At 40.1% G+C, this 51880-nt stretch carries 40 protein-coding genes; 10 read left to right on the top strand and 30 right to left on the bottom strand.

Annotated features, from left to right (window positions below; all coding sequences use genetic code 11):
• Nucleotides 1-350 precede the first annotated feature (350 nt).
• Nucleotides 351-1418: a PLP-dependent cysteine synthase family protein gene (locus Q4591_RS16865; RefSeq protein ID WP_102435558.1), complete on the top strand. Its 1068-nt coding sequence runs from the start codon at nucleotides 351-353 to the stop codon at nucleotides 1416-1418.
• Nucleotides 1419-1496: 78 nt separating this feature from the next.
• Here the strand turns inward: Q4591_RS16865 and queE are convergent, their stop codons facing one another.
• The gene (gene queE, locus Q4591_RS16860; RefSeq protein WP_303414444.1) at nucleotides 1497-2165 is read right to left on the bottom strand and encodes a 7-carboxy-7-deazaguanine synthase QueE; all 669 of its coding nucleotides are present in this window, start codon (nucleotides 2163-2165) and stop codon (nucleotides 1497-1499) included.
• Nucleotides 2166-2509: 344 nt separating this feature from the next.
• Here queE and queC point away from each other — a divergent pair, with 344 nt between their 5' ends.
• Both queC and rrtA read left to right on the top strand, forming a co-directional pair.
• Nucleotides 2510-3202, top strand: coding sequence for a 7-cyano-7-deazaguanine synthase QueC (gene queC / locus Q4591_RS16855; protein WP_198589275.1), 693 nt, complete (start codon nucleotides 2510-2512; stop codon nucleotides 3200-3202).
• A gap of 15 nt (nucleotides 3203-3217) precedes the next feature.
• Nucleotides 3218-3859 (top strand): rhombosortase, encoded by a 642-nt coding sequence (gene rrtA / locus Q4591_RS16850; protein ID WP_102435564.1) that lies wholly within the window; start codon nucleotides 3218-3220, stop codon nucleotides 3857-3859.
• On the opposite strand, the gene Q4591_RS16845 is transcribed toward rrtA, so the two are convergent.
• The 18 genes from Q4591_RS16845 to Q4591_RS16760 form a co-directional block, all read right to left on the bottom strand.
• Entirely contained in the window at nucleotides 3856-4311 is a 456-nt protein-coding gene (locus tag Q4591_RS16845) for a GNAT family N-acetyltransferase (RefSeq protein WP_303462024.1), read from the bottom strand. The genes rrtA and Q4591_RS16845 overlap by 4 nt on opposite strands.
• Nucleotides 4312-4367: 56 nt before the next feature.
• The gene (locus Q4591_RS16840) at nucleotides 4368-4973 is read right to left on the bottom strand and encodes an FMN-binding negative transcriptional regulator (protein WP_102519511.1); all 606 of its coding nucleotides are present in this window, start codon (nucleotides 4971-4973) and stop codon (nucleotides 4368-4370) included.
• Nucleotides 4974-5040: 67 nt separating this feature from the next.
• The gene (locus Q4591_RS16835; protein WP_102519510.1) at nucleotides 5041-5493 is read right to left on the bottom strand and encodes an NUDIX hydrolase; all 453 of its coding nucleotides are present in this window, start codon (nucleotides 5491-5493) and stop codon (nucleotides 5041-5043) included.
• A gap of 126 nt (nucleotides 5494-5619) precedes the next feature.
• Entirely contained in the window at nucleotides 5620-6999 is a 1380-nt protein-coding gene (locus Q4591_RS16830) for a Na+/H+ antiporter NhaC family protein (RefSeq protein WP_303462020.1), read from the bottom strand.
• A gap of 225 nt (nucleotides 7000-7224) precedes the next feature.
• Nucleotides 7225-8013, bottom strand: coding sequence for a 2-keto-4-pentenoate hydratase (locus Q4591_RS16825; RefSeq protein WP_303462018.1), 789 nt, complete (start codon nucleotides 8011-8013; stop codon nucleotides 7225-7227).
• Nucleotides 8014-8231: 218 nt separating this feature from the next.
• A complete protein-coding gene (locus Q4591_RS16820; protein ID WP_102435574.1) occupies nucleotides 8232-8960 on the bottom strand; it encodes a FadR/GntR family transcriptional regulator in 729 nt (242 codons plus the stop codon).
• Between the two features lie 74 nt (nucleotides 8961-9034).
• On the bottom strand, nucleotides 9035-9775 hold the full coding sequence (locus Q4591_RS16815; protein ID WP_102435576.1) for a FadR/GntR family transcriptional regulator: 741 nt from the start codon (nucleotides 9773-9775) through the stop codon (nucleotides 9035-9037).
• A 314-nt stretch (nucleotides 9776-10089) separates the two neighbouring features.
• Nucleotides 10090-10725 carry a 2-dehydro-3-deoxy-6-phosphogalactonate aldolase gene (locus Q4591_RS16810; protein WP_102476723.1) on the bottom strand — a complete coding sequence of 212 codons (636 nt, stop codon included), beginning with the start codon at nucleotides 10723-10725 and terminating at the stop codon, nucleotides 10090-10092.
• Nucleotides 10726-11718 carry a 2-dehydro-3-deoxygalactonokinase gene (locus Q4591_RS16805; RefSeq protein WP_102532098.1) on the bottom strand — a complete coding sequence of 331 codons (993 nt, stop codon included), beginning with the start codon at nucleotides 11716-11718 and terminating at the stop codon, nucleotides 10726-10728.
• Nucleotides 11719-11745: 27 nt separating this feature from the next.
• Nucleotides 11746-12903: a mandelate racemase/muconate lactonizing enzyme family protein gene (locus Q4591_RS16800; protein ID WP_303462016.1), complete on the bottom strand. Its 1158-nt coding sequence runs from the start codon at nucleotides 12901-12903 to the stop codon at nucleotides 11746-11748.
• 26 nt (nucleotides 12904-12929) lie between these two features.
• The gene (locus tag Q4591_RS16795; protein WP_303462014.1) at nucleotides 12930-14354 is read right to left on the bottom strand and encodes an aldehyde dehydrogenase family protein; all 1425 of its coding nucleotides are present in this window, start codon (nucleotides 14352-14354) and stop codon (nucleotides 12930-12932) included.
• A 258-nt stretch (nucleotides 14355-14612) separates the two neighbouring features.
• On the bottom strand, nucleotides 14613-15632 hold the full coding sequence (locus tag Q4591_RS16790) for a hypothetical protein (protein ID WP_303462012.1): 1020 nt from the start codon (nucleotides 15630-15632) through the stop codon (nucleotides 14613-14615).
• A gap of 33 nt (nucleotides 15633-15665) precedes the next feature.
• The gene (locus tag Q4591_RS16785; protein WP_303462010.1) at nucleotides 15666-16445 is read right to left on the bottom strand and encodes a glucose 1-dehydrogenase; all 780 of its coding nucleotides are present in this window, start codon (nucleotides 16443-16445) and stop codon (nucleotides 15666-15668) included.
• A 90-nt stretch (nucleotides 16446-16535) separates the two neighbouring features.
• On the bottom strand, nucleotides 16536-18152 hold the full coding sequence (locus tag Q4591_RS16780; protein WP_241904116.1) for a sugar porter family MFS transporter: 1617 nt from the start codon (nucleotides 18150-18152) through the stop codon (nucleotides 16536-16538).
• 758 nt (nucleotides 18153-18910) lie between these two features.
• Nucleotides 18911-19954, bottom strand: a complete 1044-nt coding sequence (locus tag Q4591_RS16775; protein WP_241904115.1) for a family 16 glycosylhydrolase — start codon at nucleotides 19952-19954, stop codon at nucleotides 18911-18913.
• Between the two features lie 620 nt (nucleotides 19955-20574).
• Nucleotides 20575-21459, bottom strand: coding sequence for an SMP-30/gluconolactonase/LRE family protein (locus Q4591_RS16770; RefSeq protein ID WP_303462006.1), 885 nt, complete (start codon nucleotides 21457-21459; stop codon nucleotides 20575-20577).
• 43 nt (nucleotides 21460-21502) lie between these two features.
• Nucleotides 21503-22666 (bottom strand): mandelate racemase/muconate lactonizing enzyme family protein, encoded by a 1164-nt coding sequence (locus Q4591_RS16765; RefSeq protein ID WP_303462004.1) that lies wholly within the window; start codon nucleotides 22664-22666, stop codon nucleotides 21503-21505.
• Nucleotides 22667-22692: 26 nt separating this feature from the next.
• Nucleotides 22693-24150: a sulfatase gene (locus Q4591_RS16760; RefSeq protein WP_102476715.1), complete on the bottom strand. Its 1458-nt coding sequence runs from the start codon at nucleotides 24148-24150 to the stop codon at nucleotides 22693-22695.
• A gap of 749 nt (nucleotides 24151-24899) precedes the next feature.
• Here Q4591_RS16760 and Q4591_RS16755 point away from each other — a divergent pair.
• The 5 genes from Q4591_RS16755 to Q4591_RS16735 all read left to right on the top strand — a co-directional run bounded on the left by Q4591_RS16755 (nucleotide 24900) and on the right by Q4591_RS16735 (nucleotide 32858).
• Nucleotides 24900-27449, top strand: coding sequence for a TonB-dependent receptor (locus tag Q4591_RS16755; protein ID WP_303462002.1), 2550 nt, complete (start codon nucleotides 24900-24902; stop codon nucleotides 27447-27449).
• Between the two features lie 483 nt (nucleotides 27450-27932).
• The gene (locus tag Q4591_RS16750; protein WP_102532090.1) at nucleotides 27933-29615 is read left to right on the top strand and encodes a hypothetical protein; all 1683 of its coding nucleotides are present in this window, start codon (nucleotides 27933-27935) and stop codon (nucleotides 29613-29615) included.
• A gap of 206 nt (nucleotides 29616-29821) precedes the next feature.
• Nucleotides 29822-30313 carry an Lrp/AsnC family transcriptional regulator gene (locus tag Q4591_RS16745; RefSeq protein WP_303461999.1) on the top strand — a complete coding sequence of 164 codons (492 nt, stop codon included), beginning with the start codon at nucleotides 29822-29824 and terminating at the stop codon, nucleotides 30311-30313.
• A gap of 311 nt (nucleotides 30314-30624) precedes the next feature.
• The gene (locus Q4591_RS16740; protein ID WP_102476711.1) at nucleotides 30625-31983 is read left to right on the top strand and encodes a sodium-dependent transporter; all 1359 of its coding nucleotides are present in this window, start codon (nucleotides 30625-30627) and stop codon (nucleotides 31981-31983) included.
• Between the two features lie 455 nt (nucleotides 31984-32438).
• Nucleotides 32439-32858: a DUF3010 family protein gene (locus Q4591_RS16735; RefSeq protein WP_303461997.1), complete on the top strand. Its 420-nt coding sequence runs from the start codon at nucleotides 32439-32441 to the stop codon at nucleotides 32856-32858.
• On the opposite strand, the gene lepB is transcribed toward Q4591_RS16735, so the two are convergent.
• The 10 genes from lepB to Q4591_RS16685 all read right to left on the bottom strand — a co-directional run bounded on the left by lepB (nucleotide 32844) and on the right by Q4591_RS16685 (nucleotide 47155).
• Nucleotides 32844-33515 carry a signal peptidase I gene (gene lepB / locus Q4591_RS16730; RefSeq protein ID WP_102519507.1) on the bottom strand — a complete coding sequence of 224 codons (672 nt, stop codon included), beginning with the start codon at nucleotides 33513-33515 and terminating at the stop codon, nucleotides 32844-32846. The two genes, Q4591_RS16735 and lepB, sit on opposite strands and share 15 nt — an antisense overlap.
• A 232-nt stretch (nucleotides 33516-33747) precedes the next feature.
• Nucleotides 33748-34941, bottom strand: a complete 1194-nt coding sequence (locus tag Q4591_RS16725) for a sodium:proton antiporter (RefSeq protein ID WP_303461995.1) — start codon at nucleotides 34939-34941, stop codon at nucleotides 33748-33750.
• Between the two features lie 256 nt (nucleotides 34942-35197).
• Nucleotides 35198-35686 (bottom strand): hypothetical protein, encoded by a 489-nt coding sequence (locus tag Q4591_RS16720; protein ID WP_303461993.1) that lies wholly within the window; start codon nucleotides 35684-35686, stop codon nucleotides 35198-35200.
• Nucleotides 35687-35791: 105 nt separating this feature from the next.
• The gene (locus Q4591_RS16715) at nucleotides 35792-36391 is read right to left on the bottom strand and encodes a trans-aconitate 2-methyltransferase (protein WP_102532083.1); all 600 of its coding nucleotides are present in this window, start codon (nucleotides 36389-36391) and stop codon (nucleotides 35792-35794) included.
• A 577-nt stretch (nucleotides 36392-36968) separates the two neighbouring features.
• On the bottom strand, nucleotides 36969-38885 hold the full coding sequence (locus Q4591_RS16710; protein ID WP_303461991.1) for a CRTAC1 family protein: 1917 nt from the start codon (nucleotides 38883-38885) through the stop codon (nucleotides 36969-36971).
• Nucleotides 38886-39010: 125 nt separating this feature from the next.
• The gene (locus tag Q4591_RS16705) at nucleotides 39011-40462 is read right to left on the bottom strand and encodes a sulfatase (RefSeq protein WP_303461988.1); all 1452 of its coding nucleotides are present in this window, start codon (nucleotides 40460-40462) and stop codon (nucleotides 39011-39013) included.
• A gap of 537 nt (nucleotides 40463-40999) precedes the next feature.
• Nucleotides 41000-42010 carry a HEAT repeat domain-containing protein gene (locus Q4591_RS16700; RefSeq protein WP_102476704.1) on the bottom strand — a complete coding sequence of 337 codons (1011 nt, stop codon included), beginning with the start codon at nucleotides 42008-42010 and terminating at the stop codon, nucleotides 41000-41002.
• Between the two features lie 126 nt (nucleotides 42011-42136).
• On the bottom strand, nucleotides 42137-43504 hold the full coding sequence (locus Q4591_RS16695) for a hypothetical protein (protein WP_102476703.1): 1368 nt from the start codon (nucleotides 43502-43504) through the stop codon (nucleotides 42137-42139).
• 324 nt (nucleotides 43505-43828) lie between these two features.
• Entirely contained in the window at nucleotides 43829-45370 is a 1542-nt protein-coding gene (locus Q4591_RS16690) for a sulfatase-like hydrolase/transferase (protein ID WP_303461985.1), read from the bottom strand.
• Between the two features lie 282 nt (nucleotides 45371-45652).
• Nucleotides 45653-47155 carry a family 16 glycosylhydrolase gene (locus Q4591_RS16685; protein WP_198590499.1) on the bottom strand — a complete coding sequence of 501 codons (1503 nt, stop codon included), beginning with the start codon at nucleotides 47153-47155 and terminating at the stop codon, nucleotides 45653-45655.
• Between the two features lie 994 nt (nucleotides 47156-48149).
• Between Q4591_RS16685 and rsgA the strand changes: the two genes are divergently transcribed.
• On the top strand, nucleotides 48150-48713 hold the full coding sequence (gene rsgA, locus Q4591_RS16680) for a GTPase RsgA (protein ID WP_368501229.1): 564 nt from the start codon (nucleotides 48150-48152) through the stop codon (nucleotides 48711-48713).
• Between the two features lie 4 nt (nucleotides 48714-48717).
• On the opposite strand, the gene Q4591_RS16675 is transcribed toward rsgA, so the two are convergent.
• Nucleotides 48718-49440, bottom strand: coding sequence for a hypothetical protein (locus Q4591_RS16675; RefSeq protein WP_303461984.1), 723 nt, complete (start codon nucleotides 49438-49440; stop codon nucleotides 48718-48720).
• Nucleotides 49441-49753: 313 nt separating this feature from the next.
• Here Q4591_RS16675 and Q4591_RS16670 point away from each other — a divergent pair, with 313 nt between their 5' ends.
• Nucleotides 49754-51778: a S9 family peptidase gene (locus Q4591_RS16670; RefSeq protein WP_303462025.1), complete on the top strand. Its 2025-nt coding sequence runs from the start codon at nucleotides 49754-49756 to the stop codon at nucleotides 51776-51778.
• Nucleotides 51779-51880 lie beyond the last annotated feature (102 nt).

Genomic DNA, 51880 nt, shown 5'->3' with positions numbered 1-51880 from the left:
CGAGTGGCCAAAGGGATCAGACTGTAAATCTGACGGCTCAGCCTTCGAAGGTTCGAATCCTTCTCCCTCCACCATTTCTTTTAGTCACTTCAGTTCATCAAGTTAGCTCATTCAAATTAGCTCATTCAAATTAGCTCAATTTCAATTCTCAGTAGTTTCACTTCAGTTTTATCATCAAGATTTGCTTAGTTTCAACTTCACAGCCTTATCCTAGTCATTTATTGATATCGATTATTAATTTGCTGTCTAGCGTCAAAATGTAACCTTGTTCATAAAACATTAGAATTTAACTTCCTGATCTTGTTATTTATCTTTAAGATAATCCGATTACAGCAAACTTAGGATGTCAGATGTCTAAACAATGGGTTAATCAAGCCATAGCTAAAATAGAAGCTGATTTTCAACGCAGCGCCGATACACATTTAATTAAGTTAGAACTTCCACAATTAACTGGCATCGACATTTATCTTAAAGATGAAAGCACCCATCCAACTGGCAGTTTAAAACACCGTTTAGCCCGCTCTTTGTTTCTGTATGCGATTTCAAATGGATGGGTTAATGAAAATACCACCATCATAGAATCATCATCTGGCAGTACTGCAGTATCTGAAGCATACTTTTCTCGGTTACTTGGCCTACCGTTCATTGCGGTAATGCCAGCCACAACCGCGAAAAAGAAAATCCAACAAATTGAGTTTTATGGTGGTAGTTGTCATTTCGTCGACAAAACTGACCAAATATATGCAGAATCTCAGCGCCTAGCAGCGCAACTCAATGGCCATTATATGGATCAATTTACCTATGCTGAGCGCGCCACCGATTGGCGCGGCAATAACAATATTGCTGACTCTATCTTTAATCAGATGCAAAAAGAGCCACATCCAATTCCAGCATGGATTGTTATGAGCCCAGGCACTGGCGGTACCTCAGCAACCATTGGCCGCTACCTTAATTACCAACAACTTGATACTAAGCTGTGCGTGGTAGACCCTGAAAATTCGGTATTCTATGACTACTATATAAATGGTGATGCAAGTATTACCAGCGATAAAGGCAGTAATATTGAAGGCATCGGTCGCCCAAGGGTTGAACCGTCTTTTATCGCAGGTGTAGTGGATGAAATGAAAAAAATCCCTGATGCAGCATCCATTGCGACCATGAACTGGTTAGCACAGCATATTGGCCGTAAGGTAGGGCCATCAACGGGGACTAATTTATATGGCGTGTTGCAGTTAGCCTGTCAGATGAAACAAAAAGGCGAAACAGGCTCGTTAGTGACCTTGCTGTGTGATTCTGGTGAGCGCTATTTAGATACCTATTATAATAATGAATGGATTAATAACAATATCGGTTGTACTGAAGAATTTGACCTAGAGTTGCAACATTTTAACAGCAGTGGTTGTTTGGGGAAGTTATAAAAATTTAGCCATAAAATCAGTTATAAAAAATAACCCCGCCCAATTGACATTAGGCGGGATTATTTTTCAATATGTTAGTTAATCGATATCTAAATATTTATGGGTCTGAATTGATAAGCGCCAATTACGGCTTATACAGGTTTTCATGGCAAGTTCAGTTGCCCGAGGTTTTTGACTAATAGGCTGTAAACAAATGGTTTTATTAGATACATCAATATCCGCTAATAACTCATCAAGTTCATCAATATGGTTTTGGGTGGCGATGGGGTGCTTAATTTCATTAGCGCGCTCTAGCGCCGCCTTTAAGACTTTATAGCCGCCTTTCATATTTACTTTTGGTGACACGGTAACCCAGACTTGCTCATGACAATGAACCTCGAAAGTACCACTGGTTTCAATCTGCACGCTGTTGCCAGCTTCAATCAAATGACTGGTTAACTTACTTAAGTCATATAAACATGGCTCGCCACCAGTAATAACAATATGTTTTGCAGTAAAACCTTTTTCAGTAAATGCAGTTAATAATGAATGCGCATCATGATTTGCCCAGCGACCAATGGTGCCATCCACTGCAATAACTTGTTGTTGAGAAACCTTGTTTGCTTCTAATACATCCCAGGTCTGTTTGGTATCACACCAAGCACAACCAACAGGACAACCTTGCAAACGAACAAAAATTGCTGGAACACCGGTAAAGGTGCCCTCACCTTGGATGGTTTCAAAAACTTCATTAACTGGATATTTCATTTAGCTGCCTTATTCTCAGTAAGGGCGCATTTATAGTGTATTTTCACTGTAGCTGCAACCATTAACGGCCATGATAATGACTGCTTAATTAGATTACCTGCCAACTAATTACATATGTCTGATGAAAGCTGATTATTAATCAGCCTATTAATAGCTGCTTTTACAAAAAGGTCACTGCTATAAAAATCTCACTAAAATTCTACTAATCAAAAGTTAAATAACCATGAAAGTTATCCTTAATGTCGTTATAATTTAGACCGTAATCAACGGCTTCAATTAACTAACTGTTTCAATGAGTCTGCTCTGGGAACATGTAGATATCTAAATTTTATATGGTGAAAAAAATGTCTAAAGCAATTGTCGTATTTAGCGGAGGTCAGGACTCTACAACCTGCCTCATTCAAGCAATGTCTCAATATGACGAAGTGCATGCCATCACCTTTGATTATGGCCAGCGTCACCGTGAAGAAATTGAAATTGCTCAATCACTTGCTAAAGAATTAAACATTGCCAGCCATAAAGTCATGGATGTGGGTTTACTCAATGAGCTTGCGGTGTCTGCGCTTACTCGAGATTCAATTCCGGTATCCCATGAGATCATGAATAATGGACTGCCTAATACCTTCGTCCCTGGGCGCAATATTCTCTTTTTAACCTTAGCGGGCATTTATGCTTATCAGTTAGGGTGCGATGCCATTATCACTGGCGTGTGTGAAACAGACTTTTCTGGCTATCCTGATTGTCGTGATGAATTTATCAAGTCTATGCAGCAATCATTGGCGTTAGGTATGGATAAACCATTACAAATTGTCACCCCGTTAATGTGGCTAAACAAAGCTGAAACATGGGCACTAGCAGATAAATACCAAGCATTAACCTTAGTCAGAAATGAAACCCTTACCTGTTACAACGGCATAAAGGGCTGTGGTTGTGGCGATTGCCCAGCCTGCACCCTTCGCCAACGTGGTTTAGATGATTATTTAGCTAACGCTGACACTGTAATGGCTGAGCTTAATCAAAAAATGGCTAAAGCTTAAAATAGGGTTACTGACATGGCAAATAAGCAAACTCAAATTGGCGTATATGTTTTTGCAACTATAGTGAGCGTCATTTGCGCAGCATTATTTGCCTTAAATTTACTGCCTCTTGCACAAATAGATATCGACAGTTTACTGGCTTATCGCTATGACTCAATTACCCAAGGTGAATGGTGGCGACTGCTTAGTGGTAATATTCTGCATACTAACTTGTGGCATTTACTAATGAACCTAGCCGGTTTTTGGGTGATTTTGTTTTTGCATGAGACCCACTACAAACAGCATAGCGTTAAACTCGCAGGCTTATTTTTGAGTTTGGCAATGCTTGAAGGGCTCGGCTTATATTGGTTTTACCCAGAACTAAAGGGTTATGTGGGGCTAAGCGGGCTATTACACGGACTTTTCACTTTTGGCGCGCTACTTGATATCCGAAAAGGCTTTAAATCAGGCTATTTGTTATTGTTAGGGGTCATCATCAAAGCTGGTTATGAAACCTATTTTGGCGCCAGTGACAGCGTCAGTGAGCTGATCAATGCCAGAGTCGCCACAGAGTCTCACTTAATTGGCGTCGTAAGTGGGTTATTGTGCGGGTTAATTTGGTTGCCATTAAGTGGTTATTTAAAGCGCGCTCAAACACTGTCAACAAGCCACAATTAAGTATCATTTTGTGCTTGCTGATAAATGTTTGGCCGCCAAATTTGCATTAATATTTCGGGATTATCTATCGGCAGAAAACCATACTGAGCGTAAAGGCCATGAGCATCCCTTGTGGCCAGCATCATTCTCCTTAATCCCTGTATATCGGGGTGACTTATCACCGTTTCGATGAGTAACTTACTTAAACCAATTCCTCTATGTAGATCAGTAATAAACACATCAGCTAGATAGGCGAATGTGGCTCTATCTGTGATAAGGCGGGCAAAACCAACTTGCTGGTCTTCGTCAGTAAATACCCCAAAGCACAAAGAATGCTCAATGGCCTTGGCTAATACTGTTATCGGCATCCCTTTGGCCCAATAGCTTTGTGAGATAAAACCGTGAATAACACTGATATCTAATTTATTTTGATCCGTTGAAATAACATAACCCTTGTTGCCTAACTGCTGCATTAACGCCCCTTAACTAAGATTTATTCAGTTTAAGTAACACACATCGCTGCCCATGCTTATGTTTGACTCAACATTTGCTTAGTATATTGATATAACTGCTGAGCATCTAAGTTTGTCGATTTGGCCAAACCCGCTAATACCCCTAGTTGATCAGCCTCTGAGCGATGCTGGCCTAACTTGAGTTTTCCTTCAACGCCAGTAATTGAAATTTTAAAACCAACAATGGCTTTTGCCAATTTATCGCGGTAATCATGGGGAATAAAGCCACCGTGCTGCAGTAACTCAGGCTCATATTTAGCAATGGTGTCAGTTAAATGCAAAATGGTTTCATTGTTATCAGTTAGCTCAAAAGTGCCTGTGACATGTACCGCGGCATAATTCCAAGTTGGCACCGCAGGAAAACCGTCATACCAAGTAGGTGAAATATACCCATGAGGACCGGAAAATACCGCCAGCACAGATTGTAAATCCAATGTTTTCCAATGATTATTGGCTTTTGCCATATGGCCATATAACGTGTGATTACCGTCAGCATCAGTTTTAAGGATTAATGGCAGATGAGAGGCTTGTAAATCGCTCGAGCTAAGCAGAGCAAAGCCATACTGCTGGATAAAGTCTAAAGCCTCGTTAGACTGCATTTGTAATTTTTTAGGTAGGTACATGATCATCCTTAATATGTAGGTTTAACTTTTTGGGTGCTCAGTATTAATGAGTGACTCAATAAACGCGTTAATTCGTTGCTAAAAACTGCTGTAACCTTTGTTTTAATGGCGCTATTGCAGCTGGATGAGCCAAATAATCGGTAATCGTCATCAATTGCCAATATTGGCCTTCTGAGCCAAAATTAATCGCATCTAGTTCAGTTTGAGTAATATAAGCGACAAAAAAGTAGGAGTGGCCATTTGCAGTTTGATTAATCCCCCGCTGTTGATATATCAAACGCTCTATTGGCAGCCTAATGTCAAATTCTTCATGTAACTCTCTAAGCACACACTCTTGGGCCGACTCCTTGCCTTCGCGGCCACCACCGGGAAAGTCCCACTGATTCGGGAACGGAATATTGGTTTTATCATCCCTTAAGTACACCACCAATTTATGTTCAAAAATCAGAGCTAATTTACAACCAGTGAATGATTCAGAATCCACATTTTTGGTTATCGCTTGTTGATTTGATAGCCCCATTTGTCAGCGACTCCACGGTTGATTTATTTATAATCACTATCCCATAAAAAAACCCGTGTTGATACTGACAATCATTCAGTATCAACACGGGTTTAATGCGATAACCTCGACTTATGAACTTATATTCTAAGCAATAAAAATAAACCCAATAAAGGTAATGCCAGCGGCAATAAGCGTATAAGGTAATTGCGTTACCGCATGGCTAACTAAATTACAGCCTGCACCTTGGGCAGCGAGTACGGTGGAGTCACTATAAAAACACGCCTGACTGCCAAAAGATGACGCAGAAAGCAGCGCGCCTATTACGAGTGGCATATCCGCGCCAACAGCTTGGGCTAACGGCATCACAATGGGGATGGAGACAGCAAAGATGCCCCAGCTTGAACCCGTAGCAAACGCTAAAACCGCCATTGCGACAAATACCACTGCTGGTAACATTTGCGCAGTCATATAGGGGCTTAAGCTTTCAATTACAAATTGTGGCAGCAATAATTTATCGCAAACATCTTTAAAAATAAACGCAGCGATCACAGTACCGATTGCAGGCAACATACTTTTAAAACCATCAATCATTTGCTCCATCATATCGGATAACGGCATTAATTTTTGCACGGTATAATAAGGAATGGTGATAGCCATCGTCGCCAATAATCCAAGCCAAACATCAATATCAAAGTACACGGTAAAACCGACTAATAAGATGATGGGTACTAAAAAATTATGTAACTTGCCTTGTTCGTCGGCGGCACTGAAATTGTCTTCAATCGCCTTTACCCCATAGTCATCGCTGGTGTGGGTTTCTGCAGACTCATCAACAGGAATACCAATACCTTGTTTAGCTTTAAGTTCTGCTTTTTTCATCGGTCCAATTAGCGGTATTACCCCTAAAATAACCAATGGCACCATGATCACCGCCACCCAGGCATAGAGCATATAAGGAATCGCCTGCATATATACCGCAATGCCCTGCCCCGATTCGGCAATGCCGTTGTCCACTAATAAACCAGAGAAGAACACTGCCCAAGTGGATAAAGGCACCAACACACAAATAGGTGCTGCGGTAGAATCAACCACATATGCGAGCATCTCACGGGAGATTTTATATTTATCGGTGACGCGCTTCATGGTCTCACCCACAGTGAGCGCGTTAAGGTAATCATCAATAAAAATGGCCACACCTAATACAAACGTCATCATTAATGATGACTTTGGCCCTGTTGCAACCAACAAGGCTTTTTTGCCAAAAGCAAACGCGCCGCCAGTTCTGACGAGTAACGCGATCAAAGCGCCAAAGGTGCCACACACTAAGATCAGCCAGCCAATGGTTTCATCGGCCATCACGCTGAGCGAAATTTCCGAAAAATTATTCAACACGTCACTGGGCTCGACCAAGATTAAGCCGACAATTGCCCCTACCACTAAGGCTAAAATCGGTCTGCGTAAAAATATGGCTAACATTATTACAACCAAAGGCGGGATCAAACTGATCGCAGATGGCTCTGTCATTAGGTTTTACCTTGTTAAAAGAAGATTAATATTGGAAAAAGAAAGTAATGTCGAATTGCATTTTAGTCAACAAGAACTAAACACAATATTGAAAAAAATACGGGTTTATTTCAAAATAATTATAAGAAAACAAATTCACTGTGACTGAATAAACAACCACAGTGACATTATTATTCATAGTTTAGGCTATTGACTACTTTAACGTCAACACGATTAATCGCAACACTAGTTATGTGAAAAACTCACTTCAAACTCTCCTAAGTTGTCATAAACAACGGATAAAGGCGTATCCATATCGACCTTTATTACGCCGTGGTATGACCCCGTTATAATGTACTCTCCCGCATTTAACTCGATTCCTAATGCAGATAAATAGTTAACCAGCCAATACATAGGATTTTGAGGTAATTCACATGGGTGAACACCGATATAATCATGTTTAATCCCTGCCTGAGTCATTGTAATGTTTATGCCAGCCGCTTTATAAGCCGCCGCTTTCTCAATTTCAGGGCCAATAAATAAACCTTGATTACTTAAACCGTCAGCTAAACGCTCATAATGATTAGCTTTATAACCTTGACTAAACCTCGGCTGAATAAGCTCTAATGCCATATGAGTTGAACCTATGGCAGCATCTATTTCTGCTTCGCTGTAATGTTTGCCACTGGGTAAGTTACTTCTGAGTAAGAATGCGATTTCAGGTTCTATCAATGCTTGGCCATTAACCGCTTTCATTTGACATACCACCTGAGTTTCAACAACTTGCCCCAACAATGGTGCTGCGATAATACTGCCATCTTCTCTTGGGGTAAGGCATTTCCAACCTAAGGGAGCATGATCATGTAGGGCTATCATCAATTGCTGTACAGCATGAGCATCAGCCAAAGTTTTAGGCGACTGTAATAAATTAAATTCAGACTTAGGCTGTGTAGCATTACGCTGTGCTACTAAATGCTCTGCTATCGATTTAAAACGTAATGCTTGTTGATCAACTGTTTTTGATATATTGGACACACTAAATCCTTATGTGGCTTAATTTAAGCAATGAGAGAAAGAGACGGTAAAACAGTAAAAATTAATTTGATTCAATCCCATACAGTTAAACATGTGATGTTTAGAGGATCAATATGGATTACTTCTAAGCCATAAATAAAAACGTGCTTAAACCTCAAGGTTTAAGCACATTAATTTTATCTATCAGATAATGCTGCTAGCCATGACACATGCAGAAATTACATAAGTTCTACAAGCCTTGCCTTAGCATCGCTCAACAAGGTTTCTGTTAACGACTGGGCTAACGTACTGTCTTTTGCTTTAATCGCATCAAACACTTCTTTGTGAAAGGGTATTGAGCTTTTGTTTTCAGCATCATTTTGGTTAGTCACACGAATACTGACTAGCAATGCCGAAAAGATGACACATTCCATCGAAATGAATAACTCATTATGAGACGCTTTTAAAATAGCACTGTGAAAGTGTGCATCTGCAATCACAAAACGATCCACATCGCTTGTAGACGCTTCCATTTCAGCCAGCGCTTGAGTAATTGCTTGAATATCTTCTTCCGTGGCATTTAATGCTGCGAGACTGGCAGCTTTAGGCTCAAATGCGAGTCTAAACTCCATCAATTGAGTTAAAAAGTCAGGATTAAGTGGTGCAGAAAGGTGCCAAGCTAAAACATCATCGTCAAGTAAAGCCCAGTTATTTCTAGGTTTAACACGAGTACCAATTCCTCGGCGTACATCTAATAAGCCTTTACCAACAAGAATTTTTACCGCATCACGAACGACAACTCGACTGACTTGATAGCGTTCAGCCAGTTTATTTTCATCATCAATAAGCGTACCAGGCACAAACGTTCCAGCAACAATCCTACGACCTAACTCTTTTGCTACTTGAACCGGCAAACTCGGCGACATCGAGTTTGTTCTTCTTAAATCGTAGTATGTTAGTTCACTCATGTAATTATTCTATCCCAAGAAATATAACTACATACTATGTATATGATTTTGTGATGATACACAACCATCTGATGTTAATTATTGTCACTTTGGCTAAGAGAAAGGCGAATACTGGCATCATTGAGCAGTTTTTCGGTTAATTTCTCAGCTTTGTCACCATCACGATTAAAAATGGCTTCATACACATCTCGATGAAAAGGAACCGACGCTCCATTGTCTCGAGGGTCTTTATTGGTCATTTTAATACTTACCAATAACGCAGAATATATAACGCCTTCCATCGATGCCAGAAAACCATTGTTTGCCGCTTTCATCACCGCTTTATGAAACAAAGAGTCGGCAATAATAAAGTCTTCTGCAGTACCAGAAGCCTGCGCCATTCCTTCAACTGCTTTGGCAATTTCAGCAATGTCTGCATCCGTCGCACGCTCAGCAGCCCATCGCGCGGCTTTAGGCTCAAATGCTAATCGTACATCCATTAACTGCTTCAAAAAATTAAGATTGGGTGGCGCTGATAAATGCCAAGCAAGAATGTCATCATCCAGCATATTCCACTTATCTCGTGATTGAACACGAGTACCAATGCCCCGCCGCACTTCTAATAAACCTTTGCTTACTAGAATCTTTACAGCGTCACGAACTACCACTCGACTAACATGATACCGAGACGCCAAGGCATTTTCATCGTCAATAAGACTGTGGGCTTCGAAAGCACCAGAAACAATGCGGCGACCGAGTTCTTTAGCAACTTGTACAGAAAGACTAGGCGACATTCCTTGGGTGCATTTTAAATCGTAATATATTAATTCACTCATAGGTTAAATATAAACATAGTATGTTTAAGGTGTCAATTGAAACAATCTACGATTGAGACTTAATGATAATATATTGACTTCATATTAGATAAATTGATGCTTTAGATCAAAAGCAGAAGTAACTAAAAAAATAGCAGCCTTTCGGCTGCTAAAGCTACAACAGATACTTACTAGGAATAAGTATACAGGAAAGTAAAACAACACTATTTGTATAATAGCAACAACAGACAAGTTCAAAATCATCTCTGAAATGACTGAACTAAAACAACACACTGAACTCAGTTTACGGCATTATTGAACTCTAAAGTTCTGGCCTAGTGGGCTGTTAAGGTACTTTTATAACCTTGGACATATGCCAAAGCGTTATGCTTAACTTGCTCAACACTCATCCCAGCCTTATATAAGCCGCTTCCTAAACCAAACCCACTGGCACCAGCATCAATAAATGCTTGCATAGTGTCTGGTGAAACTCCCCCTACAGGTAAAATATCAATATCAGGAAGAACAACTGACATTGCTTTTAACCCCATAGGGCCAAATGCATCAGCTGGGAATAATTTAAGCGAATCTGCACCCGCATTAATAGCCGCATAAGCATCAGATGGTGTGAAAAAACCGGGGACACAATAAAGGTCTTTCGCTTTACTGTACCGAATCAATTTTGCATCAGCATGGGGAGAAATAATAATACGCCCGCCCGCAGCTTCGACTAAATCAACTTGTTCCTGGCTAACAACAGTGCCAGCACCAATGATGACATCGTTACCATATCTATCACTAAGTAACTTAATACTTTCGTAAGGCGACGGTGAGTTTAAAGGAACTTCTATAACGCGATATCCAGCGGTCACTAAAATATCTGCAACATCTAATACTTCAGCAGGTGTCACGCCACGTAAAATTGCAACCAATGGCATTTTGCTCATGGCTTCTTTAAGAGTAATCGGCATTTAATGCACTTCCTTTGATTTAATTAAATTCGCTTGCTCAGCTACCATCACCATGCCTAAAGCAGAGGCTTTCTCGCTGCTCACTGGGGTTGAAAGTAAACCAAGTTCTTTTAGCGCTTGAGCATAAAGTGTGTTTAAAGTCGAACTGCCAATGAGATAAATATGTTCAAGGGATGATGCCGCCAACACTGAACACAATTCAGCGCCAATCAGTAATCCTGAAATATAACTACAAACATGCTTGTCATCTAATCGCTGTTCTAGTCGTAAAGTTCTCGCGCTAAATAAATGGTGCAGCAAACCCCCTTCCCTTTGACTGGTATGTACGCCTTGTAAAAAGCTATCCATATCAACATCAGTCGCTTGTTTATCTACGCCTTTTCCAAGAATGCTGTTTTCAACTACGATGTTATACATCTCGCCCGTCATTTGAGTCGACAAGCTTTCTACGATTGGTTGACCTTGATCATTCTTAGCCATTTTTATCCACTTAGAATGGGTTCCAGGTAAGCAAAAAACTAACTTATCTAATTGAGCATTGTTTAATAAACCCAACTCGTGCTCAATCAATGATACGGCGCCGAATACCTGCACTTCTTCACCGCGCATAACATCAGGTTGTAAATTAGCAGTCTGACACTTAACGCCCGGTACAATGCGAATAGACAATTTCGATTCGTTATCCACATGACATAATTTCATCGCGGCTTGTTTAGCATCTGCTGGGCAATCTATATAGCCTGCATCGACCCAACCTTGTGCGCTACCCACCATGCCGGCCATTAACACTGGCACTGAAAAGTCTGTAACCCATGGCTGTATATGGGCTAAAAGCGCAGCTTCAAATTCATCTTTTTTAAGGCATAACATACCTTGAGGCGCCGATACTTCAGACAAGATTTTGCCGCGTTTATCCAATAAAAAGGCGCGAAAATTACTACTCCCCCAATCGACTGCAATAAGTACAGGCGTGGGTGACGATTGCTCTGTCATTTAAAAATTCTCTACAATGATGTGGGCTTAGAAAACTTCATAATGTTTTATGAAGTCTGGATCTGGCTCTACGCCAATACCAGTCCCTTGTGGAAGTGCAACCGTGCCATCGTTTTCTTTAACTTGCTTAAGAATGTTTAATGGCTCTTTAAGTAAGTCTTCACGGAATAAATTCGGAGTAGTATCGTATTCGAGCATCGGCTGAATTGGATGAGCTGCGCCTGGTAAATCAGGTAATGCTGCCAATAAATGCAAATTGGTACCCACAGCAATAGCAGAGCCCCAAACATGATTTATTACCGGAATAAAATGTGCGTGTGCCATCGCTAATACTTTTTGGTATTCAGTAATGCCACCTAATGCACAAACTTCAGGTTGCAATAAATCCACACAGCGATTTTCAATTAAGTCTCTAAAACCCCAGCGGGTGAATTCTGCTTCACCACCTGCAATGGTCATATCTAAGGCTTCACACAGTTCTCGATAACCTTGTTTATCTTCAGGTGCTACGGGTTCTTCAAACCAATTTACGCCAAGGTTTTGCAGCTCACGTCCCAGAGGGATCGCCTCTCTGGTGGTATAGGCATGGTTTGCATCGACCATTAATTGCATATCACCAATGCCGCGGCGTACAGCTTCAACTAATTTAATATCTCTATCAGGACTTAAACCGATTTTCATTTTCATCGCTTTAAAGCCCATCTCTTTAATGCGGGCACTTTCATCGGTAAAGCGTGCTTCAAGGTCGTCATGACGCTGTAGCATCATGCCGTAACCGTAAGCTGGGATACGGTCTCTAAAGGCACCGCCCAGTAACTTATAGACGGGCTGATCAAGAAATTTACCGGCAATATCCCATAAAGCGATATCCACACCCGACAAAGACTGAATAGGCATGCCTTTTTGACCATGGTCGCGCATTAAGTTGTACACCTTATGCCAGATCACTTCGCGATCTAGCGGATCCATACCAAGGATCATAGGTTGAATCACTTTTTCAACGATTGTTTTGTTGGCAAAAGCGATTCCGCCGCCACCAAAACACTCACCCCAACCTGTTATGCCAACATCCGTTTTAATTTCGACTAGGTGAGTAGTACGTTTGGCATAATACTGCTGCGAGTAACCTAACTCTTCTTCAAGATCGTACTGCAGAACGTGGCTTATAATTTCAGTAATTTTCATTCAATAATAGTCCCAAATTAATCTGATTAAAGCGCACGTGAGATGCGTTTAAAAGCCAAGTAATCGTCGAGCGCTAGCAACGAACAATCAACTCCAACTCCTGACTGCTTAATCCCAAAATGCGGTAAATTAATGGCATATTTAATCCCATTAATTTGTACTTCGCCAAAACGAAGTTCGTCCGCAAAATGGTCCGCTGTCGTTTGATTTTGAGTAAACACATAAGCGGTTAAGCCCGCATCAGTATCATTAGCAAGGTTCAGTACATCTTGATGATTTTTGAAGGTAGCAATGCTAATAACTGGTCCAAAAACTTCTTCTTTCGATATCGCCATTTCAGGTGTCACACCCAGTAACACGGTAGGACTGTAAAAATATCCGGTGTCTAATCCTGGTGGTTTACCGCCACCTGATAACAACTTGGCGCCTTGAGCAATCGCTTCTTTTACTAAGCCATCGATACGCTGCCAAGAAGCACCGTCCATCAGTGGTCCCATTCCAATATCAGCCTCTTTATCAAAACCAACGTTGACGGAATGAGTGCGGGTTAACACCATTTCAATAAATTCGTCAGCCACAGACTCTTCAATAAAGACTCGGTTAGGAGCAACACAAATTTGGCCAGCATTACTGTATTTCACGCCGCAAATAACATCGGCAGCCGTGATTAAATCTGCATCAGCAAATACGATGGCAGGTGCATTGCCACCAAGCTCCATCGAGTAGCGTTTGATTGACGTAGCCCCTGTACCAATAACGTGCTTACCGACATTGGTTGAACCGATTAATGTTAATAAAGATGGGATAGTGGATGCAGAAATGGCATCGCCCACTTTGTGATCAGGGCCAGAAATAATATTAACCACGCCATCAGGTAAGCCAATTTGAGCGCAAAGTTCACCGACGGCATAAGCAGATAATGGGGTTTTAACAGAAGGCTTAATCACAATAGGACAACCTGCAGCCATTGCTGGGCCTAACTTATAAGCAAGATTAAGCAGCGGAAAATTCCATGCAAGAAATGCAGCAGCAACCCCTACTGGCTCGCGGCGAAGTTCATGGACGTGGGTGCCCTCTTTATCTTCTAATGTCTCTTGCGCTAAATTGAGCATGGCATCAGCATAAAAATTTAAACTGTCGACCAACATTTGGTAGTCTTCCTTGGTTGATGCCCAAGGCTTAGCCATTTCAAGATGCACACACTCACGTAAATGCTGTTCATTTTCTATCACTGCATCACGTAATTTATACATCCATTCAGTACGTTGTTGAATAGATGTTTTAGACCAAATTGGAAACGCCTTTTGTGCAGCTTCAAGCGCTAATTCAGCTTGAGGAATATCTGCCGCAGCAATGCTGCCTACCGATAAAAGAGTTGCAGGATTAATAACATCAGTGGTTGATCCGCTCGATATGAGTTTACCGCCGATATAAAGTTGTTTAGACAGCATTAGCAACGCTCCATGTGAAAAATTCAAAACAAACTAGGTAATAAGCTTTTAACTGAACCCGTTAATCAGTAGTCAAATAAGCATATTGATAACGCGATACATGATAAGTATTTAAACATATGATGTTTGATAAAACAATATAGAAATGTAATTAGTTTGTGAACATGTAAACAATCAAAATAACTTTTTACGATAAGGATTAAGACTAAGTCATTTTATAACAGCTACTTAGTAATTAAACACACTCATTAATAGCAATTACACAATAAAGCATTGTACCGACCAGTTACGTTTACTATTGGGGTTGATGAAGTAATAATCATCGCGCTTAATCGCTTCATTGAGTGAATCAGCCCCCCCTAAGCAAGGCTCTAAACCCACGACATAGGCAGGCGGTTGATCACTGCCAGACCAGCCTCGATAATTAAGCCATAAGCCAAAATGTGAAATATCATGACTATCATATCTAAAACCACAACGTTGTTGATAAGCGCCACTGGCTGAAGGCGGCTCAACTAAAGCAACCTCAATAGACTGATTTTTAATAGCATCCGTTGATAAATCATCACTATAAAGCTTGCAGGAAAAGTGACTGTCTGGTGCTAACACCTTATCCAAATCAATCCATTTACCTTGCTGCTGTTTTTTATAAGGCCATTGCGCTGTAATAGCATCTGTATTAAAAAACGCTTTAAAACCACTGTCGGTTTTAAAGCGGTTAATCACTGTTGAAAGCGCTATGGTCATGCCTTTTTCAGCAGCAAAAATCGGATGCATTGACCACACAAAGGGTAATTGATAGTCGCTGTTATTCGTAAGCTGGTATTGAATATCGATATGGTTAGCATCAGCGGCAAGAGTTAAGGTACGCGTAAACACATAAGGTAACTGTTTACCCACACAGCGAAGCGTCAACGAGATGAAATTCGAAGACTCAACAATTTCAGTGACTTGCCACGGTAAACACCATAGCTCACCGTGATCAGGAATTAATACATGCCTAAGCGCAGGCAAAGCGTATTGCTCGCCATTGATGCTGGGGAAGCATTCATCCCAACCACCACAATCAAAGCCATTGACGAATGACTCACCATAATTTGGCTGTTTCAAAAAAGCATGAGCGCCTTGAGGTTGTTCAAGCCACTCTCTGCCAGTAAGCATCGATTTTAATGAAATTATTTTCGCACCAATGGCAGGCACCACGGTAAAAGACAGGGTATTGTTGGCAATGGTAATAAGCTCAAAACCGTCTTTAATCGACTTTTGTAAAGACACCATAGTGGCCACTTTTATGTTCCAACAATTGAGGTGTTAATCGTGATAAATAACCGAACGACCACCATCAACCACTAGGCTTTGTCCTGTCATAAAGCTTGAATCTTGGCTGGCTAAAAACAATGCCGGTTTCGCGACCTCTTCAGTGGTGCCATTACGTTTTAACGGATGCACTTCACCCATAGCTTGTCTTGACGCTTGTGGATCGTCTGTCGCTTCCCACGACTTAAATGCCATCGGCGTTTCAATCATTCCAGGACATAACGCATTAACACGAATATTATACTGAGCGAATTCAACCGCCAGGTTTCGAGTGAGCCCTATAACCGCATGTTTTGTCACTGCGTAAGGAAAATACCCAGGTACTATTTTAAATGAATGCACTGACCCGACATTAACAATACTGCCGCGGCCATTGGCTTTCATATGGGGTAAAACGGCTTTGCTGCAATACCACATACCATCAACGTTAACTGAAAAGCTCTTTTTCCACGCATCAACGCCAACAGACTCAATCTTATTACCCGGACTAATCAACGCTGCATTGTTAATTAATATTGTTGGCGCGCCAAGTTCTGCCGCCGTTATAGCGACCATGGCATCGACCATGGCTTCATCTGAAATATCGGTTTTCACAAATATAGCTTGGTAACCTTTTGTCACTAACGCTTCAACAGCATCAAGCCCTAGTTCACTGTTCATATCAGCAACACACACTTTCGCGCCTTGCTGACAAAACTCTAAAGCGATAGTGCGACCTATTCCATCAGCACCACCCGTAACGATAGCAACTTCACCTTTCAACCGATCTGACATATGACTTCTCTACTTATTATTTTGTTCTGAAACAACTCTTGATTACAGCGATTAGCGCTAACGTGTTAACAACCGCGTTAAGCGAGTAATTTATCCCTGTTTCACTAATTGTCTTTCAATGGCTTCGATGGATTTACCTTTGGTCTCAGGCAAAATTAGCATCATCACAAAACAACCCACAAAGGCTACCCCGCCGTAATACAAGAAGGTATTCGCAGCGCCCATGTTTTCAAGCTGCCAAGGGAAAAACTGTTGGATACTCCAACTCGATATACTTTGTACTAATGCCGCAAACGGCAGTGCAACACTGCGAACCCGGCTTGAAAAAATCTCTGAAAATATGACCCACATAATAGGGCCTATGGACATGTTAAACGCCGCTAAAAAAGCAAATAAACCAAACAAAACAAATGCTGGGTTAATATTAATCGAGGCATTAATAACTGTGCCACTGACTAACGGTAACTCTTTTTTAGAATACACGCTGGCTAGATCAGCCTTTAACGCTACATCACTGTGGTAATCTTTGCCAATAAATGGAATGAGTTTATTTGCATCAACACCTTGCTCAGCAATTATTTCAATCGCAGGTTGGTTAATAACGTAAGTTGCATTGTCAAAACCATACCAAATTGAACAGTGTGCGACGGTAATTAATAATAAGCCGCCAACGGTTAATACTTTACGACCCCATTTCTCAACCGTGAATATTGCAACAAGGGTAAATAAAACCGACATTGCGCCGAGCACTATGGTTTGTAAAAAGGTATCTTCAACACTCATACCGATTTGTTCAAACACGGTAGGTGCGTAAAATAACACCGCATTCATCCCTGTCGCACCCTGAACAACGGCATAACACACAGCAAGAATGACTAAAAAACGCATGGGTTTACTAAACAGTAACTTAAGCTGCTGAATCACTGAGGTGTTACTATCTTGTGCAATAGTTTGTTTAATATCGTCCATCATTGCAGGCACTTCAGATGGATCTGAAATGTCACTGAATACTTGTTCAGCTTCTTTATGTCGTTGCTTACTCATCAACCAGCGTGGAGACTCAGGGATGGTTAGTAATAAACCGAACCAAATAATATTAGGTACTAGCTCAAACCCTAACATCACTCGCCAAATATTCTCATCCGTTAATACTTCAATATTGCCCATTGATTTGATTAGAAAATAGTTAACAACAAAGGCAACTAAGCTTCCTAACGTAATCAATAACTGATTGACCGATACAAATTGCCCTCGCTGTTTGGCTGGTGCGATTTCACCAATATACATGGCAGATACGGTGATTGAGGCAAAGGCGACTCCGCCAATAAAACGCCCTACAACCAGCATTTCGTAACTATTAGCAAATGCTGAGATCACGGTAGACAATGAATAGGTCAAGGCAATAGCCAGTAACACTTTCTTACGGCCAAAGTGCTGACATAAACTCCCCGTAAAAAATAGCGCTAAAATCACCCCTACAATAGCGCAACCGACCACGTTGCCGGTTTGCATACTAGTTAATTCAAATTGGGAGCTAACAAAGCGCAGCGCACCAGAAATGTTGGCGGCATCTAAGCCAAATACAAAGCCACCAAAAGCGGCAATTAATGAAAACTTTATCGCTTGAATGTTTTTGCTTTTCGAAGCTTGGCTCGAAACAAGTTTAGACTCTTTCGAAGTGCTCTCTGACAATGTGTTCTCTAACAAAATAGTTTCCCCAAACCTCGAAAGTCGAGTTTTAAAATTAACATTGGCTGACACCATGTTTTGTTTACATTCCATGGTTTAACCAACCGATGTTACTTACTGCGGCAGTAATTCACGCAACTCATTCGCAAACTAAGCAAAACTCCAGCACTGCAAAGATATCGACTACCACTGATTTTTTTATGTTAATAAATTTGATTTACGACGAAGCTACAGATGGTCGAAGCATTTCGCTACAGGTGCAAATCATTTTATTAACATGATTTAAACATATGATGTTTAAGTAAGCAATATGTTTATATGGAATTTAAACAGATTTATGATCGGCGAATAAATTGGAGGGATTTAATGAGAGAGGACCTAACTTCATTTCAAAAAACGTGACAAGAAATTAGATAAACAACTGATTAAATTATTATTTATCTTTGAGGGATTTAGTATAGGCTTTAAAGTGGATAAGTTTAAGGTATAGATAATTCAGAACGAATCTGTCGTAGATAATACAATTTGATCTGAGCCTACTTTTTTGAGTATCAAATCAGAGTATCAAATCAGAGTATCAAAGTAGACATATTGTATTACAGTGCATGCCTGATATCTGAAAAATAGCAGCTATGTTCCTATGCCAGAGTTAGGCAATATTACGATTAAAAAAGCTTCATCTCTCATCAGAGTTGCCCCATGACGAAAGAAAGTGGCTCCTACAAAGGTAAGGGGCCACCTAAGTCTAACGAGCACAACTACGACTCGTCGTTGAATTATTTTTGCCATACTCTGACGTATTCAATTTCAAAATCGACAATTCCGTCATCTTTTTTATCTTCAGGACTATTAAGCTCTAAATCGGCTTTACTATCAGGGACACCGTGCCAAGGAAAGGTTTCTTGGTCTAACCAAATACTGATGGGTTTAGTCGCTACGTATCCGTCGTAATCTTCGCTCACCTCACGGTTTTCATAGGCCCATTTTCGAACGTCATCGGCGCTTACATCTGAAAATAATACCCCATCGACATAGTATTTAAAGCCATTTTCATTCCATTCAATACCGTAGATGTGGAAATCATCAGCGACTCTAAATCCTAGGTCTTTATGCTCTGTGTAAGTTGGCTTACCCGGTTTACTGGTATTTTTACTCCAGTCTCGAATTGACCACCAAAGCTCTTTATCCAGTTCTAATTTTTCTGGATCGCGATGATCGCCAAACTGTTCAAAGAAATCGATTTCTAGTTGATGTCCCATCGCCCAAAAAGCACTGGTAATTTCAGCATCTGCTGCCTTACTCTTAATCTCAATGTAGCCATATTTGAACTCTTTGCGGGAAATGATACAGGCTGTAGTGAGATTTTCATGGGGCAGCGCATCCCCGAAAACAGGAACTCTAATCTCATCGGTGAACGGGAAATCTGGCTCCCAACGGGTTTCTAGTATTAGCTTTCCATTTTCTAAACGATAGTTTTTACCAGAGAACTGCGACGGTGCTCGGCCTTTCCAGACTTTTTTATTGGGCTTGTCTGGATGCTTATAAACGGGCTTGCCGTTTTCAAATTTACCAACGATATACCATCTGTCTTCATCTAATGTATCGGTCTCAAATTCATCACTGACCTCGGGATTAAGTATCCAGTCACCATGATTTTTTGGATCTGAATAAGGCAATACAGCCATTGTGTTATATGCTGCTGATTCATTAGCCTCTATCGCTTGAACCTGGTCTTTTTCGACCTCAACACTACAACTCATAGTGGCGACAGTGAGTAAAATGAGCAATGAAGAGTTTGTATACCTAATGTTAAAGAGCATGTGAGTTTAGCCTTGTGTTGTGCGTTATATACAGTGCCTTGTTTGTGGATAATAAAATGAATAGTATGACAAAAGCAATTCACCTTATATGTTTATAAACATACTATGTTTAAGGGTGGGTTGATACCGTTAAATTTTGGAATCTAGTAAAAGAATTGCTCTCGTTAAAGAGCGCTTCTAGTTAAAAATTGGGATCATGGGCTTTTCTTCTATTCTCGATATTTTTTAACAAACAAATTGATGACCACAGAAATTAACTGTGCTCCATAATTAGTTTTTCGAAAAACAACGTAAACAATACCAATCAGGTTCAAATCTGAATGGTCCCTCATTGGAAATATTTTCGTTTTTCGAAGATCTGGCTGGGCCTGCTGGAACTATGGTTTATAAATAAACCAAGAGGGCTGAACCGCTACCCTTGTAGTCTGTTCTTTACAATTAAAAGCCGAAGCACCACGGCTTTGATTTGATTAAAGTGGCAAATCACTTGGTGACGAAAATGAGCCTGTATCTATCTAACAACTCACTTTAGACCGATAAAAACGACAACACGAAGAACTGACCACTAGAACTAGCAGCCAGCGTTGTTCGATATTTATGTTAAATAGCACTATTGTAAATTACACTTTCACTGCAGGTTCAAAAACGCCATTCACTTTTTCCATCACTAATAGCGTTGCACCATGAATGACTTGGGATATGGCTTCATCTTCAAGGCCACAGGCAGCGGTTGTGGTAAACAATAGCTGTGCTTCATCACCACCAAATGCTGGGCATGTTGCTCTGGGGGTACCAACCAATATACGCTTAAGCTCAACCCCATCAGGCGAAATACACATGACTGCCCCGCCATCCCAAAGTGATACCCAAAGATTTCCGTCAGCATCGACAATGCCGCCATCAGGTGACACCGCCGTATTTGAAAAGTCGTAAAACAGTGTGGCGTTAACGGCATCTTGTATAGGCCAGCCAGTGTTTGCATCAAGCGCTATCACATAGATTTGCTGTTTCGCTGAGTCAGTGAAATAACAACGCTGGCGAGAAAGATCAAAACACACTCCGTTGGGAATGGACAAATCAGGGATAACCTTTCGTAACTCGCCGTGGTAATAACGATAAAACGCACCCTCATCGGCTTTGGCATCAGTATTCATGGTGCCTATCCAAAAACCGCCCCATGGATCAGCGCGGCCATCATTACTGCGATTGCTTTGTAATTCATGCTCAACATGAACCATTAAAGATTTTTGCTTTGACTCGAGATTAAATTGATACAAGCCTGTTGCTGTGGCTATTAATAAATGAAGCTCGTCAATCCATCCAATTGCGGTGACCATTTCATCAAAAGTATATTCAATTGATTCATTGTCATTTTTACCCATTAATAGATTATTAGGGAAATCGACCCAATATAAGGTACTGCGCAGCGGATGCCATAATGGGCTTTCACCCACAAAATTCACTCTGTTATCGTATTGCTGCACGGCTAATGTTTCTTTAGTCATAGTGTTTCTTCAGTCATAGTCATAGTCGTAGTCATAGGATTAATTACCAGTTAGTGTGTGAACCGTCACGCTTACTTAAATGCGGCGCTTCAACCTCTATTGGGGTCGACTTTCTAAATTCAGCTTCATTCACTTCAACACCTAAACCCGGTACATCAGGCACGATAAATTTATTGCCTTCTAACTTATGCTGTTGCGGAAACAGTTTGTCATCATGGGCGCCAAACGGACTAAACGGCCCTTGATGTGTTTCCATTAAGCTAAAGTTTGGTAACGCTACGGCAAAATGGTTTGTAGCGGCGGTGCATACTGGCCCCAATGGGTTGTGGGGCATGACATCGATATAATGCGCTTCTGCCCAACCTGATACTTTCATCGCTTCAGTTAAGCCGCCAATATTGCACACATCGATACGTAAATATTGTGTCAGCCCCTGTTCAATATAAGGTTTAGCTGCCCACTTTGAGCTGAACTCTTCTCCAATAGCGAACGGGATATTTGTCATCGTTCTTAAGGTTTTATAAGCCTCTGGCGACTCATTACGAATAGGCTCTTCGATAAAGTCCAACGTATCAGGTGCTAGGCGCTGACAAAATGATGCGGTTTCAGCGACACTTAATCTATGGTGATAATCGATACCTAAGATAATATCAGGCCCTAAAATTTTACGTAATTCATTTAAACAGCGCGCGGTGCGGGTAATCGATTCTTGTGGCTCAAAAGTGGTTAAGTCATCAAATCGGCTTGGAATAACCCGAATGGTTGTCCAACCTAAAGCAATTAAGGCTTTTGACTCTTTAACTAAATCATCTAACTTGTCAGGATCAGCCTCTGTATAGCAACAAGCAAAACAAGGAATATTGTCACGTTGTCGACCGCCAAGCAGTTGATAAACAGGGACGTTTAATTTTTTTCCGAGAATATCGTATAAAGCGATATCGATGGCTGAAATAGCCGCGGTAATCACGCGGCCACCTTCAAAGTAATGGCTACGGTATAATTCTTGCCAAATACGGCCAATTTGTTTGGCGTCTTTACCTTTTAAAAATTGACTAAAATGTTTAATCGCCCCCATAACGGCATATTCACGATTTGAAAGGCCTGATTCACCCCAACCGATAATGCCACATTCAGTGACTACTTTAACGAGTAACTGATTGCGCGAGCCAACTCTACCTAGTATTGCTTCAACAGATTCTATCTTCATGATGTTGTTCTCTTATTATTGTTATTTTATTGACTCGCGGGTAGACGATATTTATCCATTCTATCCATATCATACTTTTCAAATTTACGTTTCAGCAACCATCTTGGACGTTCTAATGTCAGTTCCCAAGCAAACAAATCTTTATACATGGATATAACCCGCTGTGGCTGGTCGTTTGCAAGGTTTGTTTGCTCACCAATATCATTGGCTAAATTATAAAGTTCAGTGGGTCTATCTGGGTAACGGATCATTTTCCAATCGCCCTCACGGATAACCGCTCTGGTTTCTTTTTTCCAAAACATCTGCTTATGAGGACGCGCTTTATTGTTACCCATAATATAAGGCAGTAAATCAACTCCATCAGTGTCAGTCACGGTTTCAATGCCACCAGCTGCACTGACAAAAGTAGGCAGTAAATCTAAGGTCGATACAGGAAAATCAAATTGTTGATTGGGTTTTATTTTTGCAGGCCAACTCATGATGAACGGAACACGGATACCGCCTTCTAAAAAGTTAGATTTTGTGCCGGCTAATGGCGCATTACTCGATGCATTTTTATCTGTTGGGCCGCCATTATCATTAGTAAATACAATAATAGTATTGTCTGCTAACCCCAATGATTTGAGTTTGTCGGTCACATACCCTGTCGCTCTATCCATGGCTAACGTCATTGCAGCCAGTTCTTGTTGCTTGCCTTTAAGTTCAGGAAACTGTTTAAGATCGTCTGGTTCAGATTCTAATGGTGTATGCACAGCGTTAAAGGCTAGGTAGATAAAGAAAGGGTCTTGCTGGTTTCTATCAATGAAGTCTGCGGCCGCCTTACCTAATACGTCAGTTAGGTATTCTTCGCGCTCTTCAAAATGCCCTAAGCCTCGCTCAAGTTGTTTGTCATACATAATGTCATCAGGATTGTTAATGTTCGTAATATTTTCAGGGTACTTAAAGTAACTGCGATCACCACCTCTAAAGCCTAAAAACTCGTCAAAACCGCGGTTTAATGGATGAAAACGCTCTGCACTGCCTAAATGCCACTTACCAAAAATAGCAGTTTTATACCCTTGGTCTTTTAAATAATCAGCCATGGTTGTTTGATCAACTGGTAGACCCATTTCTGCGCCATCTAATGCTGAGTTGTCACTCATATAACCAGGTACATTAATTTCTTCATAACCAAAACGTTGTTGATACTTCCCTGTCATTAACCCCGCTCTCGAAGGGCCACAGGTTGAATCACTGACATAGCCTTGACTAAAAACAATGCCTTGCGCTGCAATACTGTCTAAATGTGGGGTCTTCATTATTTTGCTGCCTTGAAAACCAAAGTCTGCAAAACCTGCATCATCTGCAAATATTAATATGATATTTGGCTGTTGTTTTTTATCTTCAGCGCTAACTGTTTCGGCTAACGCATTGGATGGTGCAAATGCTGTTAACGACAATACGCTAGTAAGGGTAACTAGCCCTGCTAACAATTTAGTTTTCATGATTCATGCTCCTAGATTAAACCTTGCTAACCAATGTTGAGTGATCTGATTAAAATATCAGCGGCTCATTTCATTGAATTCACAATCCTCTATCACTCAGTTTATGGGTATAGAAAGAACAAGCTTGTTGTACCGATTGCCTTAACTCGTTAAATGAACGAGCAATTAACGAAGGTAATAGTGGTCAAATAACGCGTTCATTTATACAAGATAATTGAAATCATAACCAAAACATGATAACTATTCAAACATATGATGTTTATTTGTCTTATTTTACATAAATTAACATTACAGATTAATAAACAAAACGATTACAGCACCTGACTATATTATCTAAAGCGCCTAAAACTGCAACAAAAGTAGTATCTTACAATCTTAAGCGCACTCATATGGTGCTTATAACAGTCAAAATTCGTCATTATTGGGTCACAAGTAATGCCATTGATTTGACTTTTGAATAGATATTTTTATTTACAATTCCGCTACAAAACATGACAATTCGCGTAATAAATAAATAAAAATCAAGATGATAGCACCGTTATTACAACAAATATTTAACATGTTGCACATTTAAACATCATATGTTTAAATACTTCATATGAACTGTATTGGGTGTTTAATATACAAATACTAACAAATACCTTTAATACATAGTGAACATTAAGTCGTGGTTTACCAAGTTCTGGTTTGTATGGGGGGGGAGAAATTCCCGCAATGAGACATAAATAATAAATACACGGAGTAATAAAATGCCTAAATATAGTAAATTGCACAAAGCAATATTGCTGGCTGGTTGTTCTTTTGCAGCCTTCTCAAGCAACCTATATGCTGCGGAAGTTGTAGATGCGCCTAATGAAGAAGCGGTTTCAACTAAAGACATTGAAGTCATCATGGTAAGCGCGCAAAAACGTGAGCAGGCACTAAAAGATGTTCCCGTCTCTATTGAAGTTTTGGATGGTGATTTAGTCGAAAAAATGGGTGTCCAAGACGGTTTCGACCTCGTTAAATACCTACCGGGCTTTGGTATCGATGACAGTACTGAAATTAGAACAACAACATTAAAAACCCGTGGTATTGGTACTTTTACTAACTCTATCGGTTTGCAATCTTCAAACCTTGTGGTTATTGATGGTGAAGTATTACCCCGTCAATCTATGCTAAACCTTGCGGTTGCCGATGTTGAACGTGTTGAAGCGTTACGTGGTCCTCAAGGCACCTTATTTGGTCAAAACACCTCAACCGGCATGCTGCATTATGTGACCAAAAAGCCTAATTTAAATGGTGTTAGCGGTAAAGTTAGAACCGAACTCACCCAAGATAATGGTATAAATGTTAGTGGCGTAGTGAATGTGCCCTTCTCTGACAATTGGGCGTTTCGAATGAACGCACAGTGGAGCGAAGTTGACGGTTGGATTGACAATACTATGCCAGGTCATGAAGATTATAAAATTGGTGAAAAAGATCAATCAGGTTTACGTGGTCAACTTCTCTATGATGATGGCGAGCAATTTAATATCTTGTTCCGTGCTGAATATGCTGAAACAGACAGTAACTGTTGTTCAATGACACAGATTGGTCCAGTTAATCCAGATTACGGCCCTAAACCTATCATCAACATTAAAGATGATGGCATCATTGAAGGCACAACTTATAACCGTATCAATTCTTCAAAATCATTTGATGATACAGGTAAACCTGTTACTGCTCGTAACCCCGAAGCAAACTATGGTTCAACTGAAAACCTCGGCTTTTCTATTGCTGCTGATTATTACCTTAATGATGACTTAACCCTTTCATATAATGGTAGCTACCGAGACTTCGACTTATATAACAGTTCAGGTTTTTTCACTTTAAACTTCCCACTAGAGCGCTCAGCATTTGGCGGTAATGAATCTGTTATCGTGAACCAACAAGAAATTCGTTTAAGCTCGTTCGATAATGAAAAGTTTGATTGGATTGTAGGTTTGTTTTATCACAACACTGAAGGTCAACGTTCAGAAAACCGAGATGGTTGTATCGCCGGTAACTTCGGCTTTATCAATGGCGGCGAGTTATCTGGTTGTTACGATCGCCAGTCTACAAGAAATTTCTTAAGCATGTACGAAGGGCAACAGTTTGACGAAAGCATGATGGCCGACCTAAATCCAGGCCGTTTGCTCTCTGGTGGTAACTTCACCACTAACTTCGAAAACTTTGCCATCTTCGGTCAATTTGAATACCAAATAACAGATCAACTAGATGCCACTTTCGGATTCCGTGCTCTGCATGAAGAAGGTGAAGCAACGTTCGAGCGTACTGATTTGTTTGCACCATCAGATGGGATCGGTATGGATACATACGATGATGTGTTAGCAATGTCTCAGACAGATCCTTCATTGATTAAACGTCAAACTGAAAAAACCAAGTTCTCAGATTCTGATGATGCATTTATTTACAAGGCTGTTGTGGGTTACGACTTTACCAATTCAATTCGTGCTTATGTCAATTACTCAACGGGTTATAAAGGTTCTTCGTATTTTGTTACAACAAATACTAACCCATTAGATGCTGATCAATTCCCAACAAAACCTGAGCAATCAAGTAACTTTGAAATTGGTTTACGTACTGGCTTTTTTGATAATGACGTACTATTCAACATCACCTACTTTGATATGACAGTTGAAGATTATCAAGTACGCGCAACACGCGTGATTGATGAAGAAGAGAATATCGTTTTCGCAGGTTACGTGAATGCAAAAGAAGCACGCTCAACGGGTTTCGAAGCTGATGCGATAGTTGATATCACAGAAGATTTACGTTGGACCGCGAGTTACGCCATTTTTGATGCGCGTTACGAAGATTTCTCAGATACACCGATTAACTGCCCTGCAGGTGACGGTGGCGAATTAGCAGATCGTTGTAACACTGATCCTGTAACAGGTCGTCAAACATTTGATCAAACAGGTCTTTCTTTCCCGAATAATGCTGAGCAGCAAGTATTTAGTACATTGAAATACTCAACTGAATTCGGTAACACGGGCTGGAATGGTAACGTACAAGCAGCTTGGCGTTATAACGGTGCGCATACACAAACCATTAATGAGCTAGCACTTGATCAAAATGCTAATCCTTCTTCAAGTATTTGGGATTTATACTTTAACTTTGGCCAAGACAATTTACGTTTCAGCCTATATGTGAAGAACTTATTTGACAAGCCATATACCACACGTCAAAACACCAACCAAGAAGGTTATGGACAAGCGTTCTACCCTCGTGATTGGAACCGTTTCTACGGCGGCAGTGTTCAATACTCATTTTAATTTATGACAATGTTAATCGTCAGCTGTTGTAGCCGATTAACATTGAATACTGGGTTTATTCTGCCCCAACAGCATTAAACTCGGTTTCACTAATTAAAAAACTCCATTTCATTGACGAAATCTACAACTTGTCAATTCACTTTAGCGTCAGAGACGACTTGCTCATTACATCTCCCCTTTATGTGTAATGAGTAAGTTTCTATGAGACTCCCCTTTGAATAAGTTTCTATGAATGAGTCTCTGGCATTTTTTTTGCTTTTAGCTACTGAGTTTAGCGACAGATTTAACTACTGAATTTAAGCCATGTCGTTTCAGAGTAATCTTCACCTTTGTAACGTCTGCGGTTCCTTGAATTTTTTATAACATAATGAAGAAAACGTTCAATTTTAATCAATGCCCATTTTGAACATGGCTAAGCCTATCTAATGGATTAGATCACGGTAAACCATCTATAAATTATCATTAATTACACAAGGAAAACCTATGAAAGCTACCAGTATATTCACGATACTTGTGTCTCTAGCGATGTTGGCTTACTCCAATATCGCTTCAGCACAGTGGCACAATATCAACAGCGATGTTTTTATCCAAAAATACTCACGCCCTATTATCAACCAAGAAAACCAAACCTATTCTTTTGACGTAACGATTAGAAACCGTACCCGTGATGCCATTAATGGCAATTTCCGCCTATTGATTGATAACGCCACTGTGCCAGTGATTAATTTTGATGGCGAAACTGATAATAACGTCCCTTACTACGAAGTGACTGAACAAACGTTAGCCCCAAAGTCAAAAGTTAAGCTACGTATTAGCTTTCCATTTCAGCGCGGTTTTCCACGTTACACGCCTACACTTGAGTATGCACCAATGGGCTCGATTGCTGGAGGCTTAGGTGAAAGTGTTATCGTTGATGAGGTTAATTACTTCACTAACGAAGTCATCGACGATGAACCTGAAATGGTATACCCAGGTGGTACCACGGCTGAAATGGTTGCTCGTCTTCAACAAGCGATTAATCGCGCAACTGAAGAAGAAATGGGGGGGGTTGTGCGTATGGCGCCAGGTGAATATGTGTTAACTCAAATCAATCTTAAATCAAATGTACGCCTTGAGATTGACCCTGAGGTCACCATTAAAATGGTTGATAGAGCCTTGTTTTCTGCTGGACGTGATGCCAATAACCTGCCGCCGAAGTTATATAATATTGAAATTACTTCTACTCACCCGACTAAGAAATTTACCATCGATGTTAATAACCCAGTTATTTTCAGAAACTCGATTCCTTTTCGCGTAGGATTTGTCGAAAACTTTGCTATTTCTAACTTCCATGTTGAAGACTACTATTCAATATTCCCATCGGTGTTTATCGTTGCAGACAGCGACACGCGTAAAGTTGAGAATAATGAAACTTATAATCGTATTGCGGTTAAAGGCGTGGTTCAAAATGCCACTAATACCAAGGTCGCTACGGGTTATGCGCTGGTGCAACTGTTTAGTGGCCGCCAAGTATTACTACGAGATTTAACCGCACAAGGCGGACTGACTATTCGTTTAGAGCCAGGTAGTGGCAAGCCAAATGATTACTTAAACCGTGCGGGTCAAAATGTCGGTTCAATTACCGATATTCGTATGATCAACATTCATAACTATGAAGGCATGGCGGCTGTTTTCTTAAAGCCACATGAAAAAATCATCGACAATATCTGGGGCACTAATATCACAGCAACAGATAGCGCCTTCGCAGTAATGGCCAATGCCAGTGATTCAGACACTTTTACTCGTGGCCACTTTAGTAACACTCGCTTTGATGGTGTCATCCGTTTAGATAGAACAAACGATGAAGCAATGGCTGATATTGGCCCGTCATCAATGTACTTTGTCACTGATTCTGAACGCGTCGGTAAAAGAAATTACGGCAGTTTTCCAGATGATCCTTCAGGGCGTCGCAAGCATACTAAACCTATGGTACCAGTATTAATCGCTTCAGCAATGAACAGCGAAGAAGTGGGTCCTTTTGAAAAAGGTCGCTACAGCTATGATGTTTCAGCAGCTGATATTCAGCCTTCTGCTGAGTTACCGTTAGAACGTCCAGAGCTAGTACTTTACCGTGAAGATGCGGTACTCGTTAACGGCCGATCAGCGCATAAATGGATTAACGAATAAACCATGATTAGCTTTATGCGGCATTAGCCTTAATATCAATGCCGTTCAGCCACGCTGAACGGCATTTTTATGAGATAATACTAACTTATAGATGAACATGATCATTATTTTATACGCTATTTTTTATGTCGCTTTGTATTATCGACTCAGGTATTTATAATCAAAGAAAATGTCGCTTTCCTATTGAATTCCCTAAAGGCACAAACATGGCTGAACTAACCCTTGATAAAACGGATATGCAAATATTGCAACGACTGCAATCAACAGGGAAATTATCAAATCAAGATTTAGCCGCACAAGTCGGTTTATCTCCATCACCTTGTTCAAGACGTGTAAAAGCGTTAGAAGATGCAGGCTTTATTAATGGTTACGCTACAGTACTTAATGCAGAAAAATTCAACTTAAACTTAACGGTTTACATTCAAGTGCGCCTAGAAAAACACAGTTCAGATATATTGGATGCTTTTGAAGCTGAAATCGCCTTATATGATGAAGTACAAGAATGTAGTCTTATCACTGGCAGTGAAGCCGATTATCATTTAAAAGTCATCGTTGAGGATATGCAACAATATAAAGTATTTCTATTAGAAAAATTAACTACCAACACACATATCGCCGGTGTTCACTCCAGTTTTGTCCTCAAAAATGTCAAAAGCAGCACTGCAATTCCACTTCCACTTCCAAATAATGATAATTAACCGACCTAAATTAATAACAAAAACGACACAAATAAAACATTAAAAGGGTAATTTTAGCAACGTCTTAGGTGCTAAATCACTTTTCGTTAACTGAAGCTGTAAAAAATTAAATTGCGTACTCACCTCCTTACCACTACGCTAAAACACAAAAGTCACACAAAACACAGCATGAGAAGATAAATCATCTCTTCTGATGAATACATAGCAATAAAATCGCTTTTATGATTAATTTAAAGCAAAAAGTATTCGTTGCCATTAATTTATAAAGTACTAGTATGCGCGCTCTTCAATAATGTCTATAGAGTTATATCATGAGCGTAAAATCATCAGGCCAATTCAGTTCACGTATTGGTTTTATTATGGCTGCAGCGGGTTCTGCTGTTGGTGTTGGTAACATCTGGGGATTCCCTACACAAGCTGCAACCCATGGCGGCGGTGCATTTTTACTTGTCTATGCCGTGTTAATTTTACTGCTGGGCTTTCCTATGTTAATGGCTGAATTAATGGTTGGTCGTCACGGACAGACTAATCCAGCTGATGCAATGGCTAAACTTGCTAATAAGCCCTTAGCCAAAAAGATAGCTAAAAGTATCGGACTTGTTTCAATTATCACTGCCACGCTTATTTGTACTTTCTACAGCATTCTATCAGGCTGGTTTGTCAGTTTTGCCCTAGCGCCAGTGGCACAGATGGCGAACCAAGCTGAGGTGGCTGCTTGGTTAATGGACTTTTCTATCAGTAGAAATTTAGTCTTTACCCTATTGTTTATCACACTGGTGATATGGGTGATCCGCCAAGGAGTACAGCAAGGAATTGAGCGTTGGTCAAAACGATTGATGCCACTGTTACTAGTCATGTTAGTCGCTGGCGCTATCTATATTTTAACCCAGCCAGGGGCAATGCAAGGTTTGTCAGTATTATTTGTGCCTGATTTTTCGAGGGTATTAGATACAGAGGTGTTAATGGGCGCATTAGGGCAAACCTTTTTCTCACTGTCTGTGGGTACTGGCGCCATGATGGTATACGGTGCATACCTTAATAAACGAGAAAACATAGCTAAACTAACCGCATACGTTACCTTAATGGACACCAGCGTCGCATTGCTAGCCGCGTTAATGATTATTCCAGCCATGTATGTGGCCCAGCACAATGGCGTACAAATTTTCGCTGACGATGGCAGTTTACTAAATTCTGACACCTTAGTGTTTAGTGTATTACCAGCGCTTTTTGATTCTTTAGGTGGGATCAGCCAATATCTATTAGCAATCGTGTTTTTTTCATTAATGACCATTGCCGGTTTGACCTCGGCAATGTCAATTGTAGAAGTACCCACCAGCTATTTAGTTGAAAAAACGTCCTTAACACGTAACAGTGCCAGTTTAGTCGTCGGCGCGTTTATCGCCACTGTTGCTTGCGTGATTGTGTTTAACTTTAATGAGTTATTTGGTTTGATCATCACCATAACGACTGAACGAGCACAGCCATTAATTGCCTTGGGTATTGCGATATATTTAGGCTGGGTTTGGCATAGGAATTCATTACTTGCAGCAATTTCACAGCAACAAGGCGTTGATAAAGATAGCTACTTTTGGCGTATGTGGCCTGTTTATGTGAAGTTTGTTTGCCCAGTATTAATCTGCTTGATAATCATGCAGTTATTCTTAGGCTAATAACTTTCTAAACAAGCTGCTAACTAAGATATACAAAAGGCTATAAGATTATAATTTTTATAGCCTTCTTATTTTATACAAATGAATTTGTCGTACATCCCAAATTTCCCTTGCTGAACTCAGTTAATGAAAAAAGCGCCAATGGTTAAAATATCCACTAACACAGCAAAAAAACCACTACAAAGACAAGATATACCTCTATATCAGCCTTCAATAACGCCAATCACAAATGCTGTATAAATAAACAGTATCATGTTAAGTTAGTGCGCTATTATCACTATAATTATCATAATGATTTTCACCCTAATCAATTAAGTGATAGTAAATTAAGTGATAGTAAATTAAGTGATAGTAAATTAAGTGATAGCCGATTAAGTGATAGCCGATTAAGTTTATCTGTCAGCGCCTTCAAAAGGCTGATTTGACCAAATAAAAATGACAAAAGAGAACATATCATGACTGTGATGGGAATCATGCTTAAAGCAAATGAAATGCGGATAGTGACGTTAACGGGCACAAGAACAGCACACGAACTCATTAATCCAAAGTTCAATAAACTGGCTGTAGACAAGCACCCTCAGCAAGCGGAAGTGAAAATTCTGATAGAGCAAATTTCACAATATTGTGATGCCAATAATATTGAAAAAGTAGTTATTAATAGACGCTCTACAACAGGACAAGGTGCTGGCGGCGCGGGTACTTTTTTATTGGAAGGTGCTTTATTGGCGACATTGAAGCCAGCTATCGTTTTTATTCATCCAGCCACAATAAGAGCAACCGATAAACGAGAAGTAGACCACAAGTCAGCTAAACCTAAAACCGTAGATTTAGGCAAAGCTTATGATCTTGCTTATGAAAGTTTAGCCCTTAATTAAGCTATGTAAAAAGCGCTCTGAACGTGGAATGTAGTAATTATCATAGTCAAATGACATTACTACACTGGATGTTTTGGCTATGATTTCATCTCTAGGTACAAAACCAATCACTCGAGAATCAGAACTATGATCACGGTTATCGCCTAGTGCTAGGTAATGACCTTCTGGTACGGTAACCTCAGAAAAATTTGAAAGCCTAGAGCCACTATTACTGGTACGAACGAAATGGTTAACCGTGCTAGTTTCAGAGAATAACTGCTCAATTTTGTCCTCGGATGAATCAGTTGCACTTATTGGTTGATAGGCTAATGTCTTTCCATTAATGCTGAGCACATTATCCGTCAATGCAATGACATCCCCTGGTATGCCAATGACACGTTTAACCAGTCTATTATCAGCAGCAGTAGATTCGAAAATAATAATATCGCCGCGCTGAGGATCTGCAATCTTATAAAGCGAAATGTGCGTAAAAGGTACTCGTAAATCATAAGCCATTTTATCGGCATACAATCTATCACCTTCAATGATAGTCGGTTTCATTGAGCCCGACGGCACGGTATACCAGTCTGCAACAGCGCTTCGAAAAACACACATTAACATGATAAATAACAATAACGACTTATTGGCTTTAATCGCTTTCACTACAGCATTGTTCATATAAATTCCTTTTTATGTAATAACAAATCATTAACTTAGATTAGCAAATACCAATCAATAACAACATCAAGCTTAACGATTTTTAATCTAATATGTGCTGTGAAACCAAAGAATAAAATCTTAAATAGTGAAAAGTGAAAGGCGTAACATGAATGGGGATTAGCTTTGTTTGCTGCTGACAAAAAATTAAGGGAGAGATAGCTAATCTCTCACTTCCCTATTAAATCAGGACTTAATCTGCCCTTTTACTGATCCATTTAGCGAAAGGTTGAGCAGTCATCCCGTGTAAAATAAGACTAATAAACACAGTGCAAATCACCGTCATGGCCATAAAATTACCGCCGGGTAAATCCTTGTCCAGCATGATAATAACAAACACTATCGATGCAAGGCCCCGAGGTCCAAACCAGCCTAGAAAAATTTTCGAAGGGATATTGCCACCAGCACGGCCCAATGACAAAAATATCGGTAACATACGAACAATGGTCAAGCTGAGTAAGGCATAAATCAGCATAGTCCAAGTAAACTCGTGAAAGGCATTTCCAATGACAAATGCACCAAATAATAACCATGTCAGAAGCGCCATAATTTCACCCATACCTTCGGTCGGAAGCAATAATTTATGCTTAGTCTCTTTACATAAATGGCCAAACAACAGCCCACCAGTAAATGCCGCAATATAACCACTACCGCCTAACTCTTGTGAAATAGCAAAACAAGAAAGCGCTAAACTGAGTACAATATTCTGGCTCCAAACATCGGTTATCCAGCCTTTTTTGTGGCACAATTTTATTAAGCTAGCACCCATAAAAGAGGTGGTTAAGCCCACCACAAGCCCGATGCCTAATTCTTCGACTAAGAAATGAATTGCCAATTCTGACACATCACCTTCTGCCACTGTGCCAGCCGCTAACGCTAAAAACACGAACAAAATAGGCACGCATATACCATCATTTAAGCCACTTTCTATGTTCAAACCTTCACGTAACCTTGCAGGTACAATGGGGCTTGAAACCACTGCTTTACCTAAAGCTGCGTCCGTGGCGGCGAGCATGGTGGCTAACGCAGCAATCTCAAAGATACCAAGATTAGGAAACAGCACAAAACCAACAACAACCCCAAGAAAAATCGCACCAGGTAAGCCGTACATTAGCATTCGAGTGGGTATACTAATGTGCTTTCTAAGCACAGATAAATTCGAGTTTGATGCATCGCAAAACAAGACTATCGCTAAGGTTATGTCAGCAAAAACACGTAAACCGATACCGTCAAGATCAGTACCTAGCCAATTAAGCACCAAAGGACCCAGCACAAAACCCACCAGTACAAACACCATAGGGCCAGAAATCATCGAGCGTTCAAATCGCCCTGCGACCAAGCTGTAACATAAAGTAAAAACGGCCAAAATCGCCAACTCTATATACATTTAACAACCTCCGAAATGAGCATGAGTACAGTGAATATACGATAATAATTAAGTATGTTAATGGATTTACATGACGGAGTCTTCCTTAGGCAAACTCTATTTAGCTATTTTTTACAAATCAGCTTTATGTCTAGAATACTGGTGTCCAGAGAAAGTAAATAGTAGCCCAAAGCCTGTTAAGCTGCTTGGCGACTAAACCATTGTTGGAAATGAGGTCAGTACCCTTTTATTGAGACGAAAGGCAGACTAGGCGTCTTTATGACATGATTGCCTTAGTCCAAGCTAGCCATGAAATACATCGCCCAGGAAAGGCAATGCGAGCAAAAGGCCAATCATTATTAAGCCATAGTAAAATTGATTCATAAAGTGCTTGCTCTAACGCCAAACTATCATCGCGAACCCATAAATAGACTTCACAATCATATTCTGCTGATTGACTCGGATCGATATAAACACAACCAAGACATTTGCTTTTACTAGGATTTAAAACGGAGTAAGCAAATGCCTCTCTTGCTTCAAATTCTAGTTTGTGATTTTTAAGATCTTCAGTATTTTGTTGTAACGTCATCGTCGCTTTTGGCCAACCAGAATCTAAGCCAAACGTGCCTTGCAGCCTTTTTTGGCTCGACATCACCGCCTCATAATCTATTCTAGCAAGTGCATCTTCGAGCATGGTTAAGTGAAAGTGTTCAGTGACCCATATTTTGGGTACCACAAAAGAATCATCGATGAAATTTGTCGGCATAGTAAGCGCTATCCGTAATTTATCCCTTAAACAAGTTAACCCAATGCAGCTATTAGGGATTGTTTAACGCTTTGCATAAGGTCGCTGCTCCACATAAGGGTATTTTTAGGTTTTTTCTACCACAAGATATGTGTGAATCTCTGGGTATTGGTCAAATTCTAAATGCCTGATAATACAACCAAGCTCAATAAATAATCTGACGAAACCATTGGTACCAAGTGATGAATAGTAAACTTCTAGCCCCATAAAATTATCCGTATGAAAGCCTTCTTTGTCTGTTCCACCAAATGAAAATATAAACACCCCACCAACATTTAAGCTTGCGACTATTTTGGTAAGAACGTTTCGTTGCTCTGTCAAAGGAACGTGCCAAATACTGTCCCATGCGGTGATAAAATCGTATTTTTCTGGCAAGTCGTATTCACAGATATTAGCTTGTATAAAGTGAATCTCAGGTTGCCGTTTGCGCGCAAGATAGAGCATTTCAGATGAAACGTCCAGCCCTGTAGGAACGAAACCTTCAGCCGTAAGTAACGCTATAAATCGCCCTGTGCAGCCACAGCCAATATCCAACGCTTTTCCGCGATTCTTAACAAAGCTTATTGCTTTCTTGTGTTGCACAATGCCATTACTCATATCGAATTTTTGACTATCCCAAATATGCGTAATTTGATTATAAGCTTTGCCAATATCTATCGGTTTCAAACAAAATCTCCCTTCTTTCGCAACCTAGCGAGGTAATATATCTACCTTTAATGGAAGTGGGTAGCCATATCGCTGCTGAGATTATGATAAAACTGGTTCAAATATGCATCATTAAGAATCATGACCCGCAAACATTCGCGCTTGCACTAGTGTACGCGTAATACACAGTCTCTTTGGCGTCAACATGATGAGGCGAGATGTAAAAGTACCTAGCATCACTGATACGCCAGCAAGTTCCAGAAACATTACGCTGCGTTTATGCGGCTTTTGGTCACACTAAAATCGTTATCGCTTTCAGTTTCACAGCCTGGATCACATGTTAATCATTTTTATATGCATTGATTTATGAGGCTGGCTAAGTCCTACTCACATATAAACATATGAGGTTTCAGTATGTAACACCTAGTGCAAAATAAATTGATACCATTATAAAAAAGCCGTAATCCAAATAAAGTCGAATTACGGCGCGATTAAAACTGTTAATCAATTTGGTTAAGTTGGGAAACCTTTCACTGTCACTTATATTGCTTAATTAATACTCGCCACTCATTACTGAATACTTATCAATCGTTATTTATTACTTGTCGTAAACCATTTGATTGATGGTATTAGGGTTAATGTCTTTAAATGTCGACGTTTCGCCATTAGTCCAACTGACCTCAACAGAATCAACTTGCTGACATTCGCCCAACCCAAAATGGATTTGTTGATTATAAGATTGCGTGTAAGGCGCACCAGATGCGCCGACTCGCCTAATTTGACTACTGCCACAAGCACTAAGTTTTACCAAAGCCCCTTGTGCAGTTGCTTTATCCTTTGGTGAGTTATTAACTGTTACTACAGTGAAGTTCGCATTCCCCGTATCGCGATTGACCGCTTGGTTTTTGTAAACATGCCATTGACCACGCTCATTTGCGTAAACAAGATCATTAAAACCATCTCTGTTGTAATCCACCACATCACTGCCAGAGCCTGCTGCGCCGAGCTCAAGTGATTTAATGCCATGGTGCGCTTGAACTGTAAATGTACCATCACCATTATTAAGCCAAAGTAGCTGTTCTGTTGCCTGAGACAAATCTCCTTGCTTAACCACAAACAAATCTTGATACCCAGAATTGTTAAAGTCTGCCACCGCGACACTTGAAGTATGCTCATTCATCACTAGATTAGCCTTAGCCATGACATTGACAAATTTTCCATGTCGATTCTCAAGTAACATGTCTTTAGGCGCAGGCAGTTGCTCTGTCGCGTCATATTGCTCAACACCTTTAACTACCCCAGTCGTTGGCGAGAAGGTATTTCCTGCGATCCGCCAGGTATCATTACCTACGTAACCAACATATAGCCCTTTATTAGGTAGTTTGTCAGGCCAGCCTAATGCATTACTGCTAACCAACTTGATGTTTTGTCCACTATGACGCTCACCTTCAAATTGGTACTTATATGCTCCCTCTCCTATAAACACATCTTGATTTGGATAAGGTGACTGGTAATTTTCTAATTCAAAAGTGTCACCAATGATTAAGTCCTCAAAGCGGAACTTGCCACGTTTAGTATAAAAGGCAAAAGTATTACTGGTTTTATCAAAGAAGGTGTCATCCGCTTCAAATGGTCTTGCTCTGGTAAGATAGAGGTCAAAGTCACCATCATTATCATAATCAATTTCAGCTATACCAGTGACATGTTTTATATCTTGAGCAAACACACCATTAGTCACTTCTGTGTAAGTTAAATCACCATTTCCCTTTAAAGCGATTAGCCGGCCATGACCGTATATAAATAAGTCATCAATTTTGTCATTGTTAAAGTCAGTAACTAGTACTTTTTGCCCATCCTGATAGGTTTGCGGTAAATCTGTCGCATAACTGAGATTGCCTTTACCGTCATTTTGATAAATAAAGTTTTCAGTCGTACTTTTGGGCTTTGGCCCCTTAGCCCGCGAGGGAAAACCCATTAATATTAAATCTAATTCACCATTGTTATTTGCATCAAAAAACTTACTGGTTCTGCCACGTAAGTTTTGTAATGGCGGGTTAAATTCATTACCTTCAATGATCGTTCGGCCATCAAAATGATATAGCTTGGCATTACGTGCATTGGAGCCTGAACCGCCTCCACGAGAAATTAAAATATCAACTTTTCCGTCTTGATTAAAATCTGCAACACCAATGCCATGCATGTCACCCACAATCAAATCATGACCTTTCGAATATGTGCCTTCATTGTTCCAATAAAGCTTTACTGAATATCCATGATCGGTCAGCAAAAGGTCTGGATAACCATCCTGGTCAAAATCGGCTATCACCGGATTATCCCATTTACGGCGATTAACACTTTCCAGTTTGATATCTTGGTGCTGGTCTGAGAATAATATGCGTTGATTGGTCACTGTGTCTGCTGAACCAGAGTCTTCAGTTGTAGTTTCACAACCTAACAAACTGGCAATAGCTAAACTGACAGCGAGCGCCGTCGATAATTTTTTAAACTGTAACATGAGTGCTTCCTGCATGAAGGGCCATGGTATTAACTCAATTAGATTGATGAGTTAATACCGATGAGCTTTAAAAGTGCATAACTAATGATATAAACACAATCAATTAAGATGAGTGAGAGTCAAATCTACTTGCTGGTAGAAAAGGTTTGATCGAAACGCGGCATGCCTTTTAAACGCCAATCTGCGCCTTCATAGGCTTCATGGAACCAAAGCGGTTGTTTATTATCCCAACTCCACTTTTCCATCTCTCGTACCATGTCAATCAACATTGTTTTATGCTTTTTACTTAAATCATTGGTTTCATTTAAGTCCACTTCAACATTAAACAATTGCCAAGGCTTGTCACCCTGCTTTACCGCTTTCCATTGATTGCGGCGAACAGATGCATCGCTATAGCCTTTACGGTGACGTAAAACATAAAAGAGCTCATCTTTATGCGGATCTTCTCCGGCACTAAATGCAGACCAAATATCTTTACCGTCTAACCTTTTTTGACTCGGAATTGTTATGCCAGCTAACGCTGCAAATGTCGGATATAAATCTAACGCTAACACGGGGTGTTCGAAGCGCTGACCAGCAGCAACTTGTTTAGGCCAGTGAAACAACATTGGCGATCTAAATCCGCCTTCATACACGCTTCCTTTGCCTTCCTTTAACGGGTAATTACTAGCACCTTTGCTTAGCTTGCCTCCGTTATCACTTAAAAAAACAATCAAGGTGTTATCTAATTGATTAGTCTTTTCTAACGAGTCAACAACGCGCCCAATACCGCGATCTACCGCATAGACCATTCCTGCGTAGGTTTTACGTTTTTCATCGGTAATGTTAGGAAACATATCCATGTCAGATTGTTTCGCCTCTAAAGGAACATGAGGTGCGTTGTAGGCTAAATATAAAAAGAATGGTTTGTCATCGGTCGCTGCATCTTCAACGAAACGACTGGCTTCGCGAGAAAGCGCATCAGTGATGTATTCGTTTTCATCAACTTCTTTACCATTATGTTCCAAAGGCAAAATGTAATGATTGATATTGGTATTGCCCAGTTTTACTTGGTTAGCATATTGCGCTTTAAACTGTTCAGGGAAGTAATTATGCCCACCGCCAGTAAAACCATAAAAATCATCAAAGCCACGCGCATTGGGATGGAACTCAGGCGCTTCACCTAAGTGCCACTTACCGATTGCTCCAGTGTTGTAGCCGTTATTTTGCAGTAGCTTACTGATAAATTGTTCATTGGTTGGAACGCCAACAAATGAACCTTTGGTAGGTAAATTAAACTGAGAACCAATTTTATGTGGGTATCGCCCTGTCATTAACGCCGCTCGGCTGGGACCACAAAATGGATGCGCCACATAAGCTTGCGAGAATGAAGTCCCATTTGCAGCTAACTCGTCTAAGTTTGGTGTTGTAATATCAGTCGAGCCATTAAATCCAACGTCGTTATAGCCAAGATCGTCAGTCAAAATAAGCAGTATATTCGGCTGTTGCTGACTGGTATGCGCAGTTTCTGCAGCGATAGCTGGTACAGCAGTGACCGAGGTTGACACTAGCATGGCTAATGATGATAAAACGCCCAAAACATTAACCTTGACCTTAGCTTCCCTTTTTAAATTCAAGTGCTGATACGGGCTTAATGTTGAACTTGTAGTAAGTAATCTATTCATAACATCCATTTCTCTAATTACTGCAATTATCATTAATCATGCTTTATAAACTGAGCGAGTATTAATTTAGCTTGTATTAACTTATTACGTATTAAACGCTCGAAGCCTTTACCGTCACTAAAGTAAATTATCACTACTAGAACTAAGTTACTTAATTCATTTAATAAAATATGATCATTTATTTTGCTTAACGCGATACAAACGGCATTATAAATGTCGTTTGCCTGTACAATTTTATGTAGCAAATCTAGCTACTGAGATGTGAAAACTCTCACATTAAAACTCCTGCAAAAACTCATACACATGCTTAAAGTTTTATACCGGCTGCAACCTTATACTTGCCGACTAAACATGTATCGAATTAGCCTTATGCATATACCCCTGATTCGAATAGCCCCTGATTCGAATAGCACCTGAGTCAAATAGCGCCTGAATCAAATAGCACTTTATTCAAATAGCCCCTGATTCAAAAAGAATGTGCTCTACCATGTCACGCTGCTGCGCAGTATTTAATTGATCGGTTCTTTGGTAATGCAATTCTTCTAATGCACTGAGTAATTGCGGATCGGTTAATTGTCTTTTTCCTATGACATCTAAAGCCATATCAATGACCGCATCTGAGGGATCTGATAGCGCATCCGTTAATAACATCACTTCATCGTCCCTTGAAACCACACCAATCACTTCAATGGCTGCAGCACGAACATTGTCATAAGGAGAATAATAAAATTGCTGATACGCTTGATTGAATTGCTGCTTTTTCTCTTCAGTCATGTAACTGACTTGGCTAGTCAGCTTTATGCTGTCAGTTAATATATTGGGATCTGTTATATTGACTAAATTCTGTCTTAATTGTTGTCGCTGTTCTGGCAATAACTTATGTGAATAATTTTGTTGGTATAGTTGATTCGCAATAACATCATTTGGATTTTCAATTAAAAACTCAAATATCCCCTCTTCTAAACCTTCAGACTCAACAGCCGCTATCGACAATATGGCTGTTATCGCCATTTGTTTAATCGCTGAATTTTGCAGTGAATTAATATCACTCATCAACTGATAAAATTCAGTATTAGAAGATAAATCCCATTGTTGATCATACAATGATGAAATCAGCTGGCATTGCTCAACTGTCATTGCCTCACTGGATACAGCATCTAGATTATCGATAATCATTGGCTGCGGTTTGTTATTTGTTACCCTAATCAAGTTTGAGTCATCAGTTAACTGAGCTGGGTTCTCTTGGTTTGGGTTTGGGTTTGAGTTTTGTAATTGGCCTTGGTTTTGGTCACGTTCTTGATATTCACTTGCATATCTAGATGAAGCGCTATTAGTTAAATCATTAAAGAAGAACCCAAACAGAAAACCAATAAACATCATGCATACTGAAAATAACAAGGCTGCTGCGATTTGTTTATTAGTTCTAATATTAAACACTAAATTTGCCTGATGATTTAACACTGCATTCCCCTTTTCATGACCCACTCAACAATATGACTATTAATGTTTATAGTGTTTGAGCGGCGAATCACTCACTGCTCAAACACTTTTATCAACGTAATGACCAAGCTAAGGCTTAATCTAAGCTTATTTGTTAATCCACACTGTCGCGGCTTTGTCATTTAGTTTGACGGCATCTTCACGGTAAAAGACTTTCGTTGCACGTTCGTAATTGCCCGTTTTTGTAATATTGGCATTTGAAATATCAATACCAAAACGCCCTTTTACAGCTGTGCCAACATTGTTTTTGTTAAGCGCAGAAGCCAACAATACTGGTGCAATTGGCTTGGTATGCCAGCGACGACCAGAAGGATCGTTCGGGAAATCAGCAATCTTAGTTCTGCCCGCACTTTCACTTGGTTCGACAAAGTATTGTGACGACGCGCCAATATCAGCTAACGGCGTGTTTTTAGTTTTAGTCAGAGATATGCGGCCAGTGAACTTAGTGCGCTCAAAATAACCACGGCTAAAGGTGCTAGAGTCACTTGAGTTGCTCATTATGGTAAATGCACTGTTTACACCACGGATATTGGTGCCGGTGATATCAGAACAAATCTTTTGATGCGGTTTTAGAAACAAAGCAGCCATACCTTCAGTGTTTTCAATATCAATCATTTTGATATCTGCAATATTACCGACGCGGGGACCTGCTTGGTTTAAGTAATCTGATGGTCTGCCACTACCAGGCTCTAAACGAATGGTTAAACCCCCTTCAGCATCTAAGTTCTTTAGACGCATCTGCTTACCGCTGAATAGTTGGATCAATGCGTAACCTGCTGCCACCTTTGTAGCAGAGATATTTTCGACAACACCCTTTTGCGGAATCCGACCATAAGTCGCATTGTTAGCCACTGTTCTAGCGTCACTATCAGCAACCATAAATAGTGATGGGAAAATAGAATAGTTATCCTTGATATCAAAATTTGATAACGCAAAGTTCTTCACATAACCCACACGTACCGGAATTGCATTTAAGAAAATGGCATTTTTATTGACGTCAATTTTGAAACGAGCATTACCGGTTGAGGTAATCTCCACATTTTGCATTAAAGGCGCACGAGGACCTTGACCATTACGGTTAAGATTAAATAAAACTTTATCAGCCATTTTAATGGTTTTACCTGACTGAATTTCTAATCGAACATTGGCTTTTAAATCAACTTGCGCCAATTTCAAATCATTACCCATCACTTTTACCACGCCGCCATTTGGCTTATTAGTAGCGCGATCGATAGCGGCTTGAAGTGCTCGCGTTTGCACTGCTGCACTACCCGACAATGTGACGGTTTCAGTTGCTCCGGTCACTTTGTTAGTAAAATAACGGCCTTGATTACCAATACTTGCAGCTGCTGTTGGCGCGATATAAGTCATTGATGCCATTGAAAGCGTTAGCATACTTCCGAGTAAGCATGTCTGGGCAGTTTTCCCGATGCTGGTGTTAAAAACGCTGTTCATAATTTCTCCTAATTCACATTATTTTTACTGCTTTGCCAACATTGGAGCCGCAAAAAACCCGCTCTTGGCTATACAGCCAAAAGTGGTTTCCAATCTAAAACAGAGATTGTTGGCGCTTGTGTTATTGACACATTCAGTTGTTAACAAAAGCTTTAGATAACATATGCTTTAGTTAACATGAGCTTTCATTAATACTGATGCTGTAATCACAGCGCCGATATGTCATCACAACAATTTTTGTTTAGTTCATGATTGTTGTGACAAGTTACTGTTACCTATTTTTACCATTACGCCTTGAGTAATATTCGCAAGGTAAATATAAGTCTACAAAAGGTCTTTCATATGTTGACGAAACTTAACGATAGAAGGATCTTCTAAGCGCACCAGTTCGTCATGCATATATTTAACCATCTGTTTTAGTTGTTTTTTGTACTTGGGATCTTTGATTGAATTGGTCATTTCGTAAGGATCATTGTTCAAGTCATATAACTCATCACGACTATCACCTGGGTTCCATACAAATTTCATTTCTGGGGTACGGATAGCTCTTATTCCAAACCAGCCACCGTTGTACCATTCGTAGGCATATAGCGCGATATCATCTTTACCTTTATCAGCCACATCACCTTGTTCCATCAGTGGTACCAATGAACGGCCATCCACATCACCATCGTCAGCAAGCGTCATCCAATCAGCTAATGTGGGAGCAATGTCCAACATAGAAACTTGACGTTGGATAATCTTCGGTTCAACACTTGGGTCACGAATAATTAATGGCATTCTCATTAATTCATCGTAAGCATATGGCCCTTTATCATAAAGGTTATGTTCCCCTAGCATACTGCCCTGATCGCCAATGATAATGATGCGTAAATCATCATATATCCCGACTTCTTTAGCCGTTGCAATCAGTTCACCGACAGCATGATCGATCATTGCGATCGCTCCATAATAGAAGGTCCGAGACTTACGCCAATCTTCATCTGTCATGTGGCTTACATCGTGCCAAGGCCACCAAATATCATCTTGAGCCATCGGCTTATGAATACGTTCAATCCCATGATTCTTAGGTAGCTCAACAGTTTTCGGATCAAACATACTCGCGTATGGCTCAGGAACGCGATAAGGCGGATGCGGTTGCTCAAAACTTACGATACCAAAGAAAGGCTCGTCTTTTTTAGCGGCTGCGCGCAACATTTTCTGACCTTCACGAACCTCTTTACCCGCTTTAGTGTCTTCAAAAGTGCCTGGCATAGTGCGGTAATATTCGTGCTTTTCACCATTAACATCACGCTCACCACGATTAAATTTTTCGATATTGGCCTGTGTTTCATAAGGTGTCCATTGACGGCCATGACGCTCTACGTCTTTATCGTGACCATATATAAACTCAGCTCCTCGTAATGCTGGACCTTGAGCGCCAATATGCCACTTACCGACGTAGCCAACCTTGTAACCCACATCAACGGCGCGGCGAATAACGCCTCCTTCTTCTGTGTTTAATTCATCAACGCGTGAATGATATAAGCCGACGTTGTCATCTAAGCCTGTTTTATGACCCCAGCGTCCAGTAAACATTGCAGCTCGAGATGGAGAACATAAACCGGTACTGGTCATTGCATTATCAAATCGAACACCTTCATGAGCTAACGCATCAATGTTAGGCGTATTAACTGGGCCATCACGGTAAGAAAAAGTATCGAAACGCATGTCATCAAACATCAAGATCAATACATTAGGCTGAACTTGTTGTGCTGATTTTAAATTGGTGTCGTTTGCTTCATTAGCATGCACAACTTGACTTACTAATGTGCTTATTCCAACACAGGTTAATGTCAGCAATGTTTTCAGATTATTGTTTATCATTATTTTGTCTCTTGTTTGGTCTTTCTCTACTCATTTAAAACAATTACTTAAAATCATGTTTTACAAGAGTCACTTACAAAACCTCTTAGAACAATGATGCTAGATTGTGCTCTTCTTTATCAGTAAGTGATTATGAGTAAGTGTTTATAAGTAAATTGTTCTACGAGTAAAGACTGCGCGAGCTCTTAAGAATGTAAATGGATCATTGACACTCTTCCCCAAATTGCCCGCACAACAGTCTTACTAGCTTTTAGCTATGTTGATATCTCTAAGTCGTACCCTTTACTGTTTAACCACCGAAATATCATCGATATAAAACAAAGCTGACTCTTTAGCTATAAGAGAAGGGTCAATTGCGATTGTCAGTTTGGCATCCGCTGGAACTGCTTGGGTTAAGTAAATTTCTTGACTGACGGTTATCCATTGCGCTTTATGTGCATGATCAATATGACTTAAATTAATCGGCTTTAAATTAAAACCAACATCAGTATTCGCATCGTTAGTGACTGTGACATCAAACTCTTTGAGCGAATTACTGGTATCAACCCATAGGCGCATAGAAAAAACATACTTACCAGCATCTAATTTAACTGCAGCTTCAGGAGAGCTGATAATAATTGGTTGCGTAGCATCTGCAGCCAATGCTGACACTTTTAAGCTACGCAAACCTGTAATGCGTTGCTCTTTAGTTATCTCGGCATATTTAGCTGACTCAGTACTGATATCCCAGAACTTTTGGTAATCATTATTTGCTGAGTTTTCAGGTACCAACTTAAGTGGACGCTTATTTTCTTGGAATAAAATAGGCCCTTCAAAACCAAAGAATGCTCTATCTAATAACTGCGGGTTAGGCTTTTGCCACACACGCATATAGTCAACTTCGAAATCTGCTGGTAGTTCATCTTTATTTGGCATGCCAAGCCATGCAAAGATTTCTGAATCTAACCAAATTTCTAGTGGATTATTCAATACCCAACGATCGCCTAATTCTTTTTGAGTAAAACGTTCCAGTAATTTGCCGTCTAAATACAGGTTTAAGTAATCTTCACCCCACTCAGCTGCATAAATATGAAATTCATCAGCTACGCGATATGGCAAGTTTTCTTTATGATGAAAAACACGTGTAGGACGTTTTGCTGGTGGGCTCCAATCATGAACGGTTGATTTAGATTGATCAGGTTTAATATCACCAATGATTTTTGGATTACCAATTTGCTCATAAATATCAAGCTCAGACTGGTAACCAATAGCCCAAAAGGCGCTAGTCATGGATGCGTTAACCGCTTTAGAGCGTATTTCCATATAACCGTTAAGAAAACGTTTATTACTCACAATAGCAGCAGTAGTAATAGGCATAAACTCGCCACTTTCTGCAGTGCCATATTTGGCTTTAATTTTTCCATCTGCGTAAGCTTCGTCAGCAAAATCAAAGTCGGGTTCCCACTGACTGCGAAGTTTGAGTAAACCATCTTCTAAAATAACGTTATGAGGCGCAAACTGCGATGGTGCGCGCCCTTTCCAAATGTAGTATTCATCATTTGCACCTTGAACAAACCATTTTTCTTGATCAATAACATCTGCGTTAAACTCATCACTGATTTCAGTATTTAATACCCAGCCACCTTCATTGTTCGGATCTGAGTACGGCATAACTTGCTCAACAGTGACCATGTCAGTGTTGACTGTCGCTGTGGTGTCTTCTTTAACCGTCTCATCATTCTGACAAGCGGTTAAACTTTGGGCTATCAGCAAAAATAAAGCGTTTTTGGCAAAGTTAGGTTTCATTAAAGATGGTCCTTTTATCTTTTAGATAAGCTATCTATGGATCAGTGTGTTGTTCTGAACTTCACTTCCTGTACAACATCTTAATCGTTACTGTCTTTACAGCTTTGTGAAGCTTGTTAAATATAACTCATATGTAAACATATGATGTTTACATATGCAAGACCTAAAGTTCAATTTATAAGACTTTACATATAGCCAATCCATATGGATTAAACAGCCTTAAAAGCTTATATTCCAAAACACAATACCACCTAAAAACAGATACTTAAAAACCGATACTGGAGGGGAACAAATCTTTGGTGCCTTTGTTCTGTTTGTTTTGCTGGTACGATATTAATCACTGAGATACGCTTATAAAAATAGTAATATCGTTAGAACTTCATTCGTTTTATTAACATAAAAGCTATTTTTTGAGACATGTAGCGAGATAATATTGTCGCTTTTATTCATTCAAACACGGCATTAGCTTGTTATCATTTGTACTATAAATATGATTAGACGCATTAAAGGTATTCAAAGGAATTCACGATTGTCATTAGTCCAACTTGGTTGGTACCCCTTGTTTCAACAGCAGTTCTCTTTAGATTAGTTAACCGAATTTACGATTGGGCAAGTAATTGAGCCACATCGAAGCGATGTCATCGTGTTGTCTGAATTAGGACAGTTCAATCTCATTAATCCTATTCAGAGGACGCTAAACGTTTATGTGTCGGTGACTGGGTGTTATTTAATGGTGATAATCAATTTCATAGACTATTAGAAAGACAGTCGTTATTTCAGCGTAAAGTCCCAGACAGTAAAGTTGAATAATAATTGATTTCAGTGAGTGTCAATTGTGTGTTTTTCGAATAAAAATTTTAATCTAAGCTGCATAGAGGGCTATTAATCGTTAACTAAAGGAGCACAAGTTGAGCCGGTAATTATTTAAACTAAAGCAGATCTTTGGGTTGACTTATAACAAAAATTGGAACAAGTGCAAAGCCTTGCTCCTTTCATGATGGTGCATGCCAATAATGTTTTAAACCAACGACAACTCTCGGCTTCAGATACATGTTGTAAACAGGGAAATACCATTGCCATGTTTGGTTCGTCGAGTGTAGATAAATCAACAATAGTAAATGGGCTTATGGGCTTTGAAGCACAATTAACCAGTAATATACGTGATAATGACAGCAAAGGCCGTCTTACCACTAACCCTAGAGCGTTAAAGGCATTGCCACAAGGTGGGTTGTTTTTAGATCCCCCTGGTATTAGGGAGCTACAACTTGGCACTTGCGAGCAAGACGTAAATGAAACCTTCAGTGAAATTACTGATTTAGCCCAGCTTTGTCGTTTTACAGATTGTAGTCATGACAAGGAACCTGGTTGTACGGTTCGTTTAGCCATTGAATCAGGGGTAATTACTTCTCGCCGCTATGCTAGTTATCAAAAACTTATGCGTGAACAAGCGTTAAATGGTGCCACCTTAGCGGAAAAAAGGGCTAAAGATAAAGCCTTTGGCAAAATGATAAACTCAGTTCAGTCTGAATCACGTAATCGTAAAAAAGGCGCTTTTTAAACCATCAAAAGTAGCGAATACTGGCTTTAAATTGATCAAATATATATTGGGCATCATGTGAAGGGTTATCATTAGCGGGATTTACTAATTCATCTTTAGGTACATCAATCATATTAAAAGTGAATATAATTGGTTCATTCACCGAAATAAGGCACCGATTCCGAGTGAGTTTTTCCGCCCAGGTCGCTTTAAATAAAAACTGTGAGGTATATTCGATTGAGTCACACTGATTTATTTTGAATTCTTTAGCGATGCTGAGGATCTTGTATTGCTTTAAACCTTTTTTGTATAAGGCTTCAAACCCTTTCACTAACCCATGCAAGCTTTCACCTTTTTGATAAGTAAAAGGTTCGGCATAAACACTGATGGAAGGCCCCATGGTGCGGCTATATTGAGCATTGATTTGCGACATCACTACAATCGGATCTTCACCATTAATAAGATTTTGGGTAAAGCGACTTTGTGAAAGTTCTTGTGAAGTTATCGATGCTGTAAACGGCTTTAACGACATAAAATGCCAACCGGCAGGTTTTGTAAAAGACACCCCTAAAGAATGATTAGTGTATTGACCACTATCGTTAACCGCAGTGTGATTCACAGCGCCGCTAACTTGATTACCAGGGCCTTCAACCTGATGATTAGAGCCCTCAGCTCGATTAACTGAGCCATCAGCGGGGTTATATAAGTGCCCATATAGCTCAATAAAACTTGGCTTATCTTTTGCCATTATTACCTGCCTTTGCTTAATCTAACTGTGCAGAAACGTGCACAGCGAAAAATATGATGAGGGTTTTACTACTACACTTCATTACCAAGTTTAGAACCAGTTGCTAGATTAGCCATAATTTTAACTATCCAGCGGTATGATCTTCCCCCAGTTTTGTTGACACTTAACTCTATATAAAATTGTCATTTGAACTGCATCTGCTAATTTAGAATGCGTAAACCATAAAACTAACAGCAAGAAAGGCCGAATAAATACGACTCTACAGCTTATTAAAGGACTAAATTTAGTGAATATAATCAATAAAAGCATTGGCATGTTATTAATTGCCCCTTTTGCGTCAATGATGGTGTTTGCGCAAGACTCTGACTCAACCTTGCAATTAGAAGATGTTTTCAATCTGCAATATGCATCAGGCCTTACCATCAACAAGGATGGCGATGAGGTTTTTTTTGTTCGTAATTATATGGACATTCAAACGGACAAAAAACTCGGTAATATTTGGAAGGTCGATAAAAATAAAACGCTCACTCCAGTGACGAATGGACTGCATGTCGATTACTCGCCAACACTGTCACCAGATAATACCAAGTTAGCCTATATTTCTACTGCCAGTGGCGCACCTCAAATCCATATGAAATGGCTAGAAACTGGAGACACTGCACAAATGAGTCACTTTGCTCATTCGCCAGCTAATTTGTCTTGGTCACCAAATGGTAAGCAACTAGCCTTTACCCGTTTTGTTGCTAGCAAACCAAAATCTGTAGTGTCATTACCGGGCAAGCCAAAAGGCGCTGAATGGGCCAAACCAGCGGTGTATATTGATGATATGTATTACCGCTTTGATGGTGCAGGCTTTAGTAAACCCGGAAATAGCCACATATTTGTGATGTCAGCAGATGGCGGTTCAGCGCGTCAATTAACCTCAGGTGATTATGATCATAATGGCCAATTAAGTTGGAGTCAGGATGGTAAGCAACTATTTTACTCAAGTAATAAGCGCGCAGAAAGTGACTTAGAATGGACTGATAATAATCTGTACCGCTTAGATCTCAATACCAAAAAAGTCACTCAGTTAACCGATAGAGTCGGCCCAGATATCAGCCCTATGGTATCGCCAAATGGTAAATATATTGCTTATTTAGGTGCAGATCAAAACCATAAAAATTACGAAAATACTGAGCTATACATCATGAATATTGATGGTTCAGGTAAACATTCATTAACCGCCAATTTAGACCGTTCAATTAACAGCATAAAATGGGCTGATAACAGTAAAGCAGTTTACTTTAATTACCATGACCATGGCGAAACCTATGTTGCCTATCAACCCCTTAACGGCAAACGTAAGGTAGTGGCACAAAACCTTGGTGGATTAGCATTTGGCCGCCCATATACAGGTAGTCAATTTGATGTAGCTGCAGATGGCACCATTGCCTTTACCTATTCAAATCCACAACGCCCTGCTGATGTCGCCATTACTAAAAAAGGCAAAACTAAGCAGTTAACCAGCCTTAGCGATAGCGCCCTTAATTACAAAACCTTGGCCACCATTAAAGAGCTCAATGTTAAATCTTCATTTGATCAGCGCGATATTCAAGCATGGGTCGCTTACCCGCCGGGTTATGAAGCAGGTAAAAAAGCCGGTAAAACATACCCGCTAATTTTAGAAATACACGGTGGCCCCGTCACCAATTACGGACCGCACTTTTCAGCTGAAGTACAACTGATGGCGGCAAGTGGTTACGTAGTGGTATACGCTAACCCCCGCGGTAGTGACAGTTACGGTAAAGAGTTTGCTCAAACAATCCATAATAACTACCCAAGCCAAGATTATGATGACTTAATGTCTGTGGTTGATGGCGTTATAGCGCAAGATGCGATTAATGAAGATGCATTATTTGTTACTGGCGGCTCTGGTGGCGGCGTACTGACAGCGTGGATTGTGGGGCACACTGACAGATTTAAAGCGGCTGTGGTCGCAAAACCGGTAATCAATTGGTATAGCTTTGTATTAACAACTGATATCTACTCTTTTGTGATTAAAAACTGGTTCGAGAAAATGCCGTGGGAAGACAGCGCCCATTACATGAAATTATCACCCATCAGCTATGTGGGTAATGTCACCACCCCAACAATGCTATTAACCGGTGAAGCAGATCAACGTACACCTATTGCTGAAACTGAGCAGTTTTATCAAGCGCTTAAATTACGCAATATTGATACTGCTATGGTGCGAATTCCTGATGCGCCCCATGGAATTTATAAAAGGCCCAGTAATTTGATGTCGAAAGTGGCCCATATACTGTGGTGGTTTGAAAAGTATCAAACTGAAAACTAAATCAATAAACAAACCACAGTTTAGAATGTCGAAAGTGGCCCATATACTGTGGTGGTTTGAAAAGTATCAAACTGAAAACTAAATCAATAAACAAACCACAGT

The sequence above is a fragment of the Shewanella sp. 3_MG-2023 genome, assembly GCF_030548765.1.
In the GTDB taxonomy this organism is placed as follows: domain Bacteria; phylum Pseudomonadota; class Gammaproteobacteria; order Enterobacterales; family Shewanellaceae; genus Shewanella.
The sequence above is the reverse complement of the archived record's forward strand: the minus strand, read 5'-3'. Positions and strand labels throughout refer to the sequence as shown.

Coding starts and splice junctions, on each gene's coding strand:
- Q4591_RS16750 (WP_102532090.1), top strand. CDS start 27,933: ATGAAAGCTACCAGTATATTCACGATACTTGTGTCTCTAGCGATGTTG.
- Q4591_RS16815 (WP_102435576.1), bottom strand. CDS start 9,775: ATGAGTGAATTAATATATTACGATTTAAAATGCACCCAAGGAATGTCG.
- queE (WP_303414444.1), bottom strand. CDS start 2,165: ATGAAATATCCAGTTAATGAAGTTTTTGAAACCATCCAAGGTGAGGGC.
- Q4591_RS16745 (WP_303461999.1), top strand. CDS start 29,822: ATGGCTGAACTAACCCTTGATAAAACGGATATGCAAATATTGCAACGA.
- Q4591_RS16840 (WP_102519511.1), bottom strand. CDS start 4,973: ATGTACCTACCTAAAAAATTACAAATGCAGTCTAACGAGGCTTTAGAC.
- Q4591_RS16820 (WP_102435574.1), bottom strand. CDS start 8,960: ATGAGTGAACTAACATACTACGATTTAAGAAGAACAAACTCGATGTCG.
- Q4591_RS16690 (WP_303461985.1), bottom strand. CDS start 45,370: ATGATAAACAATAATCTGAAAACATTGCTGACATTAACCTGTGTTGGA.
- Q4591_RS16835 (WP_102519510.1), bottom strand. CDS start 5,493: ATGGGGCTATCAAATCAACAAGCGATAACCAAAAATGTGGATTCTGAA.
- Q4591_RS16790 (WP_303462012.1), bottom strand. CDS start 15,632: ATGGTGTCTTTACAAAAGTCGATTAAAGACGGTTTTGAGCTTATTACC.
- rrtA (WP_102435564.1), top strand. CDS start 3,218: ATGGCAAATAAGCAAACTCAAATTGGCGTATATGTTTTTGCAACTATA.
- Q4591_RS16725 (WP_303461995.1), bottom strand. CDS start 34,941: ATGTATATAGAGTTGGCGATTTTGGCCGTTTTTACTTTATGTTACAGC.
- lepB (WP_102519507.1), bottom strand. CDS start 33,515: ATGAACAATGCTGTAGTGAAAGCGATTAAAGCCAATAAGTCGTTATTG.
- Q4591_RS16685 (WP_198590499.1), bottom strand. CDS start 47,155: ATGAAACCTAACTTTGCCAAAAACGCTTTATTTTTGCTGATAGCCCAA.
- Q4591_RS16830 (WP_303462020.1), bottom strand. CDS start 6,999: ATGACAGAGCCATCTGCGATCAGTTTGATCCCGCCTTTGGTTGTAATA.
- Q4591_RS16865 (WP_102435558.1), top strand. CDS start 351: ATGTCTAAACAATGGGTTAATCAAGCCATAGCTAAAATAGAAGCTGAT.
- Q4591_RS16775 (WP_241904115.1), bottom strand. CDS start 19,954: ATGCTCTTTAACATTAGGTATACAAACTCTTCATTGCTCATTTTACTC.
- Q4591_RS16670 (WP_303462025.1), top strand. CDS start 49,754: ATGTTATTAATTGCCCCTTTTGCGTCAATGATGGTGTTTGCGCAAGAC.
- Q4591_RS16810 (WP_102476723.1), bottom strand. CDS start 10,725: ATGCCGATTACTCTTAAAGAAGCCATGAGCAAAATGCCATTGGTTGCA.
- Q4591_RS16845 (WP_303462024.1), bottom strand. CDS start 4,311: ATGCAGCAGTTAGGCAACAAGGGTTATGTTATTTCAACGGATCAAAAT.
- Q4591_RS16800 (WP_303462016.1), bottom strand. CDS start 12,903: ATGAAAATTACTGAAATTATAAGCCACGTTCTGCAGTACGATCTTGAA.
- Q4591_RS16740 (WP_102476711.1), top strand. CDS start 30,625: ATGAGCGTAAAATCATCAGGCCAATTCAGTTCACGTATTGGTTTTATT.
- Q4591_RS16805 (WP_102532098.1), bottom strand. CDS start 11,718: ATGACAGAGCAATCGTCACCCACGCCTGTACTTATTGCAGTCGATTGG.
- Q4591_RS16765 (WP_303462004.1), bottom strand. CDS start 22,666: ATGAAGATAGAATCTGTTGAAGCAATACTAGGTAGAGTTGGCTCGCGC.
- Q4591_RS16755 (WP_303462002.1), top strand. CDS start 24,900: ATGCCTAAATATAGTAAATTGCACAAAGCAATATTGCTGGCTGGTTGT.
- queC (WP_198589275.1), top strand. CDS start 2,510: ATGTCTAAAGCAATTGTCGTATTTAGCGGAGGTCAGGACTCTACAACC.
- Q4591_RS16675 (WP_303461984.1), bottom strand. CDS start 49,440: ATGGCAAAAGATAAGCCAAGTTTTATTGAGCTATATGGGCACTTATAT.
- Q4591_RS16770 (WP_303462006.1), bottom strand. CDS start 21,459: ATGACTAAAGAAACATTAGCCGTGCAGCAATACGATAACAGAGTGAAT.
- Q4591_RS16795 (WP_303462014.1), bottom strand. CDS start 14,354: ATGCTGTCTAAACAACTTTATATCGGCGGTAAACTCATATCGAGCGGA.
- Q4591_RS16785 (WP_303462010.1), bottom strand. CDS start 16,445: ATGTCAGATCGGTTGAAAGGTGAAGTTGCTATCGTTACGGGTGGTGCT.
- Q4591_RS16695 (WP_102476703.1), bottom strand. CDS start 43,504: ATGAACAGCGTTTTTAACACCAGCATCGGGAAAACTGCCCAGACATGC.
- rsgA (WP_368501229.1), top strand. CDS start 48,150: ATGATGGTGCATGCCAATAATGTTTTAAACCAACGACAACTCTCGGCT.
- Q4591_RS16760 (WP_102476715.1), bottom strand. CDS start 24,150: ATGAAAACTAAATTGTTAGCAGGGCTAGTTACCCTTACTAGCGTATTG.
- Q4591_RS16735 (WP_303461997.1), top strand. CDS start 32,439: ATGACTGTGATGGGAATCATGCTTAAAGCAAATGAAATGCGGATAGTG.
- Q4591_RS16710 (WP_303461991.1), bottom strand. CDS start 38,885: ATGTTACAGTTTAAAAAATTATCGACGGCGCTCGCTGTCAGTTTAGCT.
- Q4591_RS16720 (WP_303461993.1), bottom strand. CDS start 35,686: ATGCCGACAAATTTCATCGATGATTCTTTTGTGGTACCCAAAATATGG.